Source organism: Pseudaestuariivita rosea (genome assembly GCF_017592335.1).
GTDB classification, from domain to species: Bacteria; Pseudomonadota; Alphaproteobacteria; order Rhodobacterales; family Rhodobacteraceae; genus Parasulfitobacter; species Parasulfitobacter rosea.
Genome location: NZ_JACNMP010000015.1, coordinates 1 through 57,671, shown reverse-complemented (window position 1 = coordinate 57,671; position 57,671 = coordinate 1). Strand labels below are relative to the sequence as shown.

52 protein-coding genes and 1 tRNA gene are annotated in these 57,671 nt (G+C 57.1%); 22 read left to right on the top strand and 31 right to left on the bottom strand.

All coding sequences use genetic code 11. The features are described from left to right. Positions 1–16 precede the first annotated feature (16 nt). From H7848_RS11710 to H7848_RS11695, 4 genes are read left to right on the top strand one after another with little or no spacing between them, the layout of a single operon-like run. Entirely contained in the window at positions 17–685 is a 669-nt protein-coding gene (locus H7848_RS11710; RefSeq protein ID WP_208351675.1) for a cell division ATP-binding protein FtsE, read from the top strand. Next, positions 685–1,587 carry a cell division protein FtsX gene (locus H7848_RS11705; protein WP_208351661.1) on the top strand — a complete coding sequence of 301 codons (903 nt, stop codon included), beginning with the start codon at positions 685–687 and terminating at the stop codon, positions 1,585–1,587. Before H7848_RS11710 ends, H7848_RS11705 begins: the two co-directional genes overlap by 1 nt. Next, on the top strand, positions 1,587–2,318 hold the full coding sequence (locus tag H7848_RS11700; RefSeq protein ID WP_208351658.1) for a lysophospholipid acyltransferase family protein: 732 nt from the start codon (positions 1,587–1,589) through the stop codon (positions 2,316–2,318). Before H7848_RS11705 ends, H7848_RS11700 begins: the two co-directional genes overlap by 1 nt. Before the next feature lie 13 nt (positions 2,319–2,331). Continuing rightward, a complete protein-coding gene (locus H7848_RS11695) occupies positions 2,332–2,937 on the top strand; it encodes a pyridoxamine 5'-phosphate oxidase family protein (protein ID WP_208351656.1) in 606 nt (201 codons plus the stop codon). Between the two features lie 34 nt (positions 2,938–2,971). Here the strand turns inward: H7848_RS11695 and H7848_RS11690 are convergent, their stop codons facing one another. The 8 genes from H7848_RS11690 to H7848_RS11655 form a co-directional block, all read right to left on the bottom strand. Further along, complete coding sequence (locus H7848_RS11690) at positions 2,972–4,831, bottom strand: hypothetical protein (RefSeq protein WP_208351654.1); 1,860 nt, start codon at positions 4,829–4,831, stop codon at positions 2,972–2,974. A gap of 19 nt (positions 4,832–4,850) precedes the next feature. Further along, complete coding sequence (locus H7848_RS11685; protein ID WP_208351652.1) at positions 4,851–6,110, bottom strand: hypothetical protein; 1,260 nt, start codon at positions 6,108–6,110, stop codon at positions 4,851–4,853. An 87-nt stretch (positions 6,111–6,197) separates the two neighbouring features. Further along, positions 6,198–7,349 (bottom strand): UDP-galactopyranose mutase, encoded by a 1,152-nt coding sequence (gene glf / locus H7848_RS11680; RefSeq protein ID WP_208351651.1) that lies wholly within the window; start codon positions 7,347–7,349, stop codon positions 6,198–6,200. 140 nt (positions 7,350–7,489) lie between these two features. Beyond that, positions 7,490–9,781 carry a TRAP transporter permease gene (locus H7848_RS11675; protein WP_208351647.1) on the bottom strand — a complete coding sequence of 764 codons (2,292 nt, stop codon included), beginning with the start codon at positions 9,779–9,781 and terminating at the stop codon, positions 7,490–7,492. Positions 9,782–9,877: 96 nt separating this feature from the next. Continuing rightward, entirely contained in the window at positions 9,878–10,879 is a 1,002-nt protein-coding gene (locus tag H7848_RS11670) for a TAXI family TRAP transporter solute-binding subunit (protein WP_237072711.1), read from the bottom strand. 177 nt (positions 10,880–11,056) lie between these two features. After that, positions 11,057–12,376: a cytochrome P450 gene (locus H7848_RS11665; protein ID WP_208351645.1), complete on the bottom strand. Its 1,320-nt coding sequence runs from the start codon at positions 12,374–12,376 to the stop codon at positions 11,057–11,059. Positions 12,377–12,426: 50 nt separating this feature from the next. Next, on the bottom strand, positions 12,427–13,635 hold the full coding sequence (locus tag H7848_RS11660; protein ID WP_208351636.1) for a hypothetical protein: 1,209 nt from the start codon (positions 13,633–13,635) through the stop codon (positions 12,427–12,429). Positions 13,636–13,694: 59 nt separating this feature from the next. Beyond that, entirely contained in the window at positions 13,695–14,447 is a 753-nt protein-coding gene (locus tag H7848_RS11655; RefSeq protein ID WP_208351633.1) for a cytochrome c biogenesis CcdA family protein, read from the bottom strand. Positions 14,448–14,539: 92 nt separating this feature from the next. Here H7848_RS11655 and H7848_RS11650 point away from each other — a divergent pair, with 92 nt between their 5' ends. Then, positions 14,540–14,767, top strand: a complete 228-nt coding sequence (locus H7848_RS11650) for a sulfurtransferase TusA family protein (protein ID WP_208351631.1) — start codon at positions 14,540–14,542, stop codon at positions 14,765–14,767. A 305-nt stretch (positions 14,768–15,072) separates the two neighbouring features. On the opposite strand, the gene H7848_RS11645 is transcribed toward H7848_RS11650, so the two are convergent. Together H7848_RS11645 and H7848_RS11640 are read right to left on the bottom strand one after the other, a co-directional pair. After that, a complete protein-coding gene (locus H7848_RS11645; protein WP_208351629.1) occupies positions 15,073–15,990 on the bottom strand; it encodes an LAPAL motif-containing putative phage structural protein in 918 nt (305 codons plus the stop codon). A 378-nt stretch (positions 15,991–16,368) separates the two neighbouring features. Next, positions 16,369–17,109, bottom strand: a complete 741-nt coding sequence (locus H7848_RS11640) for an SDR family NAD(P)-dependent oxidoreductase (RefSeq protein ID WP_208351627.1) — start codon at positions 17,107–17,109, stop codon at positions 16,369–16,371. A 111-nt stretch (positions 17,110–17,220) separates the two neighbouring features. On the opposite strand from H7848_RS11640, the gene argB reads away from it, so the two are divergent. Further along, entirely contained in the window at positions 17,221–18,087 is an 867-nt protein-coding gene (gene argB / locus H7848_RS11635; protein ID WP_208351625.1) for an acetylglutamate kinase, read from the top strand. Between the two features lie 191 nt (positions 18,088–18,278). Here the strand turns inward: argB and H7848_RS11630 are convergent, their stop codons facing one another. Next, complete coding sequence (locus H7848_RS11630) at positions 18,279–18,629, bottom strand: hypothetical protein (RefSeq protein WP_208351621.1); 351 nt, start codon at positions 18,627–18,629, stop codon at positions 18,279–18,281. Between the two features lie 351 nt (positions 18,630–18,980). Here H7848_RS11630 and H7848_RS11625 point away from each other — a divergent pair, with 351 nt between their 5' ends. Beyond that, complete coding sequence (locus H7848_RS11625; RefSeq protein WP_208351618.1) at positions 18,981–20,009, top strand: extracellular solute-binding protein; 1,029 nt, start codon at positions 18,981–18,983, stop codon at positions 20,007–20,009. 56 nt (positions 20,010–20,065) lie between these two features. Here the strand turns inward: H7848_RS11625 and H7848_RS11620 are convergent, their stop codons facing one another. From H7848_RS11620 to H7848_RS11590, 7 genes are all read right to left on the bottom strand, one after another. Next, complete coding sequence (locus H7848_RS11620) at positions 20,066–20,653, bottom strand: HD domain-containing protein (RefSeq protein WP_208351616.1); 588 nt, start codon at positions 20,651–20,653, stop codon at positions 20,066–20,068. Between the two features lie 86 nt (positions 20,654–20,739). After that, complete coding sequence (locus H7848_RS11615; protein ID WP_208351613.1) at positions 20,740–21,039, bottom strand: 4a-hydroxytetrahydrobiopterin dehydratase; 300 nt, start codon at positions 21,037–21,039, stop codon at positions 20,740–20,742. Beyond that, the gene (locus H7848_RS11610) at positions 21,036–22,214 is read right to left on the bottom strand and encodes a GNAT family N-acetyltransferase (RefSeq protein WP_208351611.1); all 1,179 of its coding nucleotides are present in this window, start codon (positions 22,212–22,214) and stop codon (positions 21,036–21,038) included. Before H7848_RS11610 ends, H7848_RS11615 begins: the two co-directional genes overlap by 4 nt. A 49-nt stretch (positions 22,215–22,263) precedes the next feature. Continuing rightward, complete coding sequence (locus H7848_RS11605) at positions 22,264–23,016, bottom strand: glycerophosphodiester phosphodiesterase family protein (RefSeq protein WP_208351609.1); 753 nt, start codon at positions 23,014–23,016, stop codon at positions 22,264–22,266. Continuing rightward, positions 23,013–23,474 (bottom strand): RidA family protein, encoded by a 462-nt coding sequence (locus tag H7848_RS11600; protein WP_208351606.1) that lies wholly within the window; start codon positions 23,472–23,474, stop codon positions 23,013–23,015. The genes H7848_RS11605 and H7848_RS11600 overlap by 4 nt, the downstream gene beginning before the upstream one ends. Before the next feature lie 27 nt (positions 23,475–23,501). After that, positions 23,502–24,800 (bottom strand): HlyD family type I secretion periplasmic adaptor subunit, encoded by a 1,299-nt coding sequence (locus H7848_RS11595; RefSeq protein WP_208351603.1) that lies wholly within the window; start codon positions 24,798–24,800, stop codon positions 23,502–23,504. Further along, positions 24,797–26,533 carry a type I secretion system permease/ATPase gene (locus H7848_RS11590; RefSeq protein ID WP_208351600.1) on the bottom strand — a complete coding sequence of 579 codons (1,737 nt, stop codon included), beginning with the start codon at positions 26,531–26,533 and terminating at the stop codon, positions 24,797–24,799. Before H7848_RS11590 ends, H7848_RS11595 begins: the two co-directional genes overlap by 4 nt. Positions 26,534–26,681: 148 nt before the next feature. On the opposite strand from H7848_RS11590, the gene H7848_RS11585 reads away from it, so the two are divergent. Both H7848_RS11585 and H7848_RS11580 read left to right on the top strand, forming a co-directional pair. Then, positions 26,682–27,446, top strand: coding sequence for an MlaA family lipoprotein (locus H7848_RS11585; RefSeq protein ID WP_208351597.1), 765 nt, complete (start codon positions 26,682–26,684; stop codon positions 27,444–27,446). Continuing rightward, positions 27,424–28,038, top strand: coding sequence for an MlaC/ttg2D family ABC transporter substrate-binding protein (locus H7848_RS11580; protein WP_208351596.1), 615 nt, complete (start codon positions 27,424–27,426; stop codon positions 28,036–28,038). The genes H7848_RS11585 and H7848_RS11580 overlap by 23 nt, the downstream gene beginning before the upstream one ends. Before the next feature lie 326 nt (positions 28,039–28,364). Here the strand turns inward: H7848_RS11580 and H7848_RS11575 are convergent, their stop codons facing one another. After that, a complete protein-coding gene (locus tag H7848_RS11575; protein ID WP_208351594.1) occupies positions 28,365–30,521 on the bottom strand; it encodes a transglycosylase domain-containing protein in 2,157 nt (718 codons plus the stop codon). A 273-nt stretch (positions 30,522–30,794) separates the two neighbouring features. Between H7848_RS11575 and H7848_RS11570 the strand changes: the two genes are divergently transcribed. Both H7848_RS11570 and amt read left to right on the top strand, forming a co-directional pair. Beyond that, on the top strand, positions 30,795–31,133 hold the full coding sequence (locus tag H7848_RS11570) for a P-II family nitrogen regulator (RefSeq protein ID WP_208351592.1): 339 nt from the start codon (positions 30,795–30,797) through the stop codon (positions 31,131–31,133). A 27-nt stretch (positions 31,134–31,160) separates the two neighbouring features. Further along, positions 31,161–32,528: an ammonium transporter gene (gene amt / locus H7848_RS11565; RefSeq protein WP_208351591.1), complete on the top strand. Its 1,368-nt coding sequence runs from the start codon at positions 31,161–31,163 to the stop codon at positions 32,526–32,528. 750 nt (positions 32,529–33,278) lie between these two features. Here amt and H7848_RS11560 read toward each other — a convergent pair. Together H7848_RS11560 and ahcY are read right to left on the bottom strand one after the other, a co-directional pair. Next, positions 33,279–33,620 (bottom strand): DUF2853 family protein, encoded by a 342-nt coding sequence (locus H7848_RS11560; protein WP_208351590.1) that lies wholly within the window; start codon positions 33,618–33,620, stop codon positions 33,279–33,281. Between the two features lie 142 nt (positions 33,621–33,762). Then, positions 33,763–35,148, bottom strand: coding sequence for an adenosylhomocysteinase (gene ahcY, locus H7848_RS11555; protein ID WP_208351589.1), 1,386 nt, complete (start codon positions 35,146–35,148; stop codon positions 33,763–33,765). Between the two features lie 162 nt (positions 35,149–35,310). On the opposite strand from ahcY, the gene adhP reads away from it, so the two are divergent. Next, positions 35,311–36,339 (top strand): alcohol dehydrogenase AdhP, encoded by a 1,029-nt coding sequence (gene adhP / locus H7848_RS11550; RefSeq protein ID WP_208351587.1) that lies wholly within the window; start codon positions 35,311–35,313, stop codon positions 36,337–36,339. 547 nt (positions 36,340–36,886) lie between these two features. Here the strand turns inward: adhP and rpsU are convergent. Continuing rightward, positions 36,887–37,093: a 30S ribosomal protein S21 gene (gene rpsU / locus H7848_RS11545; protein ID WP_208351584.1), complete on the bottom strand. Its 207-nt coding sequence runs from the start codon at positions 37,091–37,093 to the stop codon at positions 36,887–36,889. 107 nt (positions 37,094–37,200) lie between these two features. On the opposite strand from rpsU, the gene H7848_RS11540 reads away from it, so the two are divergent. The 3 genes from H7848_RS11540 to H7848_RS11530 all read left to right on the top strand — a co-directional run bounded on the left by H7848_RS11540 (position 37,201) and on the right by H7848_RS11530 (position 39,870). Continuing rightward, positions 37,201–37,899 (top strand): COQ9 family protein, encoded by a 699-nt coding sequence (locus H7848_RS11540; protein WP_208351581.1) that lies wholly within the window; start codon positions 37,201–37,203, stop codon positions 37,897–37,899. Between the two features lie 11 nt (positions 37,900–37,910). Next, on the top strand, positions 37,911–38,894 hold the full coding sequence (locus H7848_RS11535) for an NAD(P)H-quinone oxidoreductase (protein ID WP_208351575.1): 984 nt from the start codon (positions 37,911–37,913) through the stop codon (positions 38,892–38,894). 73 nt (positions 38,895–38,967) lie between these two features. Further along, positions 38,968–39,870 carry a hypothetical protein gene (locus H7848_RS11530; protein WP_208351573.1) on the top strand — a complete coding sequence of 301 codons (903 nt, stop codon included), beginning with the start codon at positions 38,968–38,970 and terminating at the stop codon, positions 39,868–39,870. A gap of 143 nt (positions 39,871–40,013) precedes the next feature. On the opposite strand, the gene H7848_RS11525 is transcribed toward H7848_RS11530, so the two are convergent. After that, positions 40,014–41,588, bottom strand: coding sequence for a 2-isopropylmalate synthase (locus H7848_RS11525; RefSeq protein ID WP_208351566.1), 1,575 nt, complete (start codon positions 41,586–41,588; stop codon positions 40,014–40,016). Between the two features lie 274 nt (positions 41,589–41,862). Here H7848_RS11525 and H7848_RS11520 point away from each other — a divergent pair, with 274 nt between their 5' ends. Then, on the top strand, positions 41,863–42,528 hold the full coding sequence (locus H7848_RS11520) for an SDR family NAD(P)-dependent oxidoreductase (RefSeq protein WP_208351564.1): 666 nt from the start codon (positions 41,863–41,865) through the stop codon (positions 42,526–42,528). Further along, positions 42,522–44,048, top strand: a complete 1,527-nt coding sequence (locus H7848_RS11515) for a cryptochrome/photolyase family protein (RefSeq protein WP_208351561.1) — start codon at positions 42,522–42,524, stop codon at positions 44,046–44,048. Before H7848_RS11520 ends, H7848_RS11515 begins: the two co-directional genes overlap by 7 nt. Before the next feature lie 303 nt (positions 44,049–44,351). Here H7848_RS11515 and H7848_RS11510 read toward each other — a convergent pair whose 3' ends face one another. The 3 genes from H7848_RS11510 to zwf form a co-directional block, all read right to left on the bottom strand. Beyond that, positions 44,352–46,766, bottom strand: a complete 2,415-nt coding sequence (locus H7848_RS11510; RefSeq protein ID WP_208351559.1) for a GcvT family protein — start codon at positions 46,764–46,766, stop codon at positions 44,352–44,354. Between the two features lie 179 nt (positions 46,767–46,945). Continuing rightward, positions 46,946–47,617 carry a 6-phosphogluconolactonase gene (gene pgl / locus H7848_RS11505; protein ID WP_208351556.1) on the bottom strand — a complete coding sequence of 224 codons (672 nt, stop codon included), beginning with the start codon at positions 47,615–47,617 and terminating at the stop codon, positions 46,946–46,948. 48 nt (positions 47,618–47,665) lie between these two features. After that, complete coding sequence (gene zwf, locus H7848_RS11500) at positions 47,666–49,120, bottom strand: glucose-6-phosphate dehydrogenase (RefSeq protein WP_208351547.1); 1,455 nt, start codon at positions 49,118–49,120, stop codon at positions 47,666–47,668. A gap of 167 nt (positions 49,121–49,287) precedes the next feature. Here zwf and H7848_RS11495 point away from each other — a divergent pair, with 167 nt between their 5' ends. Beyond that, on the top strand, positions 49,288–50,235 hold the full coding sequence (locus H7848_RS11495) for a radical SAM protein (protein ID WP_208351545.1): 948 nt from the start codon (positions 49,288–49,290) through the stop codon (positions 50,233–50,235). Between the two features lie 206 nt (positions 50,236–50,441). Here H7848_RS11495 and H7848_RS11490 read toward each other — a convergent pair whose 3' ends face one another. Both H7848_RS11490 and pgi read right to left on the bottom strand, forming a co-directional pair. Further along, entirely contained in the window at positions 50,442–50,918 is a 477-nt protein-coding gene (locus H7848_RS11490) for a hypothetical protein (protein WP_208351538.1), read from the bottom strand. Positions 50,919–50,995: 77 nt separating this feature from the next. Beyond that, positions 50,996–52,603 (bottom strand): glucose-6-phosphate isomerase, encoded by a 1,608-nt coding sequence (gene pgi / locus H7848_RS11485; RefSeq protein WP_237072710.1) that lies wholly within the window; start codon positions 52,601–52,603, stop codon positions 50,996–50,998. 210 nt (positions 52,604–52,813) lie between these two features. Here pgi and H7848_RS11480 point away from each other — a divergent pair, with 210 nt between their 5' ends. Continuing rightward, positions 52,814–53,980 (top strand): hypothetical protein, encoded by a 1,167-nt coding sequence (locus H7848_RS11480; protein WP_208351532.1) that lies wholly within the window; start codon positions 52,814–52,816, stop codon positions 53,978–53,980. A gap of 181 nt (positions 53,981–54,161) precedes the next feature. On the opposite strand, the gene H7848_RS11475 is transcribed toward H7848_RS11480, so the two are convergent. Together H7848_RS11475 and H7848_RS11470 are read right to left on the bottom strand one after the other, a co-directional pair. After that, positions 54,162–54,440, bottom strand: a complete 279-nt coding sequence (locus H7848_RS11475; RefSeq protein WP_208351526.1) for a hypothetical protein — start codon at positions 54,438–54,440, stop codon at positions 54,162–54,164. 194 nt (positions 54,441–54,634) lie between these two features. Beyond that, entirely contained in the window at positions 54,635–55,816 is a 1,182-nt protein-coding gene (locus H7848_RS11470; RefSeq protein WP_208351780.1) for a cytochrome P450, read from the bottom strand. Positions 55,817–55,900: 84 nt separating this feature from the next. Here H7848_RS11470 and H7848_RS11465 point away from each other — a divergent pair, with 84 nt between their 5' ends. Then, complete coding sequence (locus H7848_RS11465) at positions 55,901–56,479, top strand: histidine phosphatase family protein (RefSeq protein ID WP_208351523.1); 579 nt, start codon at positions 55,901–55,903, stop codon at positions 56,477–56,479. A gap of 43 nt (positions 56,480–56,522) precedes the next feature. Beyond that, a tRNA-Val gene (locus H7848_RS11460) sits at positions 56,523–56,598 on the top strand. A 74-nt stretch (positions 56,599–56,672) separates the two neighbouring features. Here H7848_RS11460 and H7848_RS11455 read toward each other — a convergent pair. Beyond that, positions 56,673–57,095 (bottom strand): tyrosine-type recombinase/integrase, encoded by a 423-nt coding sequence (locus H7848_RS11455; RefSeq protein WP_336512092.1) that lies wholly within the window; start codon positions 57,093–57,095, stop codon positions 56,673–56,675. On the opposite strand from H7848_RS11455, the gene H7848_RS11450 reads away from it, so the two are divergent. Next, entirely contained in the window at positions 57,066–57,311 is a 246-nt protein-coding gene (locus tag H7848_RS11450) for a hypothetical protein (protein ID WP_208351520.1), read from the top strand. The genes H7848_RS11455 and H7848_RS11450 overlap by 30 nt on opposite strands. The last annotated feature ends 360 nt before the right edge of the window (positions 57,312–57,671 follow it).

Sequence of the window (57,671 nt, the reverse complement as noted above, 5' to 3'; positions counted from 1 at the left end):
GAACAGGGAACGTCACGTGATCCAGCTTGAGGCAGCAAGTTACCGTTACGACGATACACCACTTCTGTCAGATATGTCCTTTGGCATCGCCCCGGGGTCATTTCACTTTCTGACCGGGCCGTCAGGGGCCGGAAAATCGACCTTGCTGAAACTGCTTTATGCAGAGCTATTGCCGACATCGGGCCAGGTGACTTTGTTCGGTCAGCCGGCACATGGGATGGACCGGGATCAGGTGGCCCTGTTGCGCCGCCGTGTCGGTCTTGTTCACCAGGACTGTGCTTTCCTGGATCATTTGACGATCAGCCAGAACATCTGTCTGCCGCTGACGGTCAGCGGTAAATCTGTAACTGATGATTTTGCCGAACTTCTGGCATGGGTCGGGCTGGGGCACCGTGCCGATGCTTTCCCGCCCGAACTTTCAGGTGGCGAACGACAGCGTGCGGCGTTGGCGCGCGCCTTGATCATGGCGCCTGAATTGGTGCTGGCGGACGAACCCACAGGTAATGTTGATTGGGAGATGTCGCAGCGCATCATGACGCTGCTGTTAGAGCTGAACAAGATGGGCACCACCGTTTTGATCGCCACGCATGATCTTAATCTGATACGCACTGCCAAATCTCAGGTTTCAACGCGGGTGTTGCGTATCAAAGACGGCCACGTCCAACTGGCCGAGGTCGATTTGTGATGGCTTGGCTGCGCGCGTTTTTTGATTTTTTTGCGGGTGATCTGCGGGCGGATGGTATCGTACCGGCCCGCGGTCATACCGCCTGGCTGGTCTTTTTCGCAGCGGCGACGATGGCGTTTCTGGCTGTTTTCGCTTTGGCCATTGCCGTGGCTGCCGGACGGCTTGCAAACACCTGGTCACAGGAAATGGCGCAGAGCGTCACCGTGATTGTTGATGGCCCACAGGATCAGCGTCAGGCCCAGACCGATGCCGCCCTGCGCGTTCTGGAAACGACCGAAGGTGTGGCCAGCGCACGCGCTCTGACGCCGCAAGAACAACGTGATCTGCTGTCGCCCTGGTTCGGTGACGAAATCCCCATCGAAAATCTGGCCATCCCACAACTGATCGAAGTTATTCCCGCCCCCCAGGGCTTTGATGCCGAAGGACTGGTGCTGCGGCTTCAGGGCGAGGCGCCGAATGCGCGTTTTGACGATCATTCGGCCTGGCGTGACCCGCTTGTCCGCTCGGCCAGGGGCCTGCGCATTTTGGCGGCGGCCAGTCTTGTGCTGATCCTGGCCACGGCAGCGGCCATCGTTAGTCTGGGCGCCAAAGCGTCACTGGCAGGTAATTTCAAAACCATTTCGGTTTTGCGGCGGATCGGGGCCAAGGATGCCTTTATCGCCAAGGTGTTCGTGCGCCGGTTTACCCTGCGCACACTGACGGGCGCCGGGGCAGGCGCCTTGATCGCAACGATCACCGTTGCATTTCTGCCATCGGCGGCCGCAACCGCAGGATTTCTGACGGGTATCGGCTTTACAGGTTTGGGCTGGCTGTTGCCTTTGATGATGCCTTTGCTTTTTGCACTGATTGCCTTTGCGGCGACACGCACCGCCGCGCTTCGCCTTTTACAGGAGCTTACCTAGTGACCAACGTCGTTCAATGGATCAGATCCCTGATCTATGTCATTCAAATCTATATCTTAATGGCGATCATGGGGATTGGTTTTGCCCCCTTGGCCATGTTCAGCGGCAAGGTCGCGCGGTGGACCTGTTATCAATATGCCCGTTGGGCTCAGTTCAGTGCAAAGTGGATCCTGGGCCTTCGGACCGAGATCCGCGGCACACCACCGACGGATGAGGTCATGATCGCCGCCAAACACCAGTCCTTTCTGGACATCATGATGATCTATGCCGCCATCCCGATGCCGAAGTTTATTATGAAGAAAGAACTGCTTTGGGCACCCTTTATCGGTCAATATGCCTATCGCATGGGCTGCGTGCCGGTTGACCGCAACAAACGCGGCAAGGCCATTCCCAAGATGTTGGAAGATGTCTCGGCCGGTCGACAGAACCCTGGGCAACTGGTGATCTATCCGCAAGGCACCCGCGTCGCGCCGGGCGTGAAGGCGGACTATAAAATCGGCACCTATCTGATATACGAACAGCTTGGTCAGCCTTGTGTGCCGGTGGCCACAAATGTTGGTGTTTTCTGGCCGCGTAAGGGCATCATGCGCAAACCTGGTGTTGCCGTGGTTGAGTTTCTTGATCCCATCCCGCCGGGGCTATCGCGCGATGATTTCATGACGCGTATGGTGGACAGTATCGAAGCGGCCTCGGACCGGTTGATGGAAGAGGCACAGCAATATCTGACGTGAAAAGGGGTGGTTCATGGACTTTATCACCAGCATTGACGATCTTGAAAAACTTTATGGCGCACCCCGCCCCGAGGCGACGCGCAAGGTCGCCCATCAGATGACGTCGGAATATCGCCGCTGGATTATGGCGTCCCGGTTTTGCGTTCTGTCGACGGTCGGTCCCGAAGGCACCGACGGCAGCCCTCGGGGGGATGATGGCCCTGTCGTGCATGAAATCGACCCCCAAACACTGGCGATGCCGGATTGGCGCGGTAATAATCGGATCGACAGCCTGCGAAACATCGTGCGCGATGGGCGTGTGTCACTGATGTTTATGGTCCCAGGGTCAAACAACGTTGTCCGCCTGAATGGCGAAGCAAAGCTGACTGGGAACACATCCATGCTGACACAGTTCGAACAGGCCGGCCAAAACCCCCGAAGTGTCATCATCATTCGCATCCGCGAAATCTACACCCAATGCGCCCGCGCGCTGATCCGATCCGGCCTTTGGACCCGCGGTGATGAAAGCGAAGGTCTGCCAACGGTCGGCGAAATACTGTCCGCCATGACCAAAGGCGAAGTGGGCGGCGCCCCCTACGACCAGGCCTGGCCCGCCCGCGCGGCAAAAACGATGTGGTAAAAACAGAAAACGGATGGCTCTGCCGACTGATGCCCTATTTCGTCGGTCTCAAGACACTTTTCCAGTAGTCGGTTGTGGTTAGTTTATCGTAGCCCGTTCGCCAGTCGGTGACCAATTTTGGATAGGCGCGGTATAGTCTCCAGATGTTTCTGATCATCCGAAAGCCTTCGCGAAATACCGCTGATTTCGAGTGCGTTACTGTATAGTTCTGGCCCGTTTCCGGATTGATCACGGTGATTTTGGCAGCACCCCAAGCGGGTCTGACATAAGTTCTGGTTTCGGGACTCATGATCAGGTGATTTCCGTACAGTCGGAAAAATGGCAGCAAATGACCATTTGCTGTCAGCTTCATCAGGCCACGCGTTATGGGGTTTTCAAACGAGATATTCCGTCGCTCGGACAACTCTACCGGCAGTTCCCTGTCTGACCAGGCTTCGTTTTTCCGAAGGGCCGCCAACTGTTTTCGTCGCTCGGTAAAATCGGGGTTTTGGCCGAAGAAATCGGGGCCCTGCAAGACGTCTTCAACTGCCATATTCAGTGCGGTCATGGTTTCATAATGCAGCCGGATCAGACTCTTCAGAAAAAACCATAATGCGATACGTGTAAGTCCATGCCAGCCCACCTCAAGCTCTGGAAAAACCAGATGATGAACCAGGTGGTTACGTAGATCAAGATACATCACCAATGGGCTTTCCTTGCCCGCAAAGCCGTCTTGAAAAGACACAACGCCGTTCAGGCGGACGATCTTGAAATCATTTGCCAGACCAAAACTTATATCGTCTCCGCGGACGAAAAACGGAAAAGGCATATGACGTACACTGGCGATTGGAAAAGCAAAGAACCACCAACCGCCATACATAAGCCTGGGTGCAGGTTGGTTGGTCTCATATTCCATCGATATGATCTGATCTTGCTCACGCAGGTCAGTGCCGGTGAACTGGGGCACACACAGGTTGTTGAAGATCGCACCGTTTTCCCAAAGTTGCCATTTACAGGTGTTGCTGATCATAGCACCCGCAACGGCCGTATCCGGGTCATGTGCAAAAGCAAGAAAAGCCCAGGCACGTGCGACAGCATCCATGTGGACCGCGGCATCATCATCCATGAACAGGCAGTGGGTACTTCCTTGTTCGCCTGCTTCGATCAGACCACGGGCGAAGCCACCTGCACCGCCAAAATTGCGGTTTGCGACAATAGTGATTTTGCCAGTTGATGCCGGTTCGATGCTGTTGCCGTTATCAATGACCGTCAGGTGCAAATGCGGTGCCAGAACCGACGTTGCCACGAAATCCTCAAACCGCTTCATGGATACTGCAACGGTCTGTTCACGCTGATATGTCGTGATGACAAGCATCAGCTCGGGTACCCGTCGCGGCGTTTGGCGTGTTTGCCAACATGCGCCGTTTAACGTTGTGTCGTCCAAAGCGCGCAGCCTAAAGTACAAAACCCCCTGTGTGTCAGTTGCGCTTAGATCTGGGATGTCGATGGCAGTTTTGCATTCGCCGTTCAATGACAGGACTTGGGACCCGATCTCTGAACGTCCATTATGCGGATCGGTCATATAGATAGTCAGTTCTACATGACCTGCGCCACGGACAGAAAGGTGCAAGTCCTGCAAATCGCAAAATCTGACCCATTTGCCGATGTTAAATAGATTGAACCAGGTGTTGAAATGAACCTCTGCACCGGTCCGCAGATAAATAGAACTATCATCTGACAGACGAATTGAACCATGTGGTCGAATATAAAGCTCGGACTCTGATCCAAGACCCGCGTCGGGCAAAACCATGGATTGCAATGTATGAATCGCTGTGATGTTCTTTATTGATTTGCCGTGATCAGATGACAGTGGGTCTTCCGGCCGGCTGTTTGGAAGGCTTTTACTGTCATCCATCATTGCTGGTCCTGGTCCTTCAATGGCCAGCGGATTGTACGGCTGTCATCATTGTGTTCTGGGGGCCTGGACGAAAAGTTCGTCGTATGTCCCACAGAAACTGACGGGCCTCATTCGTTTGCAGAACATTGTCGTGACCACCTGTGACCTGATCAAGGAAAAGCCGCAATGCATTATCAACCGGAACAGGGCGACACTGACTGATATCATCGAAATCCGGAAAGAATGGATCACGGCCAGAGATTTGTCCAAGATAGTCATGAACCGGTGCGAAGAAGCTGACTAATGTGTCGCGTGATGTCGGGCCAAAATGTTCGATATCGTCATTGGGCGGCAGATCAAACCGAGCGACCAGTTTAGGCAGATTATCCCGCATATCCTCGGCGGCTTCTGGTGATAGTTGTACATTGGCCAGCCGTAGCAGCGGCAAAAGAACATGTGGAAACCCAATGTTCATGTTCCCTGTTTCGATCAGATTATCGGGAAATGACATGCCCGAATGCTGTCTGAAATCATTGATTGAGCCGCCATTCTGCACTGTGTTCTGATATGGTCTAAGTATCAGGGCCGCTTCGGGCATCAATCGTTGCCAGGGTTCGATCATGCTGCGATAGTCGGCGTGTATCCAATCCAACTTCAGCCCCGCGACAGGATCATCAAGCCGTTCAGGCGACTGACCAAAACGAATCTGCTGTCCATGCCATGACAAAAGATGTTCGTCAGGACGCCTAAGCGTGCACCAGATAACCGTTTCATCTGCGGGTGTAATCGCAGTACGAAGCCGCGTGATCAACTTTTCATCGGCCATTCCGAAATGTGACATCACCTCGGAACATAAAACGACATAATCGGGTCGTAGTGCTTTGATTTGATTGTTGATGGCCGAAAACATCTGAAAGGACGCAGGCAGATGCGGATGATCAGTGGGCACGCGCAGGCCCGGAACAGCCTCAGATAAAAGTCGGAAGGCCAATGCGTTATGGGCTTCGCGCAGGTTCAACGGATGATCTTCTGCCAGATCATATCCGCGCAGCGCCTTTGCCGCAAAAAGGGCCGCGCCTTGGGGTTCAACCCACGGATAAAGAATACCGGCTTTAACCAGACCAAGCGAATTTTGCGATAGAAAGCTTTGCAGGGATGTTGTTCCGGTTTTGTGATGCCCGATATGAAAGATCATGCGTTGCACAGCGCCATCATTCGGCTGCCAGCGCATATCCTCACTTTCGCCCATCATGCGTTTGAAAAGACTAACGAGTGTCTGAGCTGACTTGGCTACCATCGGGTCAATGACTATGTGACGACTTCAGGGTGCATTTAACGGAATTGCGCAGGCACAGACAGTCCCAATTATTACGCTGCCTCATGCTCATAGCACAGATATATTAAAGACCGGCATCTTTTGACCTGTTTCCTGCACGGCCAGCCAGGTACGGGCGCAGTCGAGTGCTTCGCGTATGGTGACGTCCATATCAAGATAACGATAGGTGCCAAGGCGGCCGACAAAGGTTATGTTTTTCTCTTGCTCCGCCAGCTTGATATACTCGGCCAACAGGGTTTTCTCGGCGACCTGACGAATGGGGTAGTAGGGGATGTCACTTTCTGTGCAGGCCCGTGAGTATTCGCGATACAGCACGGATTTTTTGCGATTTTCCCACGGCGAAAAATGCTTGTGTTCGGTTATACGGGTGTAGGGCACGTCGATATCGCCATAGTTCATCACAGCGCATCCCTGATAATCACCGTCATAGTCAAACCGTTCGAAATCCAACGTACGGTATCCAAGATGGCCCAGTTCATAATCGAACCAGCCATCGATCGGGCCGGAATAGAAGATATGATCGTAGTCAGCCATATCGGCGCGGCCAACCCGTGTGTTCAGTCGGACGGCGATGTTGTCATGATCCAGTATTTTTTCCACCATCGCAGTATAGCCATTTTCGGGCATCCCCTGATACTTATGAAAAAAATAGTTGTCGTCGTAGTTAAAACGCACTGGTAGCCGTTTCAGGATTGAGGCAGGCAGTTCAGACGGCGAACAGCCCCATTGCTTCATTGTGTAGCCTTTGAAAAAGGCCTCATACAGATCGCGGCCCACAAAGCGCAGGGCCTGTTCTTCGAAGGTTTGCGGGTCGTCGATGGAAAGGTCGGCCTTGCTTTCCAGAAACGCGCGGGCCTCATCCGGGCGCAGCGTCTTGCCAAAGAACTGATTGATCGTGTGCAGATTGATCGGCAGCGAATAAACTGCGCCCTGCGATGTGGTTTTGACCCGGTTCTTGAAGGGCAGGAAGGTTTCAAACCGGTTGACGTAGCTCCAGACTTCTTCGTCGTCGGTATGGAAAATATGCGGCCCATAGACATGCACCATGACATCGGTCGCGGCATCCCGTTCCGTATGGCAATTGCCTGCGATGTGATCCCGCGCGTCGACGACGATAACATTATGCCCCGCTTCGGCCAGCGCACGACCAATCACAGCACCCGACAGCCCGGCACCCACCATAAGACAACGTAAAGCCATTGACTGCTCCTAAAATCTTATGTGCATCAAATAGGGCGATGCTATGTCTGGCAAGGAAGACTAAGAATAATAGAAAAATATCAGTATGTTTTTATAGGCGGCCCCGAATTTCAGCGCCGCCCGTTTTTTTACTTCATAAATCAGTCTGCGCCGCGGATCGGGATGGACGCACCCGGTTCCGGCTTGACGAATTTCGACACCAGAAAGACCGCGACGGCCAGGCCAATGCCCACCAGATCTGATATGATGCCGCCTTCAATCATGCAAAGTGCTGCAATGATCAGGCCGACACGGGTAAACCAGACACCCCGCATCCCCATGAACCAGCCTTGTACGCCCGCACTTAGCAAGAACACCCCGAAAACTGCCGTGATACCGGCGCGGATCACCTCAAACCATGTGCCGTCCATCAGCAAAGCCGAATTGTAGAAGAACATGAAGGGCACAACGAAGGCCGCGATACCAATCTTGAATGAGGCGACGGATGTTTCCATCGGGTTTGCCCCCGATATCCCCGCTGCCGCATAACTGGCCAGCGCCACGGGCGGGGTGATTGCCGACACGACGGCGAAGTAGAACACAAAGAAGTGTGCCGTTAGGGCAGGGATGCCCAGTTCTTGCAGGCCGGGTGCCACGACGGATGCAGCAACCGCATAGGCCGCTGTTGTTGGCATACCCATACCAAGCAGGATCGCAATACACATCGCAAAGAACAGCGCCAGCAATTGCGATACGCCCGCAAGACCCAAAAGCAGGTTTGAGAAGCGCGCGCCGACACCGGTCAGGGAAATCACACCAACGATGATACCAGCGCATGCACAGACCGCGATGATCTGGATCGACATGGTGCCTGCCAGTTCAAAGGCTTTCACCACGGACCCCGGCCCCATGCGATGAGGCGTCAGCCAACTGACGACAGCCGCTGCAACAGTGGCCAGCGTACCGGCCCGGATCACCGAATACCCCATGAACAGCGCCACAATCAGAATGATGATCGGCAGGAACAAAAAGACTTGACGCGCCATATCGGCAAACTTCGGGATTTCATCATCGCGCATTCCACGCATGCCCAGTTTCGCAGCTTCGAAATCGACCATGAAGTAGATCGATGCGAAATAAAGTATCGCGGGAATGATGGCTGCTATCGCAATTTCTTGATAGGGAATGCCGGTGATTTCAGCCATGATAAAGGCGCCTGCACCCATGATCGGTGGCATGATCTGACCACCGGTCGACGCCCCCGCCTCAATCGCACCGGCGGTTTTCTTGTGATAGCCGACCTTTTTCATCAGCGGGATGGTCAGCGACCCGGTGGCCACCACATTACCGGCCGATGTGCCGTTGATCATACCCATCAGGCCCGAGGCAAAAATCGCCACTTTGGCGGGGCCACCCCGTGCGCGCCCTGCGACGGCAAAGGCGAAGTTGACGAAATAATCGCCCACTTTCGATGCCTGCAGGAAGGCTGCGAAGATGATGAACAGGATGATATAGGTCGATGATACGGCGGTTGTGGGTCCAAGGATGCCAGCGTCGGAATAGACATGCCCGAAGAACCGCTGCCAGGAATAGGGGCGGGATACCGCCAGAATGCCAGGCAGCAGATGTGCCGTGAAAACATAGACCAGGAACACGGCCGTAATGATCACCAGCGCCAGACCCGCCACGCGGCGTGTCAGTTCAAGGATAAGGGCCGATCCGGCGGTTGCGGCAAAGGCCACACCAATCGGGACATTGGCCGTTCCGACCGAATTCCGGGCAGCTGTTCCGTAAACCGTTATCAAGTAGATACAGACCACAATTGCGCAGATCGCCAAAACGATGTCTGAGACCGCAAATTTGCTGCGGTCGCGGCGTTCAAACCATCCGAGGACTATTGCCCCAAAGGTTGCGATCAAAAGGGGAATACCGAAGCCATAGATTTCACGATCATAGATGCCCGCATAGGCCGAAAAGGCGTCCGGCACCTGGGCCATTGACATCCAGATGACGCGGCCGCCCATCTCCATCGCTTGGCCTGAATTCAGGAACATGACGAAACTGATCGCCGTCCAGGCAGACCAGATTGCGGGAATGACCAACAGCGCCGACAGCACAGACAGCACGGGCAAACCCGATTTCGGCGCATCGTCGTCGGGAAAGGTATAGGCAGAAAACAGCAAAAAGCCCAAAACCAGCGCGCCTGCGATGTGCAGGATGCGGAAATTCCATGTCTCAATCGGAAATTGCGGCAGGAAGGGAATATCCAATCCGGTCAGCGCCTCGATCGATACGCCGTTCAGCGCAACCATGTGAAAGGCCGCGTAAACCGTCGAAAGGATCGCGATGAAGATATAGGCCTTGCCCTCAAACTGGCGGCGATTGCGTTCAACAGGTTCTTCGTCTACGCCCTCGGCAATAACGGGTCCAGAGGTTTGGGGCTGAGCGGTCATTCGGTGATCCTGTTCATTATTGCGCGGGTGTGGCGGTGTTGTGGGAATGTCAAAATGGGCCGCCCCAATGTCTGGGGCGGCCGATGGTTTTTCAGATTACATATCCGATTTGTAGATCATGTCGTCGGGGATTTCAGCGCCCGCGTTTTCCATGAACCACTTGGCCGCACCGGGGTGCCACATCAGAACCTGATTTTTGTCCCAGTTTTCAGGCAACGTGGAACGGGCCGCACGGTGGATATTCACCATACGCTCGTTGTCCGACATCACCACGTCCACAACAGCTTCGACAAAGCTGGCAGGAAGATCACAGTTCGTAATGGCGAAGTTCCACATGGAAACCGACCGCGCGTCTGCTTCAAGCGTTGTATATGTATCCGCAGCAATCATGAATTCCGACACTGGGAAGGCTTCCATGATTGTGGCTTGTTCTTCTTCCGTGAATTCAATGATGTTCACGTCTGTCTGAACTTCCAACTGGCTGACAGCCGGAACCGGAACGCCCGCCGCAAAGGCAATCACGTCCAGCAGACCATCTTGCAACTGACCGCCCAGGTCAGACCAGCCGCCGTTACGGCGCTCAAAGTTCACGCCCAGTTCTTCCATCATACGTGGGAAGTATGTGTCTGATGTCGAACCCGCGGGACCAAAGCCGATGCGGGCGCCATCGGGGATGTCAGCAATTGATGTGATGCCCGACGATGACAGCGCAGTCACCGAAAACGGTGTCTGGTACATCGGGAACATCGCACAGGAACTGGTCATCATAAGGCCAGGTGCGATAGGGTTTGTCCCTTGCAGTGATTCGGCTGCCGGACCCATGGTTGTCATGCCAAACTGTGCGTCGCCTGCGTGAACAAGCGCCATGTTCTGCATGGGGCCACCTGTGACTTCGCCACCGCCGGACAGACCCAGTTCGTCAGCCACAAGATTAGCCCAGCCCGACCCGTAGGCAAAGTACGTTCCGCCTTGTGATGCTGTCGCAACGGTAAAGCTTGATGGCCAGTCAGACCGGTCTGCGTGTGCGTCAGCGAAAGCTGCTGTCGCGCTGATTGTTACAACCCCAACCAGTCCAAGGCACTTCTGCATAGATGTCATTATCATACCTCCCGTGTATGTATGTGCAGAGTTATCCTGCGTGCATTGTGCACACATTCGGGCGGCAATAAGGAAGAAAAACGGTCGGGCTTCAAGCCGAAATGACCGATTAATGGCATGTGTTGCATATGTTGCTGCTATACATACAACACATTGATTAATCATATTATAATAATGTTAAATTTTCGGCGATCTTGGTGAAATTTTCAACTGAATGCCTTCTTTTGAGCGTACTGTCAGATGGGCGACCGGAATTGGTGGTGTGGCATGATTCACCTCAAACCGAAAATGCCGAACCAAAATTGCCAAAAGCAGAACGCCTTCGGCCATTGCAAACCCCGCACCGATGCACACCCGGCGACCGGCTGAAAATGGGATGAACGCGGTACGTTGACAGGTTTTGCCATTCTCAGACTTCCAGCGGGTCGGGTCAAAGTCATCGGGGGCGTGCCACAAACGGCTGTGACGATGCAGATGCCAGGGCGACAGAACAATTTGTGATCCGGCCGCGATCTTACGACCCCGAAACGTCTGGGCCACAGTATTCTCACGCACCATCATCGGAACCGGCGGATAAAGCCGAAGCGTTTCGCGAAAAACATCGCGCGTTGTGACCAGTTTCGACAGGCTGGCAAAGTCATCGGGGTTCAGATGGGCGGCCTCAGCCGCGATGCGATCCTGCCATTCCGGATAAAGCGCCACCAGATACAGCGCCCATGCCAAGGCCGAGGCGCTGGTTTCATGCCCTGCCAGAAAGAAGATCGCAACCTGATCGACCATCTCATCTGTGCTGAAAAGATCGCCTGTGACCGGATCACGGGTCGTCATAATCTTGGTCGCCAGATCATCGGGCGCGCTACCGTCCTTGATCGCCTTCATGCGCTCTGCCGTCAGTTCCTTGATCAGCAACCTGATCGACCGCGCGGCCCGTAGGGTGCTGGGGCGGAATAACCTGGGCATCCATTTCAGACGCGGCAGAAAGGCGGCCAGGTTCAGAATGGGTTGGGTGCGTTGATAGTCGCGAAATTCCTGAAAAACCCGTTGTGCGATGTGGTGATCGATTGGAATGGAAAACAGCGTCCGAAAGATCACATCAGCGGCGGCATGGCTGGTTTCAGGTTCGATATCCACGCGCTGTCCGTCAGCCAATTGGCCGATCCGTTCCACAGCACTTTCGCCCGCTGCATACATCGCCGGATATGTGTCGCGCAGCCGTCCGCCCTCAAACGCCGGGTCGATGATGCGGCGCTGCTTTTCCCAGACCTCTCCGTTCGTGACAAAAACGCTTTCCCCCAAAAGCGGCCGCAGCCCGGCGCCCACACGATCGGACTTTGGAAAATCCTGCGGCGCATCCTGTAAGACCTGTTTCACCAGATCGGGTTGGTTGATCAGATAGCTGCGGAAAAACGGCGTGCGAAATTCGGCCATCCAGGCACGATAAAGCCGTTCGGGCTGCGCCGACAGAATATCGCGCCGAAAGAGCGACGCGTACCGCATCAGAGACACATTGCCGTCCCGCGATTTCGGCTTAGGTGGTTTTCGGTCCGTCACGCGGCAACCGATGTATATTTTGACGCCGGCCGATTGATCGTCGATTTCGACGGGCGCCGGGTTGCATAACGGTCCTGCAGCGTTAGTGGCCCTGCGGTTATCTGAAAATAATCATACCAGCGGGGGCGATCAAAGGCGCACAGATACTGAAAATGCAGCCGAAAAAACCTCCACCGCAGGGATTTCCATGTCTTTGGCTGCAGAGTTTTCGTGAATGCTGCCGACAAAACAAGCGGCCATTTTTGATTATCCGTTGCCACCCCACTGACGGCCACCGGATCGCACAAGGCAAACGCACAGCCATCACCGGGGGCCGATACATCAACCCAGGTCAGATCCTCCGATTGCCCCAGATACCGCAGATCACGGCGCAGTTGATCGGCCCGCGGTAGGAATGAGATCATCGGCACCACATGCCCAAGCGTCAAAAGCGCCAGGGCGGGCTTAGCCGTTGGCCCAGGTCTATCCCGCAACAAATCAGCGAGAAGCGAAATCGCCAGATGCGCGCCAGACGAATGTCCGATCACCAGAACTTCATCCACATCCGATTGCATCGCCTGCGCGATCTGATCCCGAAACTGATCCATCCGGTCTTGCAGATCAGGCGGCGTTGCGCCCTGTAACCGCGCGGAATAGGCGTAATCATGCATCAGATAATAGGCAAAAAAGATGTTGTCCTTCTTTCGAAAACCGACCAGCACAAACGGTATCACGACCAGCCCCAGCCACGCCGCCATCGGGTGCAGTGCGCCCAGCAGCCGCGCGGCGCCGTAAGTCAGACCGACAGCCGTCAAAAGCTGCACCAGCAACATTACAATCGGATAAAGCGCTGCGATCACAGGCCCCTTCCGCAACCATGTCAGCCGCCAAAGCGTACCGGTCGCGATATAGATCCAGGCCGTCCGGACCAACTGCGCATAGGTCGCCGGAATACTTTGCACCATCGATGTCCGCACCAGATCGGTCCAGACCAACACCTCCATCTGCGTGGAAACGGCCTGACCATCGATCCGGCTGTCGATGATCCAACCGTAATTCGCCGACCCCTTGTCTGATGTCAGCGCAATCTCATACCCCGAAATCGCCGCCTGCTTTCGGCTTTCTTCGCGATACAATTCGCGGTATCGGCGCGGCGGAAACGGGTCGTAGCCGGGTATGTAAAACACCCGCCGTTTCTGAACCGATTTCGCCACTTTGGTCGCCATGATCGCCCTTTGTCTGAGCGACCATAATACAGAGTAATCCTAAGATTAAGCTACTGAAATCAGCCAAAAGCCTGCAGGGCAGGGAACTGTTCGTTCAGCCACAGACTGAAATCGGTGAATGTGCCGGTCATCATCATGACGCCAACGACCACCAGCAGAACGCCCATCGATTTTTCTATGACCTTCATATTGCGCTTGGTCCACTCGAGCGCACCGGTCAGACTGGGCAGAAATGCCGCGACCAGCAGAAAGGGGATGCCCATCCCGATCGCATAGGCTGCCAGCAGGGATGTGCCGCGCGCCACGTCGGCCTCGGACGCGGCCAGACCCAGAATGGCGCCAAGCTGCGGACCGATGCAGGGGGTCCAGCCAAAGGCGAAGGCCAGGCCCAGGACAAAGGCCCCAAAGGCCGTGCCGCCCTGATCGCCTGCGTCAAACCGCATTTCGCTGTCCAGAAACCGGATGCGGTAAAGCCCCAGAAAATGCCCGCCGAATGCGGTAATCACGACACCTGCGGCAATCGTCAGATGTGTCTGATATTGCAGATAAAACTGTCCGACCAGAGATGCCGTGAACCCCAGAAATATGAACACAACCGCCAGCCCCATAACGAAAAATAAGGCCGAGGTCATGACCTTGCCGCGCGCCACTGTGCTTTGCCCGACGTCGGTCAGGGACGTCCCGCTCATATACGCCAGATAGGGCGGCACGATGGGCAAGACGCAGGGGCTGATGAACGAAAAGAACCCGGCGATCAGGGCGATCATCAGGCCGGGCATCAGCGATACGTCTATGACTGAGGTTTCGAACATTCATTTCACATAACGCAGGTGGGGGGCGGCGTCACGGGGGTGGTGGTCACATATGCGTGGACAAAATGTAACACTGTGCCTAAGTCAGCGATATGACCTATGACGAAGATCTGGATGCTTTGGGGCTGTTGTGCCCGCTGCCGGTGTTGAAGGCCCGTAAGCGATTGAAAACGATGGAAAAAGGCGCGGTGCTGCGGATCAGGGCGGATGACCCCGCGGCGATTGTGGACGTGCCGCATTTCTGCACCGAGGCGGGGCATGAGCTGTTGGACCACGCCGACATCGACGGCGCGCAGGTTTACTATATCCGGAAAAGCTGACTGATTTCAGAGGCTTATAGGCGAGGTGCAAAAGACGCAGCGTCATAACCCTTACCCCACCGTGCGGGTGTGATATCGCATGTGCAAATTGCACATTTTTGGTGGATTTGCAGGACTGCCTCGGCACGTTTGTGACAAAACGTACGTTTCGTACGCAGGTTTTGTACGAACTGAAAATGCGGTTTGTACGATTCCCGACGGGTGAAAAAGCTGTCAATGCGTACGGTGAAGGAAGGGGGTGTTAAGGGGTTGGGTGGTGTTAACTTTTTGAGGTTGGTTAAGATATCAGGGATAAACAGGCTTATTTAAATCAGCCTCAATTGAGTGTCACCTCTGCGATGGTCATATACTCTTTCAACAAAGACCGTCTTGACGATGTTACCACCACGTATTTCTTGTTCTTCTCTGATCAAGCATCTGAGTGTATCATTTGCACTCATAGTTACATCACCGGCCAAGACTGGATTCAAGAAATCTGTGTCTTCCATAATGGCGGTAAATCGATGTTCGCCGCCATCTGAGAAACGCCATTTATAGCCATCCTCAAATTGTGGCGTTACTAGCTTTAACCAAAGTGTCAGATGGTTGATTTGTGTTTCAACTTCGTCGTCACTTGGTTCAGGAATGCGAAGAGCTGACATTTCACTGCTGGTGATCGAAAGTGGCTCTTTATCTGCACCACCCTCAATCCTGACACTATCAAGTCCATTTATGTTTAGGGTCCGTTTGCTGAACTTTTCTATTTTCTCTCTAGTAGCTTGATCACGAAGTAGCGTGAAAGCTTGTGGCTCCATCTGAATGGTAGTGTTGTCGATAGTTATCGATACAACCGAGGATTTTTCTTCAATTTTTTCTGGTTTTTTACCTCTGAAGAATTTCAGAGCTTGGACGACCCCTATCGTCGTTGCTCCAACGCCGCCCCCAGCTTTAAAAAGAAGATCAACTATGTCCTTTGCAGCAGACATACGGTCTGGATTTGCTGCCGCTAAATCAAGCATATCAGTTATCCAACTTACATCTAACGCGAGAAGAGCCTCAAACGAGCCTTCTTTAGTTGCCCTAACTTTGAGACGAGCCTCTGCGCGGTCACCATTTAACGCTTTGTTGGCTGATTGCACAATATCGCCAAGTGCCAACAGTGCGGGCGCTAAGTCTTTGATGTCAATCTCACCTTTGTCAAAGGGCTGTCCCTCGAAAGCAATGCTAAATGATGCGTTATCCAAATAATTTTCCCGCTTTTTGTTGAGGCTACTTAACGTGAATAAACGCGTCAACTGCGGTTCTTAAAGACATATTCATTGTGAAGTGGACGTTTGAAAGCCCAACGATATCAATGAAACTACAGACAAGCGCAGCCATTTTTGTTTTTTGTTGCAACTATTAATGAGCAAGAACAATCCACTTAAGCTATGAGGGCAGCGACCGGCCCGCGGGTGGGGGCTGAAAGCGCCCGCCCATGGGGGCGGGTCGGGCGCTGCCCGGTGGTGCCCACCGGGCGGGGTGGGTGTCGAGTGCTGTTTGGTGGGGAATGGGTTGGCGCTTTGTGTGCACACTCGGGTCGGGCGCTGCCCTTTGGACTTTGTGACAACTAGGTTGATGCGTCAGACGTGTTGGCCGGCGTTGACCTCAATCTCGGTTCCGGTGACGTAGGTGGACTGGTTCGAGCAGAGGAAATAGATCACGTCGGCGACCTCGGCCGGTTGACCCAGGCGGCGCAGGGGCAGGTTTTCGACGATCTTCTCGGTGCCCGGCGACAGGATTGAGGTTTCGACCTCGCCCGGCGCTATCGCGTTCACGCGCACGCCGAGCGGGCCGAAGTCATGGGCCATTTCGCGCGTCAGAGCGGCCAAGGCGGCTTTGGACGTGGAATAGGCCGCGCCCGCAAAGGGGTGCACGCGGCTGCCCGCGATCGACGTCACATTCACCACCGATCCCTTGGCCGCGGTCAGTTCATCCTTTAGCCCGCGCGCCAGCACGACCGAGGCGAAGAAGTTCACGTGAAAGACATGGCCCCAGGTGCGCAGGTCGGTGTCGATGGTGTTCAGGCGTTCGCCCTCAGGACCCTTGGGCGAGATACCGGCGTTGTTGACCAGCGCGTCCAGACGACCGTTGAGCTTGGCCCGGATCGTCTCAATCGCGTTGATCGTGTCGTTCGGGTCGGCCAGGTCGATCTGGACGTGGTTGTCGATGCCGCCGCCCCAGGGACATTCGTTGGGAAAGGGGTGGCGTGAACAGGTGATGACGCGCCAGCCTTCCTTGTTGAACCGCTGCACGGTGGCGTGGCCGATCCCCCGGCTGGCGCCGGTCAGAAGCAGGGTGCGTTGTGATGCGTTGGTGGCCATGGGCGAGTCTCCGATCCGCGTCTAGCCTAGCAGTCTGATCTGCGATGGCAACGCGGGCCTTGGCAGTCGGGCCCGAACGCCTTACGACGGGGGGCAAAGGGACAGCAGATGATGAAAAAGCAGACAGCCATGAACCGCGATTGGATCACCACAGCCCGCACACTTTCCGAGGCTTTGCCGTATTTGCAGCGCTATGACGGGGCGATTGTCGTGATCAAGTTTGGCGGTCACGCGATGGGCGATGATGCCGCGATGGAAAGCTTTGCGCGGGATATCGTGCTGATGCGGCAGGTGGGGGTGAACCCGGTGATCGTGCATGGCGGCGGGCCGATGATCAACCAGATGCTGGATAAGCTGCAGATCACGTCCGATTTTGTGAACGGCAAGCGCGTGACCGATGCGGCGACCGTTGAGGTGGTCGAGATGGTGCTGTCGGGCCGTGTGAACAAGCGGATTGTGCAGGCGATCAACCGGCAGGGGGGTAAGGCTGTCGGGTTGTCGGGGAAGGATGCCAATCTGATGATCTGTGATCAGACGGACCCCGATCTGGGCTTTGTCGGAACGCCGGCGCAGGTGGATACGGGCGTTCTGCACACGCTGTTTCGCGATGACACGATCCCGGTGATTGCGCCCCTTGGTGGGGGCCGTGGGGGCGAGACCTATAACGTCAACGGTGACACGGCGGCGGGCGCGATTGCGGCGGCGCTGAAGGCGGATCGGTTGTTGTTGCTGACCGATGTGTCGGGGGTCAAGGACAAGGGTGGGGATGTGGTGACCGAGCTGACCTCGGCCCAGATCCGGGCCATGACGGCGGATGGAACGATTGCGGGCGGCATGATCCCCAAGACGGAAACAGCGCTGACGGCGATTGAGGGCGGTGTGCGGGCCGTGGTCATTCTGGATGGCCGTGCGCCGAATGCGTGTTTGTTAGAGCTGTTTACGGATCACGGGGCGGGGTCGATCATTCGGGGGGGGTAGAGTGTTTGCCTGCTATGCTTCGGTAAGATATGTCGCTTTTCCCGCCCGGTGTGAAACACCGGGCCGCGCCGACCCGCCCCGTCACGCCGAGGGCGTGCTTTCAGCACGACACGGCGCGATTGCGCCACCCTCGGGTCGGCGCTGCCCTCAGACTTTAAGTAGCTATTGTAGCAAAAGGCCCATGTGATGCGTCATTCATCCGACAGAGGTTCGCCGTCCAGTATAATCCCGTTGTCCGCATCCAGGAAAAAGGGCTGGGTGGTGATCTGGCCGTCGGGCATCTGCATTCGGATCACACCGTCACCGACCTCATAGCGGTCGCGGACGTCATTGGTTTCTTTCGATGTCGCAAACCCGCCCCCGTTGTCGAAATTATCGAAGGCGCCGGAAAAGTGGTCCGATGTGAAGGTGCCGTCGTGGTAAAAGACGATCTCACTTGACGACGATATCCCACCGGAAATACCACTGCCAGGCGTGAAACCTGTATAGAAAAAGCTGGACTGAACGCCTTTGAACCGGAACCCTTTGTCGGGCAGTTCCATCTGCTCCAGCAGTCGTCGACGTCATTGAAATGAATACGCAAACCATTGTCGAATCTTCGTGCGACCCAGTCCTGCTGCACCTGATAAATCGTATTGGCCAGTTGCAGTGTTTCAGCCTACACAAATGATGTGCTGAACACCATAACCATCAAAAATAGATCAATCTCAGTCCAAACTATTCGCCATTATTGTTGAGTCATACACTGCATTTACATCTGTCCATATTTTTTTGTTTCGCAAACAAGGCATTTATTCCGATAAAAATAATCAGAAAAGGCTTGCGCCCGTCAGGCCTTCTGGTAACTGATAGTTTTTGTAAGAATTATTCAACACAAGGTGAGGGAGCCTTAGATGACTGAAAGAAGACATGTTTCAGCACTGGCACTTGTCGTTGCGGCTGGCATTGCGGCACCGTCATTGGCCTATGCGGATGAGGTCGTGAACCTGTATTCATCGCGTCACTATGATACCGATGAACGGCTTTATTCCGATTTTGAGGAAGCAACCGGCATCACCGTTCGCCGGATCGAAGGCAATGCGGACGAACTTTTGACCCGGATGCAGGCCGAAGGGGCAAACAGCCCTGCCGACGTCCTGCTGACGGTCGATACATCGCGCCTGGAACGGGCCAAGGAAATGGGCCTGCTGCAATCGATCGAGTCAGACGTTCTGGAAGCCCGCGTGCCCGCATATCTACAGGATGCCGACAACCAGTGGTTCGGCCTGTCACAGCGCGCGCGGATCATCTTCTATGACCGCAATGATGTTGAAAACCCGCCGCAAACATATGCCGATCTGGCCGATACGCAGTACGAGGGTCAGGTGTGTCACCGGTCCTCGACCAATGTTTATTCACAGACGATTCTGGCCGCGATCATTGAAAACGACGGGGAAGAGGCCGCCCGCGCATGGGCCCAAGGCGTCGTCAACAACTTTGCCCGCGATCCGCAGGGCGGCGATACGGACCAGCTGCGCGGTCTGGTGTCGGGGGAATGCGATATCTCGATCTCGAACACTTATTACTTTGCCCGCGCGATCCGCAAACCTGTGGATGGGGTCAGCGACAGCCTGGATATGATCGGCTGGGTCTTCCCCGATCAGGGCGGCCATGGCGCGCATATGAACCTGTCGGGCGGCGGCGTGGCCGTGAACGCCCCAAACCGGGAAAATGCGATCCGTTTCCTGGAATATCTGGCCAGCGATCAGGCGCAGGAATATTTTTCAGCCGGGAACGACGAATATCCGGCGGTGCCCGGTGTCGCCCTGTCACCCAGCGTGGCGCAGCTTGGGTTCTTCAAGCCCGATGATGTCGACCTGTCGATGGTTGCGAAAAACGTGGGAACGGCACAGACCATCTTCAATGAGGTCGGCTGGGAATAACAGCTTGAACTCTTGAAGACCAAGGGCGCAGGTGCCATACCCACCTGCGCCCTTTTCTATATCTGCGACAATAATTCTGTGTGTCTTTTCAGATAGCTGTTCCGCACAGCGACGGGTTCACGAAGGCGGATTTCCAACGATTTGCACAGTGCGGGGTCGGGTTTGCCGAAGAATTTGTTCGCCTCGACCTCGGTAAAGCCGGCGATCTGAACGGCCTCCATCCAGGCGCTGGTTTTATCGGCTTTCTTGATCTGCTTTTTGATCTTTACGGGCAGAACGGCGGGCAGACCAAAGCGCAAATGGATCGCGGCCGCCAGCCGGTCGTCCAGTGCGCCGTAGCCGGGACCGACGGCGGCCTTGACGGGTGAAATCATGTCGCCGATCACATACTCGGGTGCATCGTGCAGCAATGCGGCCAAGCGCCATTTGACAGGGGCCGAGGGGTTTTCGCGGGCAAAGATGTCTTCGACCAGCAGCGAATGTTCGGCCACGGAATAGGCATAATCGCCAAGGGTTTGCCCGTTCCAGCGCGCCACAAAAGCCAGCCCGTGGGCGATATCTTCGATCTCGATATCCATCGGCGTCGGGTCCAGCAGATCAAGCCGCCGCCCCGAAAGCATCCGCTGCCATGCCCGTGCTGCCATGTTGCCCCCTTATTGCGATGGCGCAGGGCTATCCGTCGTGCGGCGCGCTGTCCAGAGGCGGGCAGATTTTATTGCCTTGGAACAGTTCAAGCCGCCGCCAAGGCATCCATTTTCGCGGCCAGTTTGACGTCCAGGTCGGACAGGCCGCTGACGTCGTGGGTGGTCAGGGTCACGTCTACGGTGCTGTAAACATTGGACCATTCGGGGTGGTGGTTCATTTTTTCGGCCCAGAGCGCGCATTGCGACATAAAGCCAAAGGCACCCACAAAATCCTTGAACTTATAGCTTTTGTGGATCGCGTCACGGTCGGGATCATGGCTCCAACCGGCGTCTGACAACTGATCCAGCGCCGATTTCAGGGCATCGCCTTCCAGTTTCTCACTCATTCCTGTTCCTCTATCTGAACTTTCTTGAAGGGGCCGTAGTCGGTCAGAATTTCGATTTCTTCATCGATCGCCTCACGCTCGGCCTGCAGGTATCGTGCGATGGCGTCGCGAAAACCGTCGTCGGCCATCCAGTGCAGGGAATGGGTGGTCGTGGGCATGTATCCGCGGGCCAGTTTATGGCTGCCCTGGGCACCGGCTTCGACGCGGGCCAGGCCCTGTTGGATCGCAAAGTCGATAGCCTGATAATAGCACAGTTCAAAATGCAGGCAGGGGTGGTGTTCGACGCAGCCCCAATAGCGGCCGTAAAGCGTTTCGCGGCCGATAAAATTCAGCGCGCCCGCCACATAGCGCCCATCGCGTTCGGCCAGCACCAACAGCATATCATCGCGCAGGGTTTCTTGGGCGCAGTCGAAAAACCGGCGGGTCAGATAGGGCGTACCCCATTTGCGCGCGCCGGTGTTCTGATAGAATTCCCAGAAGGCATCCCAGTGGTCGGGCTGAATGTCATCGCCCGTCAGCGCCAGAATGCGCCCACCGAAATCCTGCGCCTGCTGGCGTTCCTTGCGGATATTCTTGCGTTTGCGCGAACTGAGCGAGGCCAGGAAGGCATCAAAATCGGCGTAATCATGGTTCAACCAGTGGAACTGTTGGCTGATGCGGGGCAACAGGCCCATGGCTTCGCCGGCCTGCGCCTCATCCTCAGTGCAAAAGGTGATGTGCAGCGATGACAGGCGGTTGTCGGCGGCCAGTTGCACGGCACCCTGCACCAGCGCGGATTGGCCAAGCGTCTCATATCCCGGCCGGGTCAGAAACCGGCGACCGGTGGCGGGGGTAAAGGGCACGGCGATCTGCAGTTTCGGATAGTACCGCCCGCCCGCCTGGGTATAGGCGCTGGCCCAGTTGTGATCGAAGATATATTCGCCCTGGCTGTGGCTTTTGGCGTACATCGGCGCGACGGCGATCACCTGACCATCCAGATGCGCGGACAGATACTGCGGCTGCCAGCCGGACCCGGCGCCGACCGATCTGCTGTCTTCCAGCGCCTTCAGGAAACGATAGGTGGTGAAGGGATCCGCGGGCCGACCGTCATCTGGGCAGGCACAGGCATCCCAGTCGGTCTGACCGATTTGCGTGATGCTGCCTGTGATGTTGACCTCAATCGCCGCGCCGTCCATGGCTGACCTCCTGCGCTTGTGCTGTTAGGTGGAGCCGCACCGGCAGGCGTCAAGCCAGATAGCCTTCAAAGGTCACGTTATCTGCGATTTTTCGGGCAATCGCCTCTTCCTTGGGCGACCGGATTGTCCAGCACAGCACCGGCACACCGCGCTTTTTCAGCGCCTTGACGGGTTTGTCGTCCAATTCACCCCAGGCGTGCGAGATAAAGCTGGCGCCCACCGCGTCGAACTGATCGATCTTGGCCAGGCTGTCGCGTCGATCCTGCGGCAGGCCGGGCCAGTGGTTGGCGGTATAGGCACAGGTGACAAGCCCGCGCGGGATTTCAGGCGCTAGATCGGCCATCTGCGCAATGGAATGCGGGTTAAAGGCCATGACAGCCACATCGCCCTGATACCCCTGCAACACTGTGGCGACCGCACGTTCCAGCGCGCCGACGCGGGGGCCCATGCGGCCATCCTGATCTTTGATCTCGATCAGCAGGGGCACGCGGCCCGCCACGATCTGCAGGATTTCGGTCAGGGACGGAATGGTTTCATCGCCCCCGACAAGTGGCATCGCCTGCAGATCGGCCAGGGCTTCGTCGCGCACTTCGCCGTGACGTCCGGCCAGACGGTCAAGGGTGTGGTCGTGGAAGACGACGGCGTGACCATCGCAGGTCAGCTGCACGTCGATCTCAATCCCATAGCCCGCATCGACAGCTGCCTGGACAGCCGCGCGAGAGTTTTCGGGACGGCGCAGACAGATATCATGCAGCGCGCGGTGGGCCAGCGGCTGTGTCAGAAAAGACGGGGGCAGGGTCATTTGATCTGGAAAATCCCTTCGATTTCCACCGCGACGCCCAAGGGCAGGGCGGCGGCGGACACGGCGCTGCGCGAATGGCGCCCGGCGTCGCCCAGGGCCTCGACCAGAAAATCCGAGGCCCCGTTGATGACCTGAGGCTGTTCGGTGAAATCCGCCGTGGAATTTACAAAACCGGTCAGTTTCACCACGCGCACCAGACGGTCCAGATCGCCGCCACAGGCCGCCTTGACCTGCGCCAACAGGCTGATTGCACAGGTTTTTGCCGCCGCAGCGCCATCTGCCGTGGTCATCGTGTCGCCCAGTTTCCCGATGATCAGCCCATCGGCCCCGTTTGAGATCTGGCCCGAGATATAGACGATATCGCCCACCTGTACGAAAGGCACATAATTTGCCGCAGGCGCGGGGGCGTCGGGCAGGGTGACGCCCAGGTCGGCCAATTTTGCTTCAAATCCACTCATGTCTTGATTTCCCTGTTGTCTGGCCTGTTAATTTTCGCGGAAGGCCTTGTTGAAATAATCGGTCAAAGGTTTCACCAGATAGGCCAGCGGCGTGCGGTCTTCGGTGCGGATATAGGCCTCAACCGGCATACCGGGGATCAGCGTGGCGCCCGGTGGCAACCGGTCTATTTCGCCTTCGCTTAAGACGATTTCAGCCCGGTAATAAGGGATCTGAGTGGCCTCATTCTGAAAGGCATCGGCCGAAATCTGAATGACCCGTCCGAAAAGTTCGGGTGTCTGGCGGGCGTCCAGCGCGGAAAACCGCAGGGTCACGTCCTGGCCCACGTAGACCTGATCGATATGCACCGGTTCGACCTGCGCGGCGATGACCAGCGGGCGGTCCTGCGGGATCAGAAACAGCACCGGGTCGGCGGGGCGCACGACAGAACGCGGGGCGAAAACCTGCAGCCCATAGACGATGCCCGACACAGGCGCGCGGATGTCCAGCCGCGACAGCTGTTCGCGCAGACTGCGGCGCTGTTCGGCCAGTTCCAACTCGCGGAACTGCAGATCGCGCAGCTGGCTGATCGCCTCTTCCCGGCGGCCGGTGTTCAGTTTCAGGATTTCGATGTCAATTTCGGTGATCCGGCCCTCGGCCTCGGCCTTGTCAGCGGTCAGTTGACCCACCGTGCCGGCCAGCGAGGCTTCCTCGCGTTGCAGGGACAAGACGCGACTGACCTGCGCTAGACCGCGATCAAACAGCGACTGCTGGCTTTCCAGTTCCTGCCGGATCAGTTCAAGTTGGCGGGTTAGAGCGGTTTGCTGGGCCTCGATCCCTTCGATCTGGTTGGCGATCTGGCCACGGCGCTTTTGCAACTGGTTGACCTCGGCATCAAGCGACACAAGGCGGGCGTTGAACAGGCGCACCTGACCGTCCATCAGAGTTTGCGCGTTACCTGACTGTGCCGCTTCGTCAATCAGGATCGGGTCAAAGATGATTTCGTTCAGATTGTCGCGCTCGGCCTCAAACCGGCCGCGGCGGGCCATGACCTCAAACAACTGGCCTTCGACGATCACCAATTCGGATCGCAGCAGCGTCGGGTCAAGCTGGATCAACAGATCGCCGGCCTCGACCAGATCGCCTTCGTCCACGGCAATGGTCTGAACGACGCCGCCATCGGGGTGCTGGACGATCTGGCGGTTCTGGTCGACCTCAATCTGACCGCTGGCGATGATGGCGCCTGCGATATTGGCCAGAACGCTCCAACTGCCGAAGCCGCCGACCAGCACGGCCAAAGCCACACCGCCGACGATCAGCTGGCGGCGGGCGGACCAGGATTGGCTCATGTCACACCCCCGGGCACCTTGCCGCCTTTGATTTTCTGGTGGTTCGTCACCATTTCCTTCAACACTTCATCTTTCGGGCCAAACGCGCGTTTCGCGCCGCCTTCGATCACAAGCAGCAGGTCGCATTCCTGAATAGCCGCGGGCCGGTGCGCCATGATCAGAACAGCGCCGCCTTCTGCCTTTTTCTGCCGGATCGCCAGGTTCAGCGCCTGATTGCCGTCATTATCAAGGTTTGAGTTCGGTTCGTCCAGCACCAGCAGCACCGGGTTGCCGTACATCGCGCGGGCCAGGCCGATGCGCTGGATCTGGCCGCCCGACAGACGCCCGCCCACGGCCGAAACGCGGGTGTCATAGCCGTCGGGCAGTTTCAGGATCATTTCGTGCGCTGCGGCTTTCTTGGCGGCCTCGACCACCTTTTCCGCATCGGGCTGTTGCGCCAGACGGGCTATGTTTTCGGCAATTGTGCCGTCAAACAGCTGCACCCGTTGAGGCAGATAACCGATGTGGCTGCCCAGAACATCCGGATCGTACTGATCGAGTGACGCCGCATCCAGCCTGATTTTACCCCCCGCGGGGCGCCAAACCCCGGTCAGCGCGCGGGCCAGCGTCGATTTCCCGGCGCCCGATGGCCCGATGATGCCGACCGCCTGACCCGGTTCGACCGTAAAGCTGACCATGCGCAATGCGGCCTGTTGTTCGCCTGGGGGCACGACGGTGGCCTGCTGCACCTCAAGCCGGGCTTTGGGGGCGGGCAGGGCGGTGCGGGTTTCGTCGGGCGGCACCTCGGACAGCAGTTCAGACAGATTGTTCCAGCCCTTGACGCCGCGCTGGACGACGGCCCATTGCCCGATGGCCTGTTCGATCGGGGCCAGCGCGCGGCCCATCAGGATCGAGGCCGCAATCATCGCACCGGGGTTCAGACCGTCGGTCAGCACCAGATAGGCGCCCAGCCCCAGCATGGCTGATTGCAAAAACAGCCGGAATGATTTCGTTGTCGAGGTAAAGCCACCGGCCAGATCACTGGATTTGATCGTTTGCTGCAGCGAATTGTCCCGCGCGATCTGCCAGCGGTCAAAGGCTGCGCCGCGCATGCCAAGGCATTGGACCATCTCGGCCTCATTCCGGATCTGTTCCGACAGCATCTCGGCGCGATAAGCGGCAGAATTCGCCTGATGCACGGGCTTGTTCGTCACGATCTGGTTCAAAACCGTCACAATAATCAGGATCACACCGCCAACCACGGCCAGAAGCCCCAGCAACGGGTCAAAGATCGTGATCAGGATCAGGAAAATCGGCGTCCAGGGAATATCGAAAACCGCCGTCAGCGCGGGCGAAATCATCAGCCGCTGTACTGATTCCAGATCGCGCAATCCTGTGGCCGAGGTTCCCTGTCCCTGACCCAAAGACGATTTCTTCATCACCGCCGAAAACACGCGCCGGTCCAGATCGGACTGAAACCGTGCGCCCACCCGCGCCATGACCCGCCCGCGCGTGTAATCCAGCACGCCCATGACACCATAAAGAAAGGCCACCAGAACGGACAACGCGATAAGCGTTTCAATCGACCGGCTGCCCAGCACGCGATCATAGACCGACAGCATGTAAAGCGGCCCGGTCAGCATCAAGAGGTTAGCGAAAAAGCTGAACACGCCCACCGCCCAGTAAAGCGACCGGCTGCGGCTGCGGACCGACCGCAGTTCTTCCAGCCCGCGGGAATGGTTGTCTTTACTCATTACATCCTGTCCAGTTCATGCGCTTTCGCGTCCCGTTTATTGAAAAATGTCGCCGATTTACCACAACGTGATCAACGAAAGGTTTTCACTTTCATCTGAAAACTCTATGTCCCGTATTTGAACGAAGTCATAACAGTCGGACCAAATAATGAATTTTGTTTCCTTTAAGGTTATTCGCAGTGGTATCGCCTGCATTCTGGCTGCGACTATTGCCGGGTGTTCGGTTCCAGATCAACCCACAGAAATCCATGACCCCTATGAAAACACAAATCGGCGGATTCATGACTTTAACCGCAACCTGGACCGCGCGGTTGTCCGCCCGCTGTCGCAGGGCTATGGCGAAGGTGTGCCTAGCCGCGCGCAGCAGGGCATCAGCAACTTCGCAGCCAATGCCGCCTTGCCCGGACAATTCGTGAATGCCGTTCTGCAGGGCGATGTCGAAGGCGCGGGCAAGAATGGGTTTCGCTTCCTGGTGAACACACTGGTCGGTTTTGCCGGTATTCTGGACCCGGCCACTGAATTCGGCATCCCCGAAGAAAGTGCGGATTTCGGTGAAACACTGGCCGTCTGGGGCCTGCCCGAAGGCGCCTATGTCGAATTGCCCGTCCTTGGTTCATCGACCGAACGCGATGCGGTTGGAACTGTTGTGGATCTTTTTACCAACCCGCTGAGTTATGCCCTTGAAGCGCCAGCCAATGCCCTGCCGCCCGCAGCCAACTTGGCATCGGCCTTTGGAACAAGATATCAGTTTTCAGATACGATAGATTCGATATTATATGACAGTGCAGACAGTTACGCCCAGGCGCGCCTTGCCTATCTTCAGGCCCGCAGGTTTGAAGTGGGTGGCGAAAATCCGTCTGAAGGCTTAGTAGACCCGTATGAGGACCCCTATGACACACTTCTTCTTGAGTAATCTGACACGTCGGACCTTTATGACCGGGCTGGCTTCGGGCGCGGCCATGCTGGGCTTATCAGGGCTGGCACAGGCGTTGACGCCCGCGACGGCCAAGGCGCTGGTCAATCAGGTTGTGGATGACATCAATACCACTATCAGTTCGGGCCGGTCTGAAAGTGTCATGTTGCAGGAATTTGAGCGGATATTCGAACGCTATGCCGACGTGCAGACCATTGCCCTGTCCGCCCTTGGCCCGGACCGTAGACGCGCCAGTCAGGCGCAACTGCGTCAGTATGTGGACGCGTTTTCCTATTATCTGTCGCGCAAATACGGGCGCCGCTTCCGCGAATTCATCGGGGGCCGGATCGAGGTGCAAGAGGCCCGCGCCGTGCGCAGCTTTTACGAAGTGCAAACCACCGCGATCCTGCGCGGACAGGCGCCGTTCAGCGTTGTGTTCCTGGTCTCAGACCGGTCTGGTCGCGATCTGTTCTTCAACATCTTTATCGAAGGTGTGAACATGCTGGCCAGCGAACGCACCGAAATCGGCGCCATGCTGGACCGCCGCCGCGGCAACATCGACGCCCTGATCCAGGACCTGCGCCGGACCTAGGGTGCTGGAATGTATAGATGCCCACCCAAGTTAATAAATGAGCATACCAACTCCGAAGCAGTGATTTACTGTGCTTATAATAATGGGTCATGCAGCGAAGCATGACCCAAATGTTTTACCAACAAATCTTCCCAAAGACTTGAAATGCGTTGTTCAGCTAACCCGCCCGGTGGGTACCACCGGGCAGCGCCCGACCGCCCCCCATGGGCGGGCGCTTCACGCCCACCCGCGGACGGGCGCTGCCCTATGCGACTTCGCACAAAACTCAGATGGCGCCTCTTTATCAGACATCTGCGCAGTCCCGGACCTGATCCGGGACCTCTGATTTACCTGTCACGTCCGCCGCCCAGGATATCGTTCAGAACCTCCATCAGAACCCGTTCGACCGGATCATTCGTCCTGCGTTGCGGTTCGCGGGGTTGTTCGGCCACCTGGGGTGGTTCGGGGTTGCTCATCGGCAGGGGATTGGCGGGCAGGCCGGAATGTACCCGCGCCATGGTTTCGCGCCAGATATCGGCGGGCAATCCACCGCCGGTGGTGCCACGCAGCGGCGTGTTGTCGTCATACCCCATCCAGATACCGGCCACATAATCGGCCGTAAATCCGATAAACCAGGCATCGCGCGCGTTTTGCGTTGTGCCGGTCTTGCCTGCCGCCTGCCGTCCGTCCAGACGCGCGCGGCGGCCCGTTCCGGCCTCGACCACCTGATGCATCATATAGATCATGTCGGCCGCTGCCCGTTCTGAAATCACACGTTCCCCGATGCCACCTTCCGAGTTATCCATCAGCGGCTCACTGTCCCCCTGCAGGCGCAGCGTCACCAGCCCATAGGGCGTCACCGACGACCCGCCATTCAGAATACCGGCATAGGCGCCGGTCATTTCGATCAGCGTTGCCTCGGACGTGCCAAGGGCAATCGCGGGGCCCTGGGCCAGACTGCTTTTGATGCCGAAATCACTGGCGACCTGGGCCACGTTTTCACGCCCCACGGCCTCAGACACACGCACGGCGGGTATGTTACGCGAATCCCGGAACGCCTCGGTCAGAGTGATGATGCCCTTGAAATCGTTGGAGTAGTTTCTTGGTTCCCACGGTCCCGATCCCGGCACATAAATCGTCAGGGGCGTGTCCTCAACCCGGTCATAGGGGCCATAGCCCAGTTCGAACGCCGTCGCGTAAAGGAATGTCTTAAAGGCCGACCCGGTCTGGCGCAGGGCCTGTGTGGCACGGTTAAAGCCGCCGGGCACGTTCGTCTTGCGCCCGCCGACCATGGCGCGCACGGCCCCGTCGGACGACATCACGACAATCGCCGCCTGCGCCTTGGAACTGTCGCTGACCTTGGTTTCAAAAATATGCGCCAAGGCCTCTTCCGCGGCCTTTTGCATCCGCTGATCCAGCGTTGTCTGGATGATCACATCTTCGGTCGTGTCGCGGGTGAAATATTCGGGCCCACTTTGCATGACCCAATCGGCGAAATAGCCGCCTGCGCGGGCCTCGGCCGCCTCGGACAATGTCGCGGGGCTGTTGCGCGCGGTGCGGGCGGCGCTGGCGGACAGATAGCCCTGGTCTTCCATCAGGTCGATGACAACACCCGCCCGATTTTGCGACCGCGTTAGGTCGTTTGTGGGCGCAAAGCGCGTGGGGGCAACCAGCAATCCGGCCAGCATCGCCGATTCCGCCGGGTTCACCTCAGCCGCAGATTTGCCGAAATACCGTTGGCTTGCGGCCTCAAACCCACGGGCACCGGCACCCAGAAAAGCGCGGTTCAGATAGATCGTCAGGATTTCGTCCTTGGTATATTTGACCTCCATCGCCATGGCATAGACGGCCTCTTTCGCCTTGCGCGACAGGGTTCCACGCCGACAGTCGGCTTCATATTCGGCTTCAGACATGCCGCTGGTCGGGTCATAGGGCACGCCCAGACACAAAAGCTTGGCGGTCTGCTGGGTCAGGGTCGACCCCCCGTGCCCCTGCCATGGTTTGCGCCCCTCACGCATGTTGATCCTTATCGCGCTGGCAATGCCGCGCGGATCGACGCCAGGGTGCCAGTAAAAGCGCTTGTCTTCCGTTGCGATGATGGCGTTTTTCAGATGCGGTGACACACTGTCGGCGGTGATCATGCCGCCGAACTGATCGCCCCGCCAGGCAAAGACCCGGCCGTCGCGATCCAGCAGGGTCACCGACCCACGTACGCGGCCATCGGTCAACTCCTCTACAGGTGGCAGGGTCGAGGTGAAATAGGCCACAAAACCTGCGATGACCAAGGCCGTCACAGCCGACACCCGCCACTTCGCCGCCCAGATCAAACGCAGCGTGACCGCCGAAATCCGACGCGCCCAGCCCACAATCCCCTTGGGCCGCGCGGTTTTCTTGCGCGCTGTCGTGCGTTTGCGCAGCTTTTTCGCGGTCGTTTTTTTCGGTTTGGTCGAACTGTATCGCTTGTCCGCCACCAAAACGGGGCGTTTTCTGTTGTTTCCGCTCATTTACTCTGCCGCCAGCTTTTTGTCTGTTTTGCGCAGGATACAGGCTTCACCCCCAAATGTAGAGCGTGAATTTTTCTGCACCTGCACTTTTTATTCTGCCCGTTTTTTAAACAACACTGCCTAATTGTTCAAATTTTGAGCAGAAAATGTGCAGATACCGCACCGTCGGCCCCGCCTGCCGCTTGTTTCAGCGCCGCGCTGCCTTCCTTGTCTGCCAGAGGTCTCCGGAAGACTTCGTGAAAATGACTGCCAATGGGAAGGAAGGGGACAACTGTGAAACTGATCATTGCAGCAATCAAGCCGTTCAAGCTGGAAGAGGTCCGCGAAGCGCTGACCGCCATCGGCGTGCGCGGCATGATGGTGACCGAAATTAAGGGCTTTGGATCGCAATCCGGCCATACCGAAATCTACCGCGGGGCGGAATACGCCGTGAATTTTGTGCCGAAGGTCAAGCTAGAGCTGGTCGTCAGCGCATCCATGGTCGACCAGGTGGTCGAGACCATCGCGAAAACGGCCAAGACGGAAAAGATCGGCGACGGCAAGATCTTTGTTCTGGACGTGGAAAGCGCCCTGCGGGTGCGGACCGGCGAAATGAATGACGAAGCGCTGTAACTGCGTGTCTGAAAAGGGAAAATACGAATGAAACTGCTAAAAACACTCCCGCTGGCGGCCGCTGTCATTGTCGCCCCAAGCCTGGGTTTTGCGCAAGAGGCCGGTGCAGCCGCCGCCGAAACCCAGTTTATCTTTACCACCTTGCTGTTCCTGATGGGCGGTTTTCTGGTGTTCTGGATGGCCGCAGGCTTTGCCATGCTGGAAGCCGGTCTGGTCCGGTCGAAAAACGTGACCATGCAGCTGACCAAGAACATCGCGCTGTTTTCCATCGCAGCGATTATGTACTGGCTGATCGGCTATAACATTATGTATCCTGGCGATGGCTGGATCATCCAGGATGTCTTCGGCACCATTAGCCCAAAGGACATCAAGACCGAAATCGATGCAGGTGGGTATTCCAACGCCTCTGACTTCTTCTTCCAGTTGATGTTCTGTGCCACGACGGCCTCGATTGTATCGGGAACCCTCGCCGAGCGGATCAAGCTGTGGCCCTTCCTACTGTTCGTCGTCGTTCTGACAGGCATCATCTATCCGATCGAGGCATCCTGGCAGTGGGGCGGTGGCTGGTTGGCCAACATGGGCTTCTCTGATTTTGCCGGGTCGACGCTGGTGCACGCCGCAGGTGGGTTCGCAGCACTGGCCGGTGCCATCGTACTGGGACCGCGTCTGGGCAAGTATAAGGACGGTCGCGTCAATCCAATGCCTGGTTCGAACCTTGCGCTGGCCACACTGGGGACTTTTATCCTGTGGCTGGGTTGGTTCGGCTTCAATGGCGGATCGCAATTGGCCATGGGCACGTTGTCTGATGCCAACGCTGTCGCCGAGATCTTTGCCAACACCAACATGGCCGCGGCGGCTGGTGCTGTAACAGCGCTGATCCTCACGCAGGTCATGTACGGCAAGGTCGACCTGACCATGGTGCTGAACGGTGCGCTGGCCGGTCTGGTGTCGATCACAGCAGAACCTCTGGCCCCGTCGCTGTTCGACGCACTGTGGATCGGTGCCGTGGGTGGTTTGATCGTTGTGTTCACTGTACCGCTGCTGGACAAGTTGAAAATCGACGACGTCGTTGGCGCGATCCCGGTTCACCTGATTGCAGGTGTCTGGGGCACGCTGATCGTGGCGCTGCACACGCAGGCGACATTGACCGACGCAGATGGCAACCCGGTCCTGGATGCCGAAGGCGCGGAACAAACCGTTGGCTTCTTTGCACAGCTGATCACACAGGCCATCGGTGTGATTTCAATCGGGCTGTTTGTTTTCGTCGTCAGCTTTGTGGTCTGGTACCTGATGAAACTGACCGTGGGCATCCGCGTCAGCGAAGAGGCCGAGATCAACGGTCTGGACACCGCGGAACTGGGCATGGAAGCATACCCTGACTTTACCAAAGGCTGATCCCCTTCCCATCAGCTGACAAAACCCGGGCGTCCGCGCCCGGGTTTTTTTTGTTTGGTGATTAAATGCTGGTTCGTTAATGCGTCGCCCCGTAAATCCCCGACGTAGAGCTACAACCCAGAGGGCAGCGACCGGCCCGAGGGTGGGCGCTGCCCGATGGTTCCCACCGGGCGATAAAGTGGATAAAGTGTAGCAGATTTCTAGAACGATGCTTTGGAATGAAATAATGAACAGGATGCTGCCCGAAAAGATCAACCAAATGCACAGTGACGGTGTTTTTGACGCGCCAGAATGGCCGCATTACTTCAAGCCGAAAGACTGAAAGACGCTTCAAAACGCATCCCGACTTCACGACACTGCCCCCGGCAGGGCCAATGATCATGAGGTCCCGGATCATGTCCGGGACTACGCCAGCGCATGTATCAGTCTGTTACAGCAACCGCTGTTCACATCCCACCAGCGACAACGCCCACAAAGACCAGCCAAACAGCCAGCCCGCAACAAAACCCAAAGTGGCGAAGGATTCCGCGCACACCAGAACCCTTCGCCCACCCCACGTGCTCCCTCAGCACCACACGTGTATGAAATTCAAGGTCCCGGCCATCCTGGCGCGGTGATTGATAACTAGAACATCCAGACAGATATTGCAAGTCGCATTTACGAATAAATCTATATAAATCAATTGCTTAACAGATCGTAAACAAAAACGCCTGCCGCAGTGGACAGGCGTTTTGCTGCAAGAACAAGCGTTTAGCTGTAAACGCTTTCCTTTTTGAAGTGTTTCGTCAGCATATAGTAGATCACCGCGCGGTATTTGTTACGCTCGGATTTACCATAAGTTTCAATAACCTTGTCGATGGCATCCATCAGTTCCGGTCCGTCTTTCAGGCCCAGCTTCTTGATCAGGAAGTTTTCCTTCACCGTCTCAAGTTCAGACTTCTGGCTGCCGGCCACGGTCGAGGCATCGTCGTTATAGATCGACGGGCCACATCCAATCGTTACCTTTGTCAGCAGATCCATATCCGGTGTCATGCCGCATTTGTTTTTCAGATCGTCTGCGTATTTTGCGATCAACTCTTCACGTTTTCCCATGGTCTTCTCCCACCTGTCGGTCATTACGTGGCGGCACGTTATTGGCTAAACCGCACATCGCAAAGGAAAAATTTTATTTGCGCAAAAAATAACCCGTCCAAACCATCTTTGGACGGGCATCGATCTGGCTATCTGCCAGGGATCAATAGCGGTAATGCTCGGGCTTAAACGGCCCTTCGACCGTCACGCCGATATAGTCGGCCTGGTCCTTATCCAGTTCGGTCAGTTTGACGCCGATCCGCTTCAAATGCAGGCGGGCCACCTTTTCATCCAGATGCTTGGGCAGGATATAAACCTTGTTTTCATACTCATTGCCCTTGGTCCAAAGCTCAATCTGGGCCAGCACCTGATTGGTAAAGCTGGCCGACATCACGAAAGACGGGTGCCCGGTGGCATTGCCAAGGTTCAACAGACGCCCTTCGGACAGCAGAATGATCCGATTGCCCGAAGGCATTTCGATCATATCGACCTGTTCCTTGATATTCGTCCATTTGTGGTTTTTCAGCGCGGCGACCTGAATTTCGTTGTCGAAGTGGCCGATATTGCCGACAATCGCCATATCCTTCATCGCGCGCATGTGTTCGATGCGGATCACGTCCTTGTTGCCGGTCGTGGTGATAAAGATATCGGCGCTGTCGATGACATCTTCCAGCAGCACGACCTCAAAACCATCCATCGCGGCCTGCAGGGCGCAGATCGGGTCAACCTCGGTCACCTTCACGCGGGCGCCGGCTCCGGCCAGCGACGCGGCTGATCCCTTGCCCACGTCGCCATAGCCGCAAACAACGGCAACTTTACCGGCCATCATCGTGTCGGTCGCGCGGCGGATGCCATCGACCAGGCTTTCCTTACAGCCATATTTGTTGTCAAATTTCGACTTGGTCACGCTGTCGTTCACGTTGATCGCGGGGAAGGGCAGTTGGCCCTCTTTCACCAGTTGATACAGGCGGTTGACGCCGGTCGTGGTTTCTTCGCTGACGCCCTTGATCTGATCGCGCACTTTGGTGAACCAACCGGGGCTGGCCGCCATCCGTTTCTTGATCTGCGCTTTGATCACTTCTTCCTCTTCCGAGGTCGGCACCGGGATGATCTCTTCCCCCGCTTCGGCGCGTGCACCCAGCAACACGTAAAGCGTGGCATCCCCGCCATCGTCCAGGATCATGTTGGGGCCGTCGTCAAACAGGAAGGATTTGTCCAGATAATCCCAGTGTTCTTCCAGCGTCTGCCCCTTGATCGCGAAAACAGGGATATCACCGGCCGCAATCGCCGCTGCCGCGTGATCCTGCGTGGAAAAGATGTTACACGACGCCCAACGTACATCCGCACCCAGGGCCACCAGCGTTTCGATCAGAACAGCCGTCTGGATTGTCATGTGCAAAGATCCCACGATCCGCGCACCTTTCAAGGGCTTGCTGTCGCCATACTCCTCACGCAGCGCCATCAGGCCCGGCATTTCGGTTTCGGCGATATCCAGTTCCTTGCGGCCGTAGTCAGCCAGCGCGATATCCTTGACGATATAATCTTTCATCGGACCCTCTCATTGAACGCAAAACGCTTTGCGTGTCCCTTATCAGCGCATGCGTTAAGGGACAATTACAAAGATTGACGCTTTGGATTGTCTTAGATCAAAGCATAGTTAACGCGCGAGACCTACCAAGGATGCGACCGGCATCATAAGGGAGGAGATCGCATGTCATTGCCACAAACCATGAAGGCCGCCGTTGTCCCCGCCTTGGGCCAACCCCTTGAAATTCGGGAGGTTCCGGTGCCGGAGGCGGGGCCAGGGCAGGTTTTGATCCGGGTGCGGGCGTCGGGCGTGTGTCACACCGATCTGCACGCGGCCGAAGGGGATTGGCCGGTCAAGCCCAATCCGCCGTTTATTCCTGGGCACGAAGGCGTGGGCGAAGTGGCCGCAGTGGGCGCAGGTGTGACCCACCTGAAAGAGGGCGACCGCGTCGGCGCGCCTTGGCTGCACACCGCCTGCGGGCGCTGCGAACACTGCGTCGGCGGTTGGGAAACCTTATGTGAAAGCCAACAGAACACCGGCTATTCCGTCGATGGCGGCTATGCCGAATTCGTTGCAGCCGATGCCAATTACGTTGGTCAGGTGCCCGATGGGCTCGATTTCGGCCCCGCGGCCCCGGTTCTGTGCGCGGGCGTGACGGTCTACAAGGGTCTGAAAGAAACCGAGGCGAAACCAGGCGAATGGGTCGCGATATCCGGCATCGGCGGCCTGGGTCATATGGCGGTGCAATACGCCAAGGCGATGGGGTTGCATGTTGTGGCGGTCGATATCGCGGATGATAAACTTGACCTTGCCAAATCCCTGGGCGCCGATCTGACGCTGAACGCGGCCAAGATTGACCCGGTGGCTGAGCTGACAAAGCAGGGCCACCAGGTCCACGGCGCGCTGGTCACGGCGGTGTCAAACGCAGCCTTCAGTCAGGCGGTCGGGATGGTGCGGCGGCACGGGTTTATATCGCTGGTCGGTCTGCCGCCCGGTGATTTTCCGCTGCCGATTTTTGAGGTCGTGCTGAAACGCCTGACCATCCGGGGGTCGATCGTCGGCACGCGCAACGACCTGCGGGAATCGCTTCGGTTCGCGGCGGATGGGGCTGTCAGCTCTCATTTTTCGTGGGACAAACTGGAAAACATCAACGCGATCTTTGACCGGATGAAACAGGGCACGATTGACGGCCGCGTGGTGCTGGATATCTGACATTCGTCTGGCTTGAACTTTGGGGGTCTTTGAGTATTTGGACCAAGAAGAAGGCATGAAGAGCACTCCCTGGGCTCCGCCCGTTCGGGCCTGACACGCCCCACCGAAGCGTTTCCAGGACAGCCCTTACCCTTCTTCTTGGCAAAAATACTCAAATCCGACCGTACGCAGCTGCAACCGGACGTTAGCATCTCTCGCCTACAACCCCATCCCACGACGTCGGAATAGAAATGGTTTTCCAGAACTTGCCCTTTGGATTAAAGCCCCAAAAGGTAAGCCGCCTGAAAGATCATGCATGAGACAAAAGGTGGGGGGCTTGCGACCCCTTTCTGGCTAAACCAACCCTCAAGACGGTGGCGCCACCTTTCTTATCAGATCAGACCTCAGACCCTGCCACCCAAAGGTGATGCGGGGCAAAGGGCGTTCACAAGAGCACCCTTGCCGTCCCGGACTTGATCCGGGACCTCGGCGGGACCGTGCCCCGCAAAGCAAAACCCCCGGGCAGGCGCCGCGGGGGTTTACAGTACGCTTCATGTCAAAAGGTTGATTACATCATACCTTCGCGCTGTGCTTTTTTGCGTGCGAGTTTGCGGGCGCGGCGTATGGCCTCGGCCTTTTCGCGTGCGCGCTTCTCGGACGGTTTTTCGAAATGTTGCCGCAGCTTCATTTCACGAAAAACGCCCTCGCGTTGCAGCTTTTTCTTCAGGGCACGAAGCGCCTGATCGACATTGTTGTCGCGAACACTGACCTGCATGTGGTGTCACCACCTTCCTAAGTTAGAGTTGCGTGAATTGCAGGAAGTGGCCGTATAGCAAACCGAACCTAACTTGTCTAGTATCACCCGGACAGGAGGACATCGTTATGCCAGACGCCCCATATGACCAAGTAAAAGACCAACTTTTGGACGCAGCGCTGCTGCATGTGCCCTTTGATGGCTGGACCGAGGCGACCTTTATGGCGGCCATCGCAGAATCAGGGGTCGAAACGGGGCTGGCCCGGTCGATCTGCCCGCGGGGGGCGGTTGATCTGGCCGTGGCCTTTCACAAACGCGGTGATGACGCGATGGTCAAGCGCCTGAAAGCTGCCGATCTGGGTGAGATGCGCTTTCGCGATAAAATCGCCACCGCTGTGCGTTACCGGATCGAGGCGATTGAGGATAAAGAGGCCGTGCGGCGTGGCACAACCCTGTTTGCACTGCCGCAATATGCCGGCGATGGGGCGAAGCTGATCTGGGGCACCTGCGATCTGATCTGGGATATGCTTGGCGACACGTCGGATGATATCAACTGGTACACCAAGCGGGCGACGCTGTCGGGGGTCTATGGGTCGACTGTGCTATATTGGCTGGGCGATGACAGCGTGGATCATCAGTCCACCTGGGATTTTCTGGATCGCCGGATTGGCGACGTGATGCAGTTCGAAAAGATCAAGGCGCAGATCAACGATAACCCGCTTCTGAAACGGGTTTTCGCCGGGCCGAATTGGGTGTTAAGCAAGGTCAAGGCGCCATCGCGCATGCCACGTGTTGACCTGCCCGGATCGTGGACGGGCCCAAATTAAGGACCAGATAAATGACCAGAACCATGCAGGCTGTCGAAATCATCAAACCCGGCGGCCCCGAGGTTCTGGAGCTTTGCAAGCGCCCTGTGCCCAATCCGACCCATGGCGAGGTGCTGATCAAGCTGGCCTATGCTGGGGTGAACCGCCCCGATGCCTTGCAGCGCGCGGGGCTTTACGCGCCGCCCCCCACGGCCAGCGATCTGCCGGGGCTGGAAGGTGCGGGCGTGATTGAGGCCATCGGGCCGGGTGTCACCGATTGGGCCGTGGGCGATCAGGTCTGCGCGCTGTTGCCCGGCGGGGGCTATGCGGACTATGTCACGACACCCGCCGCGCATTGTTTGCCGGTGCCGCAGGGTATGTCGCTGGATCAGGCCGCGTGTCTGCCCGAGACATTCTTTACCGTTTGGTCGAACGTCTTTCAGCGGGGTGGTCTGACGGCGGGGGAACGGTTTTTGGTCCACGGTGGGTCCAGCGGGATCGGGACGACCGCCATTCAACTGGCGCACCACTTTGGCGCGCGGGTTTTTGCGACGGCGGGATCGGATGAGAAATGCGCGGCCTGTGTGAAGCTGGGGGCCGAGCGGGCGATCAATTACCGCGATGAGGATTTTGTTGAGGTTCTGCGGGCCGAGGGCGGCGCAAACCTGATCCTGGATATGGTCGGCGGCGATTACCTGCCCCGCAATATTCGCGCGCTGGCTGATGACGGGCGGCTGGTGCAAATTGCCTTTTTGCAGGGGCCTAAGGTTGAGTTGAACTTTGCCCCCGTGATGATGCGGCGCCTGACGATCACCGGGTCCACCCTGCGCCCGCAAAGCGATCTGGCCAAGGCGCGCATTGCCGAGGCGCTGCGCGAACACGTCTGGCCGCTGCTGGACAGCGGCGCGGTTGCGCCGGTGATGGACAGCGAATTTGCGTTGGCTCAGGCCTCGGCCGCGCACGAACGCATGGAAAGCTCAGGCCATATCGGGAAGATCGTTCTGAAGGTGGCGTGACCTGAATAAGCGCTGCAATACACAGGCTGATATAATTTTGACACATTTTATGGTTGTATGAACTTCATGTGAAATGAGTGAAGCGTTTATAATGATTAAGAAAATATTGCGCACATTACATAGAAACCGTCGTCGTATTGCTCTGACGGCCTTTGCGTTAATTCTCACCGGTTATATTATTAATGTTAATGCAGATACAATTTCAGGTCATATTACTCTGTTTGGAACGATATCGTTTGAGATTTCCACTGGTGTTTTGTTTTCGATCGTGATGGGCGGTTATTTACTTCTTATACCTTTAGTAGGGGGTGCCTTAGGTAGGCTTAATGCCGAAATTGCCAGTATCCTTCTTATCTCAATTTGCCTCTTTGATATTTTGCTTCCTGTCCAAATGATAAAGTATCTAATTGGACAAGAGGTTCTTGTGCTTATTATCTCGATCCCGATCACATTGATCTTAGGTCTCTACGTGATTTATGGATTATGGTCCGACAAATATCTTTACATTAAGAAATACACTTTAAAGGGATCGGCGACGACGACTGTGTCGGCAGAACGTCTCTGGTGCGCTTTTTATCCGACGCCTGATAGCGAAAGCCTTTATGTTCGCGGCAAGATCGTATCGGCCGAGAACCTGAAACCGGGTTCGTCGCATTTTGAAGTAAAGTTTTTAATACCAACAGGTGCCACCATTGAAGAGGAATACTTCGTCGAGGATATTTCAGAGCCAAATTATGTCAGATTTCGCCTTAGGGTGGTCCATGAGACAGAGCAGTTTACCAAGGTTTACATGAAAGAGATACTGATTGCAGATTTGGAGAATAAGAGAAGAATTACTGAGATATATCATGCCGTTAATACCCCATGGCGTCTTGCTTTTGAGCATTGGATTGATGACACTTTTGGACGGGATTTGGACGTACATATTGAGAAGTTGGAAAAAGAAGATGAGTTACAGCTGGCGGCTGTCTTCTGATGTGGTTGTAGAAGTTCGATGATCTTAGTCCAAAGGAGCGCGCTGTTGCGCGCGCGTCCTTTGGCACTTCGTGCGGTAAGGGGGCGCTGCCCCCTCGGGCCGGACGGCCCTCACCCCTGGAGTGTATGGGCCAAGAAGAAGGACTATCCCGCGTCTTTGTAGGTGACGGTTTTGATGTCTTCGTCGGGTTTGCCTTTTTCGCGGCGGACCAGCAGGCGGTTCAGGGCATTGATATAGGCGCGGGCTGAGGCGACGACGGTGTCGGTGTCGGCTGATTGACCCGTGACGATCTTGCCTGCTTCCTCCATCCGGACGCTGACGGTGGCCTGGGCGTCGGTGCCTTCGGTCACGGCGTGGACCTGGTAAAGCTGCAGCCGTGCGGTGTGCGGGAAGAGTTCCTTGACCGCGTTGAAGGTCGCGTCAACGGGGCCATCGCCCGTCGCGGTGACCTGATGTTCTGTGCCGTCGATGGTCATGGTCAGCTGTGCCTCTTGCGGGCCGTCGGTGCCGCAGATGACACGCAGGGATTTCAGTTGCAGCCGGTCGTGAGCTGTATTGGTTTCCTCATCCCGGATCAGGGCGATCAGGTCTTCGTCGAAGACTTCTTTTTTGCGGTCAGCCAGTGCTTTGAACCGAACAAAGATATCCTTCAGCTCATTATCGCCCATCTCAAAGCCCAGTTTTTCCAGCTTGTCACGCAGGGCCGCGCGGCCGGAATGTTTGCCAAGGGGCAGGGATGTGCCGGACAGGCCGACATCTTCGGGGCGCATGACCTCAAATGTTTCGCGGTTTTTCAGCATGCCATCCTGATGGATGCCGCTTTCGTGGGCGAAGGCATTCTTGCCGACGATGGCCTTGTTGAACTGCACCGGAAAGCCGGAAACTGTCGCCACCCGGCGCGAGATGTTCATGATTTTGGTAGTGTCAATGCGGGTGTCGAACGGCATGATATCATGGCGCACGCGCAGGGCCATCACGACTTCTTCCAGCGCGGTGTTACCCGCGCGTTCGCCCAGACCGTTGATCGTGCATTCGATCTGCCGTGCGCCGCCGTTGACGGCCGCCAGACTATTGGCCGTCGCCATACCCAGGTCGTTGTGGCAATGGGTCGAAAAGATCACCGTGTCGGCATTTTCGACCTCGGCAATCAGGCGTTTGATCAGATCGGCGGATTCCGCAGGTTCGGTATAGCCCACGGTATCGGGGATGTTGATCGTCGTCGCGCCCGCCTTGATGGCGATGTCGACCGTGCGCTTCAGAAAATCCCATTCGGTGCGGGTGGCATCCATGCTGGACCACTGCACGTTGTCGCAGAGGTTACGGGCATGGGTGACGCAATCATGGATGCGTTCGGCCATTTCATCCTGTGTCAGGTTCGGGATGGCGCGGTGCAGGGGCGAGGTGCCGATGAAAGTGTGGATGCGGGGGGATTTGGCGTGTTTCACCGCCTGCCAACAGCGGTCGATATCCTTGAAATTGGCGCGCGACAGGCCGCAGATCGTGGCGTTTTTCGCACTTTTGGCGATTTCTGTGACGGCGGCAAAATCGCCTTCGGATGCGATGGGAAAGCCCGCTTCGATGATATCGACGCCCATATCGTCCAAAAGGCCTGCGATTTCCAGTTTTTCGCCGTGGGTCATGGTCGCGCCGGGGCTTTGTTCGCCGTCGCGCAGGGTGGTGTCAAAGATCATCACGCGATCTTGGTCGGTCTGTGTCATGGTCGTTATTCCTGAATGTTCCTTAGCTTTATGATTGGCGCGCTGTCACCCCTGAGCGGTCGCGCCGAAAGGCACGCTCAAGGGCGGCTAAGGAGAAGGAGCAGGCCAAGTGCCGCGGCGGCGCGGGTGGCGATATGTGGTGTGCTCAACATGCGCGGCACTATACCTGCGTTTTTCCAAATGGAAAGAGCGGAATGCGCGCGTACCGTGCGTTTGAGTATTTAGGCCAAGAAGAAGGTGGTTTTTCGTCTTAAGCCCGCTATTTGGGGGTGTCATGGAAAAGGCATTGATTATCGGCAGTAGCGGCGGGATCGGGCGGGCTTTGGTCGCAGTGCTTGAGGCGCGGGGCGTTGCCGTCACGGGTTTATCGCGGTCCGGCGATGGGCTGGATGTGACGGATGAGGCATCGGTTGAGGCGGCCCTGGGCTTGCTGACCGGGCCATATGATCTGATCTTTGTGGTGACGGGCGTGTTGGAAATTGACGGGGCCGAGCCGGAAAAGACGATCAAGGCGCTGAGCGCGCAGGCGATGATGGATCAGTTTCGGTTGAATGCTGTGGGTCCTGCGCTGGTGATGAAGCATGGCCTTCGGTTGTTGCCGCGCGACCGGCGGGCGGTTTTTGCGGCGATGTCGGCGCGGGTGGGATCGATCGGCGATAACAGCCTGGGCGGTTGGTATTCCTATCGTACCGCCAAGGCGGCGCTGAACCAGGTGATCCACACCGGCGCGGTCGAACTGGGGCGCACGCACAAACAGGCGATCTGTGTCACGATGCACCCCGGAACGGTCGCCACGAAGTTCACCGAAAAATACGCGGGCCGACACAAGACCGTGCCGCCGGAAGAAGCGGCGCAGAACCTGTTGCGGGTGTTGGACGGCCTGACGACGGATCAGACCGGCGGGTTCTTTGACTGGGCGGGAAAAGAGGTGCCGTGGTGACGCGTTTGGTTCTGGTTCTGGGCGATCAGCTGTCGACCGATATCGCGGCGCTGCGCGAGGCCGATAAGTCCGATGTCGTCGTCATGGCCGAGGTGATGGACGAGGCCAGCTATGTGCGCCACCACCCCAAGAAAATCGCCTTTCTTTTCGCCGCCATGCGCAAATTCGCAGACCGGTTGCGCGATGACGGCTGGCAGGTGGCCTATAGCCGGTTGGACGACGACAACAACAGCCAGTCGATCCCCGGCGAATTGCTGCGCCGGGCCGATGAATATGACGCAAAGGAAGTGCTGGCGACCGAGCCGGGCGAATGGCGGCTGATCTCGGCCCTTGAGGATATGCCGATCCCGGTGCACCAGTTTCAGGACACGCGGTTCATCGCCTCGCATAAGGAGTTTGAGGACTGGGCCGACGGGCGCAAGCAGTTGCGGATGGAGTATTTTTACCGCGACATGCGCCGCAAGACGGGTCTGTTGATGGATGGCGACAAGCCCGAGGGCGGCAAGTGGAACTATGACCACGACAACCGCAAACCCGCCCCGGATGAGGTTGATTTTGGCGGTCCGATGCAGTTCACGCCCGACAACACGGTCGAACAGGTTCTGGACCTTGTCGAGGCGCGCTTTGGCAATTCTTTCGGCGACCTGCGGCCGTTCTGGTTTGCCACCGATCAGGGGCAGGCGCGGCGGCAGCTGACCCATTTCATCAAAAACGCTCTGCCCAAGTTTGGCGATTTTCAGGATGCGATGATGAACGACAACCGGTTCCTGTATCACGGGCTGATCTCGTTTTACCTGAACGCGGGGCTGCTGGACCCGCTTGAGGTCTGCCGGGCCGCCGAAGAGGCCTATCAGGCGGGCGATGCGCCGATCAACGCGGTCGAAGGGTTCATTCGCCAGATCATCGGCTGGCGCGAGTACATCCGCGGTATCTATTTTCTGGAAGGCCCCGACTACCCGCGCCGCAACGCACTGAACCACCAGCGCGGTTTGCCCGATTTCTATTGGGGGGCCGAGACGCGGATGAACTGCATCGCTAAGGCGGTGCAACAGACGCGGGAGGAGGCCTATGCCCACCACATCCAGCGCCTGATGGTGACGGGGAATTTTGCCCTGCTGGCCGGGGTCAACCCGACTGAAGTGCACGAATGGTACCTGGCCGTCTACGCCGACGCCTATGAATGGGTCGAGGCGCCGAACACAGTAGGGATGAGCCAGTTTGCCGACGGCGGTATCGTGGCATCGAAACCCTATGTGTCCAGCGGGGCGTATATCAACAAGATGTCGGATTACTGCAAGTCGTGCCACTATTCGGTCAGTGCCAAGACGGGGGAAAAAGCGTGCCCCTTCAACCTACTCTACTGGAATTTCCTGAACCGCCACCGTGACCGGTTCGAAGGCAACCCCCGCATGGCCCAGATGTACCGCACCTGGGACCGCATGGACAAAGACCGCCGCGACACCGTTCTGGCCGAGGGCGATGCGTTCCTGGACCGGCTCAGCAAGGGCGAACTGGTTTGAGCGGCACAGTCCCGGACTTGATCCGGGACCTCTGGTACAATGATTGGGTCTGATTACTTATGAATTTTCGCATGAACCAAACCAATCTTCGCTGACAGTTATTCGGGCTGTAACTGGACCGGAAGGACTTCAACTGCAACCAAGGTCATGCACTGAAAGTTCGGTCAATGAGTATTTGAGGAACAATAAAAGACGGTCAGCCCTTTATTGTTCCTCAAATACTCAATTGCCGAAGGCAACGCGCGCAGCGCTTTTCGCATGTTTTTAGGCGCAAAACCGGTATCCACTTTTGCGCACCATGCTTTAAAGGGCGCCCCGCATGCGCGCGCCGTCGGCATCGAACAGGGGGTCGGTGATCAGGGTGGCGTCGCGCATCTGGCCCAGGATTTCGATCTGCGCTTTCAGGCCCGCTTCGGCCCGGTCCCAGGGCACGAAGCCCATTGCGATGGATTTTTCCGGCCAATGGGCATAGCCGCCCGAGGTGCAGAAACCCGCGACCTGGCCATCCAGGAAAATCGGCTCGTAGGCCACCACATCGGCGTCCTCGGCATCGACCTCGAACGCGCAAAGTTTGCGGGCAGGGGGAGTGGCGCGTTCGATCTCGGCCGCGTCCCGTCCGATGAAATCGACGTTTTTCTTGAAGCTGATAAAGCGGTCCAGTCCGGTTTCCGCAGCCGTGTAGTCGGGGGAAAACTCTCTCAGCCAGGACCCGAAGAATTTATCCAGCCGCAGGGACATCATCGCGCGCATGCCAAAGGGTTTGATGTCGAACGCCTGACCTGCGTCCCAAAGCGTGTGCCACAGGCTGCGCTGGCTCATGACATCGCAATAGATCTCAAACCCCAGATCGCCCGTATAACTGACGCGCTGGACGATGCAGTCTGTCATGCCCACGGTCATCCGGCGCACATCCATAAACCGCATGTCGCTGACATCCTGCCGGGTGCAGGATTGCAGCAGCTTGGCCGCATTTGGCCCGGCGATCTGAAAGCCGGTGCGCTGATTGCTGATATTTTCAATCTTCACACCGTCTTCCGAATGCTGCAGGAACCAGCGGTGGTGGAAATCCTGCGCGCCGTAGCTGGCGGTCAGCTGGAATTCATCCTCGCCAAGGCAGCTGATCGTGAAATCCCCGATCAGGCGGCCCTTGGGGGACAGCATGGGGGTCAGGCTCATCCGGCCGGGCTGTGGGATGCGGCCTGCCATGATCCGGTCCAGCCAGTCGCGCGCGCCTGCGCCCGTGATGCGGAATTTGCCGAAGTTGTGGACCTCGTTTATCCCGATCGAGGTGCGCACGGCGCGGACTTCGCGCTTAGTCGCCTCCCACGCGTTTGAGCGGCGGAAGCTGGGGGTTTCATAGCGTTCTTCGCCAGGGGCGGCGAAGTAATTCGGCACCTCAAGCCCGAACTGGTGGCCCCAGACCGCGCCCATCTGATCAAAGATGTCGTACATCGGGGTCGTCTGGAACGGCCGCGCGGCGGGCAGTTCTTCGTTGGGGTAGGTGACGGAAAAGCGGCGCTGATAATTCTCGATCACCTTGGGCCGCGTGTAGCCGGGGGTGATCCACTGACCAAAGCGGGCGCAATCCATGGCAAAGACGTCACGTTCGGGCTCGCCCTCGACCATCCATTGCGCCAGCGTCAGACCCACGCCGCCGCCCTGACTGAAGCCCGCCATGACCGCGCAGGCCGACCAATAGTTGCGCATGCCGGGCACAGGGCCGACCAGGGGGTTGCCGTCGGGCGCAAAGGTGAAGGGGCCGTTGATCACCGATTTGACGCCCGCACGCCCCAGGACAGGGAAGCGGTTATAGGCAAATTCGATGCTGTCTTCGACCTTTTCCAGTTTGTCATTCAGCAGTTCGTGCCCGAAATCCCAGGGGGTGCCATCGACCGCCCAGGGTTCGCACGGTTGTTCGTAGAACCCGATGCACAGACCGCGCCCCTCTTGCCGCAGATAGCTTTCGCCGGCGGGGTCCATCACATGGGGGTGTTCACTGTCGCGTTCATAGATTTCGGGGATATCGTCAGTCACCAGATACTGGTGCTCCATCGGGTGCAGCGGGAAATAGATGCCCGCCATTGCACCGACTTCGCGCGCCCAAAGGCCTGCGGCGTTGACGATATGTTCGGCGTGGATCGTGCCCTTATCTGTGACCACATCCCAGGTGCCGTCGGGGCGCTGGTTGGTCTCGATGACCTTGCAGTGCAGTTCGATCTGCGCGCCGTTCATGCGCGCAGCCTTGGCATAGGCGTGGGTCGTGCCCGACGGGTCAAGGTGACCATCCAGTGGGTCGAACAACCCGCCTACGATGCCATCCAGATTGGTGATCGGCGCGATTTTGGCGATCTCTTCCGGGCTGACGATTTCGGTTTCCAGACCCATGTAACGGTGCTTGGCGCGTTCCGCGACCAGCATATCAAAGCGGTCCTGATTGTCGGCCAGCGTCACGCCGCCCACATGGTGCAGGCCGCAGGACATGCCGGTGATTTCTTCCAGCTCACGATACAGGCGGATGGTATAGCCCTGAAGCGCGGCCATGTTGGTGTCGCCGTTCAGCGTGTGAAATCCGCCCGCCGCGTGCCAGGTCGATCCGCTGGTCAGTTCCGAACGTTCCAGCAGCATCACGTCGGTCCAGCCCAGTTTGGTCAGGTGATAGAGCACCGAACATCCAACGACGCCTCCGCCGATCACGGCAACACGGGTGGTGGTTTTCATGGCGGCGCCTCCTTATTCCTGCTGCGTTAGGATTACGACATCCGCGACGCCACGATTGCCCGCGCGCGACATGTGATGTCGTTTCTGGTGTGACGGTCGGCACCCGTGGTCTGAACGACCTGATACGCCCGGTGGGCACCACCGGGCCGTGCCGCTTTACGGTGCAGTATTGAAGACAGCTATTCGGCCCAGTGCACCTGAGCGCCTGACAAAATCGCGGCAACGGGGGCGTCAGAGAGCGACATATGTCGTGCCCGTTCCAGTGCTGCGCGTTTTTCTGTGCCGGTGATCAGAATGTGCTTGGACATCGCGTCTTTCAACACACGGGCGGTCAGCGTCACGCGGGGTTCCGGTGCGCCGGGCGCGCGCATGGGCATCAGGATCGGCGCATTATCCGCCATGGCATCCTGCAGCCTGTCGGCGCCCGGAAAAAGCGAGGCCGTGTGCATATCGGCCCCCATGCCCAATAGGACGACGGACAGGGGCAGTTCCGGCGCGATGACGGCTTCAAGTTCCGGCAGCACGTCTTCGGGCGTGTCGGCCTTGGCATAAAGCGGAATATATTTCGCATCCGCCGCGCGGTCGACCAGCAGCCGTTCGCGCAAAAGGCGGGTGTTTGAGCGTTCGTGATCCTCGGGCACCCATCGTTCGTCGGTCAGCATGATATGCACCCGGCTCCAATCCAGATCAGCGGCGCACAGCACGTCAAACACCGGCCCCGGCGTCGTGCCGCCCGGAACGGCAAAGGACGACCATTCGTGGTTCAGCAGACAGTTCTTGATCTCTCCGGCCAGCTTGTTGCCCAGATCGATCATCATCATCTCACGGTCGGGATATTCGATGAATTCCATGGCGTTTTCCTTCATTTTCTATGCGCCGGCTGACCGCCGCAGGATGCCTCATGTTCTGATATCCCGCCATCGGCGGCCGTCGCGGTGCATCAGCATCAGGGCGTCGTCGGGGCCGGTGCTGCCGGGGTCATAGGGTTTGGGCACGTCGTTGCGGGCCTCCCATTCGGCGATCACGGGGTCGGTCCAGGCCCAGGCGGCCTCAACCTCGTCCCCGCGCATGAACAGGGTCTGGTTGCCGCGGATCACGTCCATGATCAGCCGTTCATAGGCATCGGGGACCTCTTCGGCATCGGGGCCAAGGGCATCGGCAAAGGTCATGTCCAGCGGCACGTCGACCAGGCGCATACCGCCCGGACCTGGTTCCTTGATCGTGACATCCAGCGTCATGCCTTCGTTCGGTTGCAACTGGATCGACAGCATGTTGCGATGGCGTCCGGCCTCGGCATCGAAAATCGAATGGGGCGCATCCTTGAAGACCACGGTAATTTCGGAACTGCGGGCCTTCATCCGTTTGCCGGTGCGCAGATAGAACGGAGTACCCGCCCACCGCCAGTTGCTGATATGCAGGCGCATGGCGATGAAGCTTTCGGTGAAGCTGCGGGGGTTTTCGGCATCGGTGCGATAATCTGCGCCATCGGGTCCCGCGCCATACTGCCCGCGCACGATGTGGTGGTGGTCCACCGGGTCCAGCGCGCGGATCACCTTTAGCTTTTCGTCGCGAACAGCGTCGGGGTCAAATTTGCTGGGCGGTTCCATCGCGATCAGGCACAAAAGCTGCATCAGGTGGTTTTGCACCATATCGCGCATCGCGCCGGATTTGTCGTAATAACCACCACGTCCGCCGACGCCCACCGTTTCGGCGACTGTAATCTGGATATGGTCGATATACTGACTGTTCCAAAGCGGCTCGAACAGCATATTCCCGAACCGCACGGCCATCAGATTTTGCACGGTTTCCTTGCCCAGATAATGGTCGATCCGATAAATCTGGCTTTCGTCGAAATGTGCGGCCAGATCGCGGTTCAGCGCTTTGGCCGAGGCCAGATCGCGGCCGAAAGGCTTTTCCACGACGATCCGCACGGTGTCATCCGTCAGCCCGTGTTTGGTCAGCCGCTCGGCCAGATCGCCAAACAGCCCCGGCCCGACCGAGAAGTAATAGGCCCGGATCACATCGCCGCGGACCAGTTTGGCCAGATCGGCCCAGCCCGCTTCGCCCCGCGCGTCGATGGGCACGTAATGCAGTTTGTCCAGAAAGCCGTTCATCGTGCCATCCTCACAGGCCAGCTTGCCCGCGAATTCGACAATTGCCTTGCGCACCATATCGCGATAGCCCGCGTCATCCATATCAGATCGCGCGGCCCCGATGATCCGCGCGTCATCGGGCATCTGGCCCGCGCAGAACCGGCGAAAGAGCCCGGGCAGGATCTTGCGTCGCGCCAGATCGCCTGTGCCGCCGAAAATGACCAGATCAAAGGGATCAACGGGTATGACGCGCGAAACCATGTTTGGGCTCCTGTTCCGTGTTAGCGATAACATCGGCCGGAATAGACCGATCTGCCGCGCTAGTCTAGCATTGCTTTTATGCTTCACAATGGCGTCAACCCGCCAGCGATGTCTTTTCAATCGATTTTCAGCCGCGTAGCAAAACGGGAAGCGTTAGTGAGGATACGATGAAAGACACCGTTAGTGCCAATATAGGCAAGTTCGAAGACCCCAAATGGACGGCAAAGGGGGAAGAACGTGCGACCGTGTCTTTGACCAATCCGCAGACCCTTTGGTTCAACACGGGCACGCTGTGCAACATCACCTGTGTGAATTGTTACATCGAAAGTTCGCCCACCAATGATGCGCTGGTTTACATCACCGCGGATGAGGTGCGTGATTACGTTGATCAGCTTGAAGATCGCGCTTGGGGCGTGCGTGAGATCGCCTTTACCGGCGGCGAGCCGTTCATGAACCCGCAGATGATCGACATGGCGCGCGCGTCGCTGGAGCGCGGGTATGAGGTGCTGATCCTGACGAATGCGATGCGGCCTATGATGCGGAAAACGGTTCAGGCGGGGCTGGTTGAACTGAATGCGGATTTTCCCGGTAAGCTGACCTTGCGGATTTCCGTCGATCATTTCCGCGCCGATCTGCATGATGAAGAACGCGGGGCAGGGGCCTTTGACAAGACGTTGGCAGGCATGAAATGGCTGCGCGACAACGGGCTGAAGATGGCCGTCGCGGGGCGGACTGTCTGGGGCGATACGGACGCTGAAAGCCGTCAGGGATACGCTGGTTTTTATGCGCAGCACGGGTTTGCGATCGATGCTTTCGATCCGGCCGAAACGGTGCTGTTCCCCGAAATGGATGAACGGATCGAAGTGCCCGAAATCACGACCGCCTGCTGGGGCATTCTGGGCAAGTCACCCGACAGTGTGATGTGTTCGTCGTCGCGCATGGTGGTCAAGCGCAAGGGCGAGGAAAAACTCGCCGTTCTAGCCTGCACCCTGCTGCCCTATGCGCCGGAATTTGAGCTGGGGCAGACCCTGGCCGAGGCCGAACGCGACGTGGCGCTGAACCACCCGCATTGCGCAAAGTTCTGTGTTCTGGGCGGGGCCAGCTGTTCGGCCTAGACAGCCATCATATGAACAGCGGTCTGTAGTTGAGTTGAACGGGGTTTGAGTATTTTTGCCAAGAAGAAGGGTTAGGGCCGTGCTGGAAACGCTCCAGTGGAGCGTTTCAGGCCCGAACGGGCGAAGCCCAATGAAGCGCAATAAACTTCTTCTTCTTGGCTCAAATACTCAACTGTCCAGTTGTCTAAAGCAAGATCGATGCTGGGTCAGTATTCATACGTCCCGCTGCGAATCTTCAGGCTAAGATTGTTCGCGTAAGAGGCACGCCAGGCTTTGCGGGAAAAACGGCAATCCAGCTTGGCGGTCTCAGTCGTGTCAACTTCGGGATCCAGCTTTTTGAAATATATCAGATTTGTTCTGAGCAACGTATTACCAGACCGAATTCGCGCGGTTTTCAACAGATCACGCTGGACGATGCCGGGCACCGGGCCTTTGGAAAAGAATGCGCCGCAAATGGCTGTTCTACCGTCGATCTGAACCACGCGATAAAAGATCAGCGTTTCGCCGTTGCGGCTCCAGTTTATGCCGGCGACTTCATAATCCTCACCCAGTGGGATCTGGACTTCATTCACTGGTGTGGGCGTCAGAGTCTCTGGCTGTGACCATTCGGGATGAAGCGGCGATGCCGCCGCGATTGTTGCGCTTGTGAATACAGAGATGACTGAATTCAGAATATTATTCATCATTTTCTAACAATACCTTGGCAGATGTTTTTCGTGCTGATTTGCTAAATAAAGCTATGTGTTGGCGCAATGCGTTTTTATCTTCTGTCGGTTGACTGCGTCATAAAGTCTACAAGCATCCTGGTTGAGCCATCTTTGCCTGCCGCAGGTTGATCGCCCGCCAGGATCGGGCCAAGGGCGGTTGCCAGTTCCTTGCCCAATTCGACGCCCCATTGGTCATAGGAATTGATGCCCAGAATGGCGCCTTCGACAAAGACGCGGTGTTCATAAAGCGCGATGATCTGGCCCAGCACATAGGGTGTCAGTTGGTCATAGGCGAGGGTGGTCGAGGGGCGGTTTCCGGCAAAGACGCGGTGGCGCGCCTGGCGGTCCAGTTCGGCGCCTTGCAGCCCTTTGTCAGCCATGATTTTGCGGGCCTCCTCCAGGGACCTGCCGCGCATCAGGGCCTCGGACTGGGCCAGGCAATTGGCGACCAGCAGTTGATGGTGGTGGGGCAAGTCAGCTTCATGCCCGCGCGCGGCCACCAGAAATTCGCAAGGGATCACCCGCGTGCCCTGGTGCAGCAACTGATAAAACGCGTGCTGTCCGTTGGTGCCCGGTTCGCCCCAGACAATCGGGCCGCTGTGCATGTCCAGGCTGCTGCCGTCCATGGCGACGGATTTGCCGTTTGATTCCATTTCCAGCTGCTGCAGATAGGCGGGCAGGCGGGCCAGACGTTGGTCATAGGGTAGAACGGCGCGCGTCGCATACCCGCAGATCTGGTTGTGCCAGATACCCACCAGCGCCAGCAGCACGGGCAGGTTTTCGGACAGATGCGCCGTTTCAAAATGCCGGTCCATCGCCTGCGCGCCCTGCAGAAAGCGGCGGAACTGGTCGGGACCGATAGCGATCATCAGGCTAAGCCCGATCGGCCCCCACATCGAATAACGCCCGCCCACCCAGTCTTCGAACCCGAAGACGCGGGCGGGGTCGATGCCGAAATCGGCCGTCTTATCCTGTGCCGACGACAGTGCGGCGAACTGGTCGGCGGGGTTGGTCACCTGACCTGCCATCCAGTCGCGGGCGGTGCGGGCGTTGGTCATCGTCTCGATCGTAGTGAAGGTTTTCGACGCAACGATCACAAGGGTCGTTTTGGGGTCAAGCCCGTGCAGAGTGTCCGCGATATGCGCGCCATCGACATTGCTGACAAAATGGCAGCGTGGGCCGTCGTGATAGGGTGCCAGCGCCAGCGTCGCCATGGCGGGACCCAGATCTGATCCGCCGATGCCGATGTTGACCACATCGGTGATCGCACCGCCCTGGCCCTGAAAGCTGCCGGACCGGACGGCTTTGGCAAAATCCTGCATCCGCGACAGGGTGCCCAGAACGGCGGGCATCACGTCCTGCCCATCGACCATGACAGGCCGCGCGTCCAGATTGCGCAGGGCGGTGTGCAGCACGGCGCGGCCTTCGGTTTCATTGATCTTGTCACCGTCGAACATCGCGTGGCGTTTGGCCATAACCCCCGTCGCGACTGCCAGTTCGACCAGTAATTTCAGCGCCTTATCGTCAATGTTGGTTTTCGAATAATCAAACAGCAACCCGTCGAACCGGGCCGAGAATTCCGCGGCCCGTGTGTCATCAAAAAGATCAAGGATCGGGCGGTTGGCCACGGTCTGATGGTGGGCTTTCAGGTCAGTCCACATGGAAAACTCCGTCTGGTTCGAATACAGGGCGCTTGCCCGCATCAAGACCGAATGGGCAGGGCTGTGCAAGTCGGTTGGCGCGGGCTTTGCGGCTTTTTTGCCGATCGGATAACCGGCATGATCTGGCCGATTGTTTCGAAACTCTGGCTGCAATGTTCTTGATGTGGCACAATTACAGGTGATTTTATTTACAATTGTCAGGATGGATTGATGCTGAATTTTAACAGTCTTTTGGGTGCCGTCGCGTCTTTCGCGCTGCTTTCTACGCCGGCGATATTGGCGGCGGATATGGAGGCGATTTCGAAGCGTAATGGATGGACCGCCACCGCCGATGGGGATCAGATCGTGCTGCGAAAGACGGTGCGGGGCGATCAGGTTGTCGTTCGCACATGGCCATGGGAAAGCCGTCGGGGCAAAAGCCTGGAAACCTGGATCGAACGGATTGAGGATAATCCGTCAGAAGGTGTTAAAATTCAGAAAACAATCGGTGATGCCAGAATGCTGGACGGTGTGGAATTTGGCGTCGATGGCGTGGCAATCGTCAGCCGATTGGTCCGTGACAACCGTGCGTCGATCATTACAGCTTGTTCTGACCAACTGCAGATCCGTCGCTTTGAGTTTAGCTGGCCCGTTGACATGGACAGTGGTCCTGTCACGCAAGAGGTGCACGGTTCCGGTCTGGCGAAGTCGATTTGTGAAAACGCGCCGCGCGCTTTGCGCGATGTCCGGCGCCCCTCGGGCAGCCCGGCTTTTTCCAAGGGGGCCGAGCCGGACGGATTTCAACAGCTATGGTACATCGGTGACTTTCAGCCGGGTGTCAGCGGGTATGAGGCGCAGCAGTACGCGGTTGTGACGTTCCACGACAAGAGCGCGACGACAAAACCCGGCCCCGCTTTTGCCCAAGGCGCGACCGCAGCCCGCCGCGCGGCTGAAAACGGTTGGGGCCAGTGGCGTGTGAAAGGTGGCGACCTTGAAGTCAAATGGGCTGGCAGTAACGCATATCAGGACTATTACCTGACGATCCCGGTTGAACCGGCGCAGGATGATATGCGGATTGATGGGTGCTATAGTTCATCGCGGGGGTACACGTTGGGCTTTGCTGCGCAGACGTCGTCCTTTGCGATCAATGCCTGGTGTTTTGAGCGGGACGGGCGGTTTTCGAACAACACGACCGTCGCCATCGGCGGGTCGGTGGGCAATACGACCGCGACAGGCAGCGGGTCAGACGACGCACAGGGCTGGTATCGCATCGATGGTAATACCATCCAGCTGAAGTATGACGACGGGAAAGAGGTGACAACGTCCTTCGGCCTGCTGCACCACGACGCCTGGGACAAAGACGTCGACATCATGATCGGCGGCGGATTTTATGACTGAGGGTTTGGGAACCGGTCTTCTAAAGCTAGTGTCTTTTGACCTAACATGCTGTCTGATTACCGATCAGCTTCTCCCAACAGCGCTTGTGAGACAAAGTGTAAAAATAGTCAGTTAAAGATCAACAATAACATGCCCGGACATTTGTACTGCACGGGCACGCATTGGGTGTCACGCCTTAGGTCTAAGCATCCGATAGTTTAGCCCGGGCACATTTGTTCATGCTGCGTGCGTCGGCCAGTGTAACACCGTTGCCGTTCACCATGAATATGTGAACTCCTCCGCCGCGTCGATCCAGATACTGCAATTGCAGGGGTATGTTCAATTCCGCCGAGCATTGTTTGAACGCGGCCACCTGTGTTTCCTTGGGAAGTGGTGGTGTGTTATCGCTCTCTGAATTGGAACACGCGGCCAGGCCAGCAAATCCGAAAAGGGCGATAGCCAAACGGGGGGTGAATTTCATAAGAACCTCATATGTTTTTCCGTGGGTCTTGTGATGGTTGAAAAATGTCGTTTGTTGGGCAGGCTGATTGCTAGGTTCTGTTTTTTATTTTGGGGTTGAGATAGTACTTTTGCTGAATAAATTATATTATATTTCATATACTTAATCTGAAAAAATATATCGAACGTGGCCAACAGATAATGGGTGTGCGGCGACTATACGCTGATCATTAATTGTTCCAGGCCGTGGAAGTGGAAGCTGTTGGCGTATTGGGGTGGTTCTGTGAGATGCAGATTAGGCAGGTGTGTGAACAGGATGGGCAGGGCGATTTGCAGTTCCAGCCGGGCCAGGGGGGCGCCGAGGCAGAAGTGGATGCCGGCGCCGAAGCTGGTGTGCGTTTGCACAGGGCGGTTTGGACGGAACTGATGCGGGTCCTCCCACCGGCCGGGATCGCGGTTGGCAGCGCCCAACAGAACGGCGACCTGATCACCTTTGTGGAACTGATGGCCCATGACCTCTGTGTCCTCATAAACCCACCGGGTGAACAGGTGCAGCGGCGGGTCGTAGCGCAGGATTTCCTCGACCGTCGCCTCGACTCGGTCAGGCGTCAGCCACTGTGCGCCCATGTCATGTTCCAGCAGCGCCTTCACCCCGTTGCCGATGGTGTGCACTGTGGCCTCATGCCCCGCATTGAGCAGCAGGATGCAGGTTGAGATCACCTCGGCCTCGGACAGTTCCGCGCCTGCATCGCGGGCGGCCAGAAGTTCGCTCAGCAGATCATCGCGCGGGGCTTTGCGGCGGTCGGCGATCAGGTCTTTCAGCATATTGGAAAAGTCGGTTGCAGCCTGGGCAGCGGCCTGTTCATCGGCCTCGGTGCGACTGGCCTGATACATGCGGACCATGGCGTGTGACCATGCCAAAAGCTGGGGCGCGTGGTCATCGGGCACGCCGATCAGACGGGCGATGATCGTGACCGGCAGACGTTCGGCGAAACGGGGCAGCAGGTCAAAGGGACTAGAGGGGACATCATCCAGCAGATCATGCGACAATTGCGTGATTTCCGGCTGCAGATCATTGATCCGTCGACTGGTGAAGGCGCGCAGCACCAGTTTGCGCAGTTTGGTATGCCGCGGCGGTTCCAGTTCCAGCATCGAATGATCCTCGACCGCCCAGAACCCGGCTTGATGATCTGGCCGCGGCGCGCGCTGGTCCACAGGCGCCTCGCGCCCAAAGCGGCGGTCTTTCAGAACGGCAGAGGCACCGGCATAGGAACAGACGCAGGGCATCGCGTAGTCGTCCCAGAAGAAGATCGACCCGGTCGACCGCGCCTTGTCGTAGAAAGTGTAAGGATCCTGAACAAAGGCGTCATCGGTCGGGGATTGTTTATAGGTTTGCATGATCCGCAGCGTCGTCGGAAGCTGCCGCAAGGGCAAGGGCGAAAAAGCCATTTACACCGGGCGATGGTGCGGTATTGAAACGCTATGGCCACGCGATCTTTTCCCCCGATTTATGTTCTGCGGCATGGTGAAACCACCTGGAATGCCGAAGGGCGCATGCAGGGTCGGTTGAATTCGCCCCTGACGGATAAGGGGATCGAGCAAGCCATCCGGCAACAACATCTGCTGGCCTCGCAGGATCTGGATGATTTTGTCGCCTGCAGCAGCCCCCAGGGCCGCGCCTATCAGACGGCGACGCTGGCGGTGGCGGGGCTGATCGACCGGATTGAGACTGATGATCGACTGACCGAGATTGACGTGGGTCAGTTTCAGGGGCGCCTGCGATCTGAAATTGCCGAAGAAAACCCGGATATCTTTGGTCAGCAACTGTTGGGCTGGTACGACAAGGCGCCGGGCGGCGAAGGCTTTGCCGGGCTAGAGGCCCGTTGCAGGGCATTTCTGGATCAGGTGGATGGCCCGACGATTGTCGTGACCCACGGGGTGACATCGCGTTTTCTGCGGTCGATCCTATTGTCGGATGACATCAGTCTGGTCTCGGATTTACCGGGCGGACAAGGGGTCGTGCACCGCGTGATCGACGGACGCCACGACACATTAGATTAGCACTTGCATCTTGGTCGCGCTTTCTATTAGAAGCACGCCTGTCGGGTGATTAGCTCAGTTGGTAGAGCGCTTCGTTTACACCGAAGATGTCGGGAGTTCGAGTCTCTCATCACCCACCATTCAAAATCTATCTACTTGAAAATAAAGAGATATTTCTGATTATGGACCACACTGAAACGTGGCGTGGTCCACATCACCATACGAATCCCGAAATTGAACGCATTGCTTCGGCAGCCAATGCACGTCGCCCTGCGCCCTTCGTATAGATGGAAGATGTGGTCGGTTGTGAGTGCGAAAGCACCGCCATGATCTGGTGTTCGCTGCATCTCTCTTCGGCCAACAGCTCTGCCAAAGCCTTGCGAACGCGGTGCGCGGAGCAGTTCATCAACCCAGCTTCGTCACATTGTTTTCGGAACCAGTTTCGATAACTGTCAGAGGTTTTGAAGGGATTGCCATAATGGTTCAAAACATAGGCCTTGCCGATACGTGCGACAGCTGTGATCGCTTCCCGCAAGGGTGGCGCCATTGGTATCTCAACAAATGACGCGTTTTTCTTGCGCGGTTGCCAACCAAGCCAACGAACACCATGACTATCGAATTCATGCTGTCGCCCAATCCAGATTGCATCACCTCCATTACTGAAATTGCCCTACAGGACAACACAAGAAAAATAAGACAAAACACCCTTCCTGCAGCGGCGCGAGAAACCAAAACAAAATACCATCTGGACACACCGGATGTACTAAGAAAAAGGGGAAGAGCGGTGGAAGGCCAGAAGCTGAAGGACGGCAAATTGCGGGTCCGGAACGAGTTGATCAATCCCTTGATCTAGCAAGGGATGGTCAAAAAACGCACCACAAAGATTGAGAAACACGAACGGTTTCTGGCCACTCTGGAAGCGCGGCTAGCCTATATGTCGGCAGAAAAACTGTGGTCGCTGCGCTTCCTGCTTTGGTCCCATTATCAGCCAGCCCTCCAATCCTCAAAGGAATGAATCAGCGAATGACTACCCGATCAATAAGTGTTTTTCAACAAAATCGGCCGTATTTTGTTGAAAAACACTTATTGATCGCGTTGCCCAAGACTGATTCAATTCCCTTATTGGTTGGGGGCATTGGCGATGATGGGACCGAAACAGGAAGCACAAGCTGCGCTGTTCTATGAATTCTCGCTTGAGGATCACGTCCCACAA

Excerpts from the sequence above, each read along its gene's own strand:
- H7848_RS11615 (WP_208351613.1), bottom strand. The coding sequence starts at position 21,039 with ATGAGTGAGAAACTGGAAGGCGATGCCCTGAAATCGGCGCTGGATCAG.
- glf (WP_208351651.1), bottom strand. The coding sequence starts at position 7,349 with ATGGCTTTACGTTGTCTTATGGTGGGTGCCGGGCTGTCGGGTGCTGTG.
- H7848_RS11525 (WP_208351566.1), bottom strand. The coding sequence starts at position 41,588 with ATGACACAGACCGACCAAGATCGCGTGATGATCTTTGACACCACCCTG.
- H7848_RS11695 (WP_208351656.1), top strand. The coding sequence starts at position 2,332 with ATGGACTTTATCACCAGCATTGACGATCTTGAAAAACTTTATGGCGCA.
- H7848_RS11575 (WP_208351594.1), bottom strand. The coding sequence starts at position 30,521 with ATGAGCGGAAACAACAGAAAACGCCCCGTTTTGGTGGCGGACAAGCGA.
- H7848_RS11585 (WP_208351597.1), top strand. The coding sequence starts at position 26,682 with ATGAATTTTGTTTCCTTTAAGGTTATTCGCAGTGGTATCGCCTGCATT.
- H7848_RS11655 (WP_208351633.1), bottom strand. The coding sequence starts at position 14,447 with ATGTTCGAAACCTCAGTCATAGACGTATCGCTGATGCCCGGCCTGATG.
- H7848_RS11630 (WP_208351621.1), bottom strand. The coding sequence starts at position 18,629 with ATGGAACTGCCCGACAAAGGGTTCCGGTTCAAAGGCGTTCAGTCCAGC.
- H7848_RS11650 (WP_208351631.1), top strand. The coding sequence starts at position 14,540 with ATGACCTATGACGAAGATCTGGATGCTTTGGGGCTGTTGTGCCCGCTG.
- H7848_RS11475 (WP_208351526.1), bottom strand. The coding sequence starts at position 54,440 with ATGAAATTCACCCCCCGTTTGGCTATCGCCCTTTTCGGATTTGCTGGC.
- H7848_RS11620 (WP_208351616.1), bottom strand. The coding sequence starts at position 20,653 with ATGGCAGCACGGGCATGGCAGCGGATGCTTTCGGGGCGGCGGCTTGAT.
- H7848_RS11540 (WP_208351581.1), top strand. The coding sequence starts at position 37,201 with ATGCCAGACGCCCCATATGACCAAGTAAAAGACCAACTTTTGGACGCA.
- H7848_RS11595 (WP_208351603.1), bottom strand. The coding sequence starts at position 24,800 with ATGAGCCAATCCTGGTCCGCCCGCCGCCAGCTGATCGTCGGCGGTGTG.
- argB (WP_208351625.1), top strand. The coding sequence starts at position 17,221 with ATGAAAAAGCAGACAGCCATGAACCGCGATTGGATCACCACAGCCCGC.
- H7848_RS11480 (WP_208351532.1), top strand. The coding sequence starts at position 52,814 with ATGCTGAATTTTAACAGTCTTTTGGGTGCCGTCGCGTCTTTCGCGCTG.
- pgi (WP_237072710.1), bottom strand. The coding sequence starts at position 52,603 with ATGTGGACTGACCTGAAAGCCCACCATCAGACCGTGGCCAACCGCCCG.
- H7848_RS11470 (WP_208351780.1), bottom strand. The coding sequence starts at position 55,816 with ATGCAAACCTATAAACAATCCCCGACCGATGACGCCTTTGTTCAGGAT.
- H7848_RS11560 (WP_208351590.1), bottom strand. The coding sequence starts at position 33,620 with ATGGGAAAACGTGAAGAGTTGATCGCAAAATACGCAGACGATCTGAAA.
- H7848_RS11660 (WP_208351636.1), bottom strand. The coding sequence starts at position 13,635 with ATGGCGACCAAAGTGGCGAAATCGGTTCAGAAACGGCGGGTGTTTTAC.
- zwf (WP_208351547.1), bottom strand. The coding sequence starts at position 49,120 with ATGGTTTCGCGCGTCATACCCGTTGATCCCTTTGATCTGGTCATTTTC.
- H7848_RS11670 (WP_237072711.1), bottom strand. The coding sequence starts at position 10,879 with ATGACATCTATGCAGAAGTGCCTTGGACTGGTTGGGGTTGTAACAATC.
- H7848_RS11490 (WP_208351538.1), bottom strand. The coding sequence starts at position 50,918 with ATGAATAATATTCTGAATTCAGTCATCTCTGTATTCACAAGCGCAACA.
- adhP (WP_208351587.1), top strand. The coding sequence starts at position 35,311 with ATGTCATTGCCACAAACCATGAAGGCCGCCGTTGTCCCCGCCTTGGGC.
- H7848_RS11580 (WP_208351596.1), top strand. The coding sequence starts at position 27,424 with ATGACACACTTCTTCTTGAGTAATCTGACACGTCGGACCTTTATGACC.
- H7848_RS11690 (WP_208351654.1), bottom strand. The coding sequence starts at position 4,831 with ATGGATGACAGTAAAAGCCTTCCAAACAGCCGGCCGGAAGACCCACTG.
- H7848_RS11675 (WP_208351647.1), bottom strand. The coding sequence starts at position 9,781 with ATGACCGCTCAGCCCCAAACCTCTGGACCCGTTATTGCCGAGGGCGTA.
- H7848_RS11530 (WP_208351573.1), top strand. The coding sequence starts at position 38,968 with ATGAGTGAAGCGTTTATAATGATTAAGAAAATATTGCGCACATTACAT.
- ahcY (WP_208351589.1), bottom strand. The coding sequence starts at position 35,148 with ATGAAAGATTATATCGTCAAGGATATCGCGCTGGCTGACTACGGCCGC.
- H7848_RS11535 (WP_208351575.1), top strand. The coding sequence starts at position 37,911 with ATGACCAGAACCATGCAGGCTGTCGAAATCATCAAACCCGGCGGCCCC.
- H7848_RS11465 (WP_208351523.1), top strand. The coding sequence starts at position 55,901 with ATGGCCACGCGATCTTTTCCCCCGATTTATGTTCTGCGGCATGGTGAA.
- rpsU (WP_208351584.1), bottom strand. The coding sequence starts at position 37,093 with ATGCAGGTCAGTGTTCGCGACAACAATGTCGATCAGGCGCTTCGTGCC.
- H7848_RS11625 (WP_208351618.1), top strand. The coding sequence starts at position 18,981 with ATGACTGAAAGAAGACATGTTTCAGCACTGGCACTTGTCGTTGCGGCT.
- H7848_RS11705 (WP_208351661.1), top strand. The coding sequence starts at position 685 with ATGGCTTGGCTGCGCGCGTTTTTTGATTTTTTTGCGGGTGATCTGCGG.
- H7848_RS11450 (WP_208351520.1), top strand. The coding sequence starts at position 57,066 with ATGACTATCGAATTCATGCTGTCGCCCAATCCAGATTGCATCACCTCC.
- H7848_RS11520 (WP_208351564.1), top strand. The coding sequence starts at position 41,863 with ATGGAAAAGGCATTGATTATCGGCAGTAGCGGCGGGATCGGGCGGGCT.
- amt (WP_208351591.1), top strand. The coding sequence starts at position 31,161 with ATGAAACTGCTAAAAACACTCCCGCTGGCGGCCGCTGTCATTGTCGCC.
- H7848_RS11610 (WP_208351611.1), bottom strand. The coding sequence starts at position 22,214 with ATGGACGGCGCGGCGATTGAGGTCAACATCACAGGCAGCATCACGCAA.
- H7848_RS11605 (WP_208351609.1), bottom strand. The coding sequence starts at position 23,016 with ATGACCCTGCCCCCGTCTTTTCTGACACAGCCGCTGGCCCACCGCGCG.
- H7848_RS11590 (WP_208351600.1), bottom strand. The coding sequence starts at position 26,533 with ATGAGTAAAGACAACCATTCCCGCGGGCTGGAAGAACTGCGGTCGGTC.
- H7848_RS11600 (WP_208351606.1), bottom strand. The coding sequence starts at position 23,474 with ATGAGTGGATTTGAAGCAAAATTGGCCGACCTGGGCGTCACCCTGCCC.
- H7848_RS11640 (WP_208351627.1), bottom strand. The coding sequence starts at position 17,109 with ATGGCCACCAACGCATCACAACGCACCCTGCTTCTGACCGGCGCCAGC.
- pgl (WP_208351556.1), bottom strand. The coding sequence starts at position 47,617 with ATGGAATTCATCGAATATCCCGACCGTGAGATGATGATGATCGATCTG.
- H7848_RS11685 (WP_208351652.1), bottom strand. The coding sequence starts at position 6,110 with ATGGTAGCCAAGTCAGCTCAGACACTCGTTAGTCTTTTCAAACGCATG.
- H7848_RS11495 (WP_208351545.1), top strand. The coding sequence starts at position 49,288 with ATGAAAGACACCGTTAGTGCCAATATAGGCAAGTTCGAAGACCCCAAA.
- H7848_RS11510 (WP_208351559.1), bottom strand. The coding sequence starts at position 46,766 with ATGAAAACCACCACCCGTGTTGCCGTGATCGGCGGAGGCGTCGTTGGA.
- H7848_RS11665 (WP_208351645.1), bottom strand. The coding sequence starts at position 12,376 with ATGCGGTACGCGTCGCTCTTTCGGCGCGATATTCTGTCGGCGCAGCCC.